The organism is Klebsiella sp. CN_Kp066, from assembly GCF_040065135.1.
Taxonomy (GTDB): domain Bacteria; phylum Pseudomonadota; class Gammaproteobacteria; order Enterobacterales; family Enterobacteriaceae; genus Klebsiella; species Klebsiella oxytoca.
On record NZ_JBEAIU010000026.1, the window covers coordinates 115,343 to 173,013 of the forward strand.

Annotated in this window: 51 protein-coding genes and 1 pseudogene (2 of these 52 running past the window's edge); 18 read left to right on the forward strand and 34 right to left on the reverse strand. The window is 56.5% G+C overall.

The annotated features are described in order from the left end of the window. Positions 1–110, reverse strand: the 5' portion of a protein-coding gene (gene btsR, locus ABLV75_RS07995) for a two-component system response regulator BtsR (RefSeq protein WP_004103829.1). The gene continues 610 nt to the left of window position 1, outside the view; 110 of the gene's 720 nt are visible here — the first part of the coding sequence; its start codon is at positions 108–110; the stop codon falls past the left edge of the window. Then, positions 104–1,792 (reverse strand): sensor histidine kinase, encoded by a 1,689-nt coding sequence (locus ABLV75_RS08000; RefSeq protein WP_004103831.1) that lies wholly within the window; start codon positions 1,790–1,792, stop codon positions 104–106. The genes btsR and ABLV75_RS08000 overlap by 7 nt, the downstream gene beginning before the upstream one ends. 210 nt (positions 1,793–2,002) lie before the next feature. Here ABLV75_RS08000 and ABLV75_RS08005 point away from each other — a divergent pair, with 210 nt between their 5' ends. Beyond that, positions 2,003–2,761, forward strand: coding sequence for a MerR family transcriptional regulator (locus ABLV75_RS08005; protein WP_004103833.1), 759 nt, complete (start codon positions 2,003–2,005; stop codon positions 2,759–2,761). A 282-nt stretch (positions 2,762–3,043) separates the two neighbouring features. Then, positions 3,044–3,157: a protein YohO gene (locus ABLV75_RS08010; protein WP_004103838.1), complete on the forward strand. Its 114-nt coding sequence runs from the start codon at positions 3,044–3,046 to the stop codon at positions 3,155–3,157. On the opposite strand, the gene ABLV75_RS08015 is transcribed toward ABLV75_RS08010, so the two are convergent. The 5 genes from ABLV75_RS08015 to bglX form a co-directional block, all read right to left on the reverse strand. Next, entirely contained in the window at positions 3,132–3,869 is a 738-nt protein-coding gene (locus ABLV75_RS08015) for an ABC transporter permease (protein WP_004103840.1), read from the reverse strand. The genes ABLV75_RS08010 and ABLV75_RS08015 overlap by 26 nt on opposite strands. Continuing rightward, on the reverse strand, positions 3,853–4,800 hold the full coding sequence (locus ABLV75_RS08020; RefSeq protein ID WP_004103841.1) for an ABC transporter ATP-binding protein: 948 nt from the start codon (positions 4,798–4,800) through the stop codon (positions 3,853–3,855). Before ABLV75_RS08020 ends, ABLV75_RS08015 begins: the two co-directional genes overlap by 17 nt. Continuing rightward, positions 4,793–5,950, reverse strand: coding sequence for an ABC transporter permease (locus ABLV75_RS08025; protein WP_004103843.1), 1,158 nt, complete (start codon positions 5,948–5,950; stop codon positions 4,793–4,795). Before ABLV75_RS08025 ends, ABLV75_RS08020 begins: the two co-directional genes overlap by 8 nt. 7 nt (positions 5,951–5,957) lie before the next feature. Further along, positions 5,958–6,875 carry an ABC transporter substrate-binding protein gene (locus tag ABLV75_RS08030; RefSeq protein ID WP_004103845.1) on the reverse strand — a complete coding sequence of 306 codons (918 nt, stop codon included), beginning with the start codon at positions 6,873–6,875 and terminating at the stop codon, positions 5,958–5,960. A 166-nt stretch (positions 6,876–7,041) separates the two neighbouring features. Then, on the reverse strand, positions 7,042–9,339 hold the full coding sequence (gene bglX, locus ABLV75_RS08035; protein WP_004103846.1) for a beta-glucosidase BglX: 2,298 nt from the start codon (positions 9,337–9,339) through the stop codon (positions 7,042–7,044). Between the two features lie 194 nt (positions 9,340–9,533). Between bglX and dld the strand changes: the two genes are divergently transcribed. Both dld and ABLV75_RS08045 read left to right on the forward strand, forming a co-directional pair. Further along, on the forward strand, positions 9,534–11,276 hold the full coding sequence (gene dld / locus ABLV75_RS08040) for a D-lactate dehydrogenase (RefSeq protein ID WP_004103847.1): 1,743 nt from the start codon (positions 9,534–9,536) through the stop codon (positions 11,274–11,276). A gap of 93 nt (positions 11,277–11,369) precedes the next feature. Continuing rightward, a complete protein-coding gene (locus ABLV75_RS08045) occupies positions 11,370–11,924 on the forward strand; it encodes a GNAT family N-acetyltransferase (protein WP_004103848.1) in 555 nt (184 codons plus the stop codon). Between the two features lie 156 nt (positions 11,925–12,080). On the opposite strand, the gene pbpG is transcribed toward ABLV75_RS08045, so the two are convergent. Together pbpG and ABLV75_RS08055 are read right to left on the reverse strand one after the other, a co-directional pair. Continuing rightward, the gene (pbpG, locus tag ABLV75_RS08050) at positions 12,081–13,028 is read right to left on the reverse strand and encodes a D-alanyl-D-alanine endopeptidase (RefSeq protein ID WP_004103849.1); all 948 of its coding nucleotides are present in this window, start codon (positions 13,026–13,028) and stop codon (positions 12,081–12,083) included. 173 nt (positions 13,029–13,201) lie between these two features. Beyond that, positions 13,202–13,789 carry a Yip1 family protein gene (locus ABLV75_RS08055; protein ID WP_004103850.1) on the reverse strand — a complete coding sequence of 196 codons (588 nt, stop codon included), beginning with the start codon at positions 13,787–13,789 and terminating at the stop codon, positions 13,202–13,204. Between the two features lie 155 nt (positions 13,790–13,944). Between ABLV75_RS08055 and ABLV75_RS08060 the strand changes: the two genes are divergently transcribed. Next, positions 13,945–14,514, forward strand: coding sequence for a DedA family protein (locus tag ABLV75_RS08060; RefSeq protein ID WP_004103851.1), 570 nt, complete (start codon positions 13,945–13,947; stop codon positions 14,512–14,514). A gap of 104 nt (positions 14,515–14,618) precedes the next feature. Here ABLV75_RS08060 and mdtQ read toward each other — a convergent pair whose 3' ends face one another. Then, positions 14,619–16,058: a multidrug resistance outer membrane protein MdtQ gene (mdtQ, locus tag ABLV75_RS08065; RefSeq protein ID WP_004103852.1), complete on the reverse strand. Its 1,440-nt coding sequence runs from the start codon at positions 16,056–16,058 to the stop codon at positions 14,619–14,621. Between the two features lie 119 nt (positions 16,059–16,177). Between mdtQ and ABLV75_RS08070 the strand changes: the two genes are divergently transcribed. Then, positions 16,178–16,912: a class I SAM-dependent methyltransferase gene (locus ABLV75_RS08070; RefSeq protein ID WP_004103854.1), complete on the forward strand. Its 735-nt coding sequence runs from the start codon at positions 16,178–16,180 to the stop codon at positions 16,910–16,912. A 63-nt stretch (positions 16,913–16,975) separates the two neighbouring features. Here ABLV75_RS08070 and ascB read toward each other — a convergent pair whose 3' ends face one another. The 9 genes and pseudogenes from ascB to ABLV75_RS08115 all read right to left on the reverse strand — a co-directional run bounded on the left by ascB (position 16,976) and on the right by ABLV75_RS08115 (position 27,492). Next, entirely contained in the window at positions 16,976–18,370 is a 1,395-nt protein-coding gene (ascB, locus tag ABLV75_RS08075; RefSeq protein ID WP_004103857.1) for a 6-phospho-beta-glucosidase, read from the reverse strand. Positions 18,371–18,387: 17 nt separating this feature from the next. Then, positions 18,388–20,359: pseudogene (gene bglF / locus ABLV75_RS08080) on the reverse strand (PTS beta-glucoside transporter subunit IIABC). A gap of 53 nt (positions 20,360–20,412) precedes the next feature. Further along, entirely contained in the window at positions 20,413–21,246 is an 834-nt protein-coding gene (bglG, locus tag ABLV75_RS08085) for a transcriptional antiterminator BglG (RefSeq protein WP_004103859.1), read from the reverse strand. Positions 21,247–21,398: 152 nt separating this feature from the next. Next, positions 21,399–22,337: a tRNA dihydrouridine(16) synthase DusC gene (gene dusC / locus ABLV75_RS08090; protein ID WP_004103861.1), complete on the reverse strand. Its 939-nt coding sequence runs from the start codon at positions 22,335–22,337 to the stop codon at positions 21,399–21,401. Between the two features lie 170 nt (positions 22,338–22,507). Next, positions 22,508–23,701 carry a 3-hydroxybenzoate 6-monooxygenase gene (locus tag ABLV75_RS08095; RefSeq protein ID WP_004103863.1) on the reverse strand — a complete coding sequence of 398 codons (1,194 nt, stop codon included), beginning with the start codon at positions 23,699–23,701 and terminating at the stop codon, positions 22,508–22,510. An 8-nt stretch (positions 23,702–23,709) separates the two neighbouring features. After that, positions 23,710–24,354, reverse strand: coding sequence for a maleylacetoacetate isomerase (gene maiA / locus ABLV75_RS08100; protein WP_004103865.1), 645 nt, complete (start codon positions 24,352–24,354; stop codon positions 23,710–23,712). A gap of 8 nt (positions 24,355–24,362) precedes the next feature. After that, on the reverse strand, positions 24,363–25,061 hold the full coding sequence (locus tag ABLV75_RS08105; RefSeq protein ID WP_004103867.1) for a fumarylacetoacetate hydrolase family protein: 699 nt from the start codon (positions 25,059–25,061) through the stop codon (positions 24,363–24,365). Between the two features lie 23 nt (positions 25,062–25,084). Then, entirely contained in the window at positions 25,085–26,122 is a 1,038-nt protein-coding gene (gene gtdA, locus ABLV75_RS08110; protein WP_004103869.1) for a gentisate 1,2-dioxygenase, read from the reverse strand. An 11-nt stretch (positions 26,123–26,133) separates the two neighbouring features. Continuing rightward, positions 26,134–27,492, reverse strand: coding sequence for an aromatic acid/H+ symport family MFS transporter (locus tag ABLV75_RS08115; protein ID WP_004103871.1), 1,359 nt, complete (start codon positions 27,490–27,492; stop codon positions 26,134–26,136). Positions 27,493–27,618: 126 nt separating this feature from the next. Here ABLV75_RS08115 and ABLV75_RS08120 point away from each other — a divergent pair, with 126 nt between their 5' ends. The 5 genes from ABLV75_RS08120 to sanA all read left to right on the forward strand — a co-directional run bounded on the left by ABLV75_RS08120 (position 27,619) and on the right by sanA (position 31,601). Then, positions 27,619–28,536, forward strand: coding sequence for a LysR substrate-binding domain-containing protein (locus ABLV75_RS08120; RefSeq protein ID WP_004103873.1), 918 nt, complete (start codon positions 27,619–27,621; stop codon positions 28,534–28,536). A gap of 121 nt (positions 28,537–28,657) precedes the next feature. Then, entirely contained in the window at positions 28,658–29,056 is a 399-nt protein-coding gene (locus ABLV75_RS08125) for a CidA/LrgA family protein (protein ID WP_004103875.1), read from the forward strand. Next, positions 29,053–29,748, forward strand: a complete 696-nt coding sequence (locus ABLV75_RS08130) for a CidB/LrgB family autolysis modulator (RefSeq protein WP_004103877.1) — start codon at positions 29,053–29,055, stop codon at positions 29,746–29,748. Before ABLV75_RS08125 ends, ABLV75_RS08130 begins: the two co-directional genes overlap by 4 nt. A 127-nt stretch (positions 29,749–29,875) precedes the next feature. Next, on the forward strand, positions 29,876–30,760 hold the full coding sequence (gene cdd, locus ABLV75_RS08135) for a cytidine deaminase (RefSeq protein ID WP_004103882.1): 885 nt from the start codon (positions 29,876–29,878) through the stop codon (positions 30,758–30,760). A 124-nt stretch (positions 30,761–30,884) separates the two neighbouring features. Next, positions 30,885–31,601: an outer membrane permeability protein SanA gene (gene sanA / locus ABLV75_RS08140; protein WP_004103884.1), complete on the forward strand. Its 717-nt coding sequence runs from the start codon at positions 30,885–30,887 to the stop codon at positions 31,599–31,601. Between the two features lie 189 nt (positions 31,602–31,790). Here sanA and mglC read toward each other — a convergent pair whose 3' ends face one another. The 6 genes from mglC to folE form a co-directional block, all read right to left on the reverse strand. Next, the gene (gene mglC / locus ABLV75_RS08145) at positions 31,791–32,801 is read right to left on the reverse strand and encodes a galactose/methyl galactoside ABC transporter permease MglC (RefSeq protein ID WP_004103885.1); all 1,011 of its coding nucleotides are present in this window, start codon (positions 32,799–32,801) and stop codon (positions 31,791–31,793) included. Positions 32,802–32,816: 15 nt separating this feature from the next. Beyond that, on the reverse strand, positions 32,817–34,337 hold the full coding sequence (gene mglA / locus ABLV75_RS08150; RefSeq protein ID WP_004103886.1) for a galactose/methyl galactoside ABC transporter ATP-binding protein MglA: 1,521 nt from the start codon (positions 34,335–34,337) through the stop codon (positions 32,817–32,819). 118 nt (positions 34,338–34,455) lie between these two features. After that, on the reverse strand, positions 34,456–35,454 hold the full coding sequence (mglB, locus tag ABLV75_RS08155) for a galactose/glucose ABC transporter substrate-binding protein MglB (RefSeq protein ID WP_004103888.1): 999 nt from the start codon (positions 35,452–35,454) through the stop codon (positions 34,456–34,458). Between the two features lie 289 nt (positions 35,455–35,743). Continuing rightward, the gene (gene galS, locus ABLV75_RS08160) at positions 35,744–36,766 is read right to left on the reverse strand and encodes an HTH-type transcriptional regulator GalS (protein WP_004103891.1); all 1,023 of its coding nucleotides are present in this window, start codon (positions 36,764–36,766) and stop codon (positions 35,744–35,746) included. Between the two features lie 155 nt (positions 36,767–36,921). After that, entirely contained in the window at positions 36,922–38,079 is a 1,158-nt protein-coding gene (yeiB, locus tag ABLV75_RS08165; RefSeq protein ID WP_004103893.1) for a DUF418 domain-containing protein YeiB, read from the reverse strand. Between the two features lie 15 nt (positions 38,080–38,094). Next, positions 38,095–38,763: a GTP cyclohydrolase I FolE gene (gene folE / locus ABLV75_RS08170; RefSeq protein ID WP_004103895.1), complete on the reverse strand. Its 669-nt coding sequence runs from the start codon at positions 38,761–38,763 to the stop codon at positions 38,095–38,097. Between the two features lie 366 nt (positions 38,764–39,129). Here folE and fghA point away from each other — a divergent pair, with 366 nt between their 5' ends. Next, positions 39,130–39,966 carry an S-formylglutathione hydrolase gene (fghA, locus tag ABLV75_RS08175; protein WP_004103897.1) on the forward strand — a complete coding sequence of 279 codons (837 nt, stop codon included), beginning with the start codon at positions 39,130–39,132 and terminating at the stop codon, positions 39,964–39,966. 578 nt (positions 39,967–40,544) lie between these two features. Here fghA and cirA read toward each other — a convergent pair. Together cirA and ABLV75_RS08185 are read right to left on the reverse strand one after the other, a co-directional pair. Next, complete coding sequence (gene cirA / locus ABLV75_RS08180) at positions 40,545–42,518, reverse strand: catecholate siderophore receptor CirA (RefSeq protein WP_004114107.1); 1,974 nt, start codon at positions 42,516–42,518, stop codon at positions 40,545–40,547. A 304-nt stretch (positions 42,519–42,822) separates the two neighbouring features. Then, entirely contained in the window at positions 42,823–44,292 is a 1,470-nt protein-coding gene (locus ABLV75_RS08185; protein WP_004103903.1) for an amino acid permease, read from the reverse strand. A gap of 205 nt (positions 44,293–44,497) precedes the next feature. Between ABLV75_RS08185 and ABLV75_RS08190 the strand changes: the two genes are divergently transcribed. Both ABLV75_RS08190 and ABLV75_RS08195 read left to right on the forward strand, forming a co-directional pair. Next, positions 44,498–44,980, forward strand: coding sequence for a hypothetical protein (locus tag ABLV75_RS08190; RefSeq protein ID WP_004103906.1), 483 nt, complete (start codon positions 44,498–44,500; stop codon positions 44,978–44,980). After that, positions 44,980–45,465 (forward strand): hypothetical protein, encoded by a 486-nt coding sequence (locus tag ABLV75_RS08195; protein ID WP_004103908.1) that lies wholly within the window; start codon positions 44,980–44,982, stop codon positions 45,463–45,465. Before ABLV75_RS08190 ends, ABLV75_RS08195 begins: the two co-directional genes overlap by 1 nt. Here the strand turns inward: ABLV75_RS08195 and yieE are convergent. Further along, on the reverse strand, positions 45,444–46,316 hold the full coding sequence (gene yieE, locus ABLV75_RS08200) for a DNA-binding transcriptional regulator YeiE (RefSeq protein ID WP_004103910.1): 873 nt from the start codon (positions 46,314–46,316) through the stop codon (positions 45,444–45,446). The two genes, ABLV75_RS08195 and yieE, sit on opposite strands and share 22 nt — an antisense overlap. A 172-nt stretch (positions 46,317–46,488) precedes the next feature. On the opposite strand from yieE, the gene ABLV75_RS08205 reads away from it, so the two are divergent. The 3 genes from ABLV75_RS08205 to ABLV75_RS08215 all read left to right on the forward strand — a co-directional run bounded on the left by ABLV75_RS08205 (position 46,489) and on the right by ABLV75_RS08215 (position 49,582). Then, entirely contained in the window at positions 46,489–47,538 is a 1,050-nt protein-coding gene (locus tag ABLV75_RS08205) for a YeiH family protein (protein ID WP_004103912.1), read from the forward strand. A gap of 96 nt (positions 47,539–47,634) precedes the next feature. Beyond that, positions 47,635–48,492 carry a deoxyribonuclease IV gene (nfo, locus tag ABLV75_RS08210; protein WP_004103914.1) on the forward strand — a complete coding sequence of 286 codons (858 nt, stop codon included), beginning with the start codon at positions 47,635–47,637 and terminating at the stop codon, positions 48,490–48,492. 1 nt (position 48,493) lies between these two features. Next, entirely contained in the window at positions 48,494–49,582 is a 1,089-nt protein-coding gene (locus ABLV75_RS08215; RefSeq protein ID WP_004103916.1) for a sugar kinase, read from the forward strand. 34 nt (positions 49,583–49,616) lie between these two features. On the opposite strand, the gene ABLV75_RS08220 is transcribed toward ABLV75_RS08215, so the two are convergent. From ABLV75_RS08220 to fruB, 6 genes are all read right to left on the reverse strand, one after another. Next, positions 49,617–50,867: a NupC/NupG family nucleoside CNT transporter gene (locus ABLV75_RS08220; protein ID WP_004103919.1), complete on the reverse strand. Its 1,251-nt coding sequence runs from the start codon at positions 50,865–50,867 to the stop codon at positions 49,617–49,619. A gap of 96 nt (positions 50,868–50,963) precedes the next feature. After that, the gene (locus ABLV75_RS08225; protein ID WP_004103922.1) at positions 50,964–51,899 is read right to left on the reverse strand and encodes a pseudouridine-5'-phosphate glycosidase; all 936 of its coding nucleotides are present in this window, start codon (positions 51,897–51,899) and stop codon (positions 50,964–50,966) included. Continuing rightward, a complete protein-coding gene (locus ABLV75_RS08230) occupies positions 51,892–52,827 on the reverse strand; it encodes a pseudouridine kinase (protein WP_004103923.1) in 936 nt (311 codons plus the stop codon). Before ABLV75_RS08230 ends, ABLV75_RS08225 begins: the two co-directional genes overlap by 8 nt. Before the next feature lie 325 nt (positions 52,828–53,152). Further along, positions 53,153–54,841: a PTS fructose transporter subunit IIBC gene (gene fruA / locus ABLV75_RS08235; protein ID WP_004103925.1), complete on the reverse strand. Its 1,689-nt coding sequence runs from the start codon at positions 54,839–54,841 to the stop codon at positions 53,153–53,155. A gap of 16 nt (positions 54,842–54,857) precedes the next feature. Next, complete coding sequence (gene fruK / locus ABLV75_RS08240) at positions 54,858–55,796, reverse strand: 1-phosphofructokinase (RefSeq protein ID WP_004103928.1); 939 nt, start codon at positions 55,794–55,796, stop codon at positions 54,858–54,860. Further along, positions 55,797–56,927: a fused PTS fructose transporter subunit IIA/HPr protein gene (fruB, locus tag ABLV75_RS08245; RefSeq protein ID WP_004103929.1), complete on the reverse strand. Its 1,131-nt coding sequence runs from the start codon at positions 56,925–56,927 to the stop codon at positions 55,797–55,799. It abuts the gene before it with no gap. A gap of 330 nt (positions 56,928–57,257) precedes the next feature. Here fruB and setB point away from each other — a divergent pair, with 330 nt between their 5' ends. After that, positions 57,258–57,671: the start of a sugar efflux transporter SetB gene (setB, locus tag ABLV75_RS08250; RefSeq protein WP_032704880.1), read on the forward strand. Its footprint extends 768 nt past the window's final position; only the first 414 of its 1,182 coding nucleotides appear in the window; the start codon lies at positions 57,258–57,260; its stop codon lies off the right edge, out of view.

Sequence of the window (57,671 nt, forward strand, 5' to 3'; positions counted from 1 at the left end):
ACGGCATTTCCGCATTCGCCCACAATCTCGATATCCGGCTGGGTCTCCAGCAAAATACGCAGGTTTTCACGCGCCAGCGGCTCGTCGTCGACAATTAATACTTTTAACATGCGTTTTCCTCCAGAGGCAGTCTCAGCGTGACGCGGGTAAAACATTCCGGCTCGCAGGTGACGGTGATCCCGCAATCGGCGCCGAAGCGCGCCCGCAGACGGCGATCAACCAGATTCATGCCCAGTCCGCTGGCGCTGGGTTTGTCCTGATATAACCCGGCGTTATCTTCAATATCCAGCTGCAGCCAGCGCTGGTACTGGCTGGCGCGAATGGTGATTTCCCCCACCCCAAGGTGCTGCGAAGTCCCGTGCTTAATGGCGTTTTCGACTATCGGCTGTAGGGTAAAAGCCGGCAGTTGATGCTGGGCCAGCGCTTCCGGCACCAGCATGTGGATCTGTAGGTTGGCCTGAAAGCGCGCTTTCTCAATCTGCAAATAGGCGTTTACATGTTCGATCTCATCCGCCAGGGTCACGATCTCCGCTGGCCGTTTCAGGTTTTTGCGGAAAAAGGTCGACAGATACTGCACCAGTTGCCCCGCCTGGTCGCTATCGCGGCGAATCACCGCTTTCAGGGTATTCAGCGCGTTGAACAGGAAGTGCGGATTCACCTGGGCGTGCAGCAGCTTGATTTCCGACTGCGTTAGCAACGCCTTTTGCCGCTCATACTGTCCGGCCAGGATCTGCGCGGATAACAGCTGGGCAATCCCCTCCCCCAGCGTGCGGTTGATGGAGCTGAACAGGCGGTTTTTCGCTTCATAAAGTTTTATCGTGCCAATCACCCGCTGATTCTCGCCGCGCAGCGGAATAACCAGCGTGGAGCCCAGCTTACAGTTAGGATGAATCGAGCAGCGGTAGGGCACCTCGTTACCGTCGGCATAGACCACCTCGCCGGTATCGATCGCCTTTTGGGTATAGAGCGAAGAAATAGGCTTACCGGGCAGATGGTGATCGTCGCCGATCCCGGTAAACGCCAGCAGCTTGTCGCGATCGGTGATCGCGACCGCGCCGATATCCAGCTCCTGGATCAGTACCTGCGCGACCTTCATGCTGTTCTCTTCGTTAAACCCCTGGCGCAGGATCCCCTCCGTCGACGCCGCCACCTTCAGCGCGGTGGCCGAGAAAGCCGAGGTATATTTTTCAAACATCGCCCGCTTATCCAGCAGGATACGCATAAACAGCGCCGCCCCGACGGTATTAGTCACCATCATGGGGGCAGCGATGCTTTGTACCAGATGCAGGGCATCTTCGAACGGGCGAGCGATCAGCAAAATGATCAACATCTGCACCATTTCAGCAAAAAAGGTAATCGCACCGGCCGTGAGCGGGCTGAAGACTTTATCCGGTCGCCCGCGTTTAACCAGAATGCTGTGCACCAGCCCGCCGAGCAGTCCTTCAACGATGGTGGAAACCATACAGCTCAGCGCGGTCATGCCGCCCAGCGAGTAGCGATGAAGGCCGCCGGTCAGTCCCACCAGGCCGCCGACCACCGGTCCGCCCAGCAGGCCGCCCATCACCGCGCCGATGGCTCGCGTATTGGCGATCGAATCTTCGATATGCAGGCCAAAGTAGGTGCCGAGGATGCAGAAAATAGAGAAGGTCACGTAGCACAAGAGCTTATGCGGCAAACGGACGGTGACCTGCATTAACGGGATGAACAGACGCGTTTTGCTCATCAGCCACGCAATGACCAAAAACACGCACATCTGCTGAAGCAGCAGCAACACCAGATCAAACTCGTACATACCCGCAGACCACACTTCATTTGAAAGCGCGTAACATACACTGCTTGCTTATAACTTTCTTTGAAGCAATACATGAAAATGATAATTCATGTTCAGGATCACACTTCTTAGCGCCTCGACGATCCGTTTTTGTACAAAAAACAGACAAAGCTCCCCGCTTCGGCAAACAGCTTCTACAGTTAATAGAGGAGAACACAGCGGGAGGAGAAAATGGCGCTTTATACAATTGGCGAAGTTGCCCAGCTTTGCGATATCAATCCCGTGACGTTACGCGCCTGGCAGCGGCGCTACGGATTACTGAAACCTCAGCGTACCGACGGCGGCCACCGCCTGTTTAATGAATATGAGATAGACCGTATTCGCGAAATCAAACGCTGGATTGACTCCGGCGTGCAGGTCGGGAAAGTGAAAACGCTGCTGATGGATAATGAGCAGGAGAGGGTCGACGGCTGGTGCGATCGGCAGGAGATGCTGCTCGGCTATCTGCAAAACGGAAGTTATCATCGCCTGCGGATGTGGCTGAAGGAGCGCAACCACACCGACTCTGCGCAAACCCTGGTGAAGCACCTGATCAACCCCTTACGCCAGCGCCTACTCAGCCCGCAGCCAACGTTGCTGGCAATGCGGGGCATCCTGGACGGCATTCTGATTAATCATATCGCCCGATGCCTGTCCTCGACGGCAAAATATCCCGGCGACCATGCGCTGATTATGGGCTGGAATGTGAACGATATCACCCGGCTATGGCTGGAGGGCTGGATAGCCAGCGAACAGGGCTGGCGGGTGGATATTCTCGCCCATTCGCTGAACCAGATCCGACCGGAGCTTTTCCCCGACAGTACGCTAATGGTCTGGTGCGGAGAGGCGCCCTGTAGCGCCCAGGTGAATCAAATGCGTCAATGGGAGCAGCAGGGCCAGATTATCTGGCTGAATCACACCACCGCAACGTCTCCCGGAGGCGGCGCCTGAGGCGCCTGTCCGGGCTACAGGTTACCGGCAATCTGTGGCCCGGTAGCCCGGCTAAGCGCAGCGCAAGCCGGGAAGAAGCCGCAGCAATACTACATCACGGCACATTCCCCGGGTTGCGGCGTAAACGCCTTACCCGGGCTACGGGTTATCGGCAATCTGTGGCCCGGTAGCCCGGCTAAGCGCAGCGCAAGCCGGGGGGCTGTCGTAGCTAAACCACAATTAATGTTTCATTAACACCCGCGCTTCACCGTATAATCCTTGCGTTAACATCAGGAGCCTATTATGAAGCCAGCGAAAATTGCGGTTATTACTCTGTTCTTATTTATGGCCATCAGCGGCATCGGCGGCGTGATGCTGGCCGGCTATTCATTTATTGTTCGCGGCGGTGTCGGCTGATTAGCCGGGTCAGCCGTTCAAAGCCGCGATCGACGATAATTGCTGCCAGCGCCACCAGCAGCGCCCCCTGAATGACATAAGCGGTATTAAATCCGCTCAGGCCGATAACAATCGGCGTGCCGAGCGTATTCGCGCCGACGGTTGACGCAATGGTCGCCGTCCCCATATTCACGATGGTCGAGGTACGAATGCCAGCGAGCATCACCGGCGCCGCCAGCGGCAGCTCCACCTTTATCAATCTCTGCCAGCCGGTCATTCCCATCCCCTGAGCGATAGATAATACGCCGGACGGTACCGCCCCCAATCCCGCCAGCGTACCCTGTAAAACCGGCAATATGCCGTACAGCGCCAGCGCGATCAGCGCGGGCTGCCAGCCGAATCCCATCACCGGAACCGCAATCGCCAGCACCGCAACCGGTGGAAACGTCTGTCCCATCGCGGCGATCGTCTCTACCAGGGGGCGAAACTCATGGCCGGAAGGCCGGGTGACCGCAATCCCTGCCCCGACGCCCACCACCGTAGCCGCGAGGCTGGAGAGTGCCACCAGCCAACAGTGCGCCAGGGTCAGCGAAATAAAACTCTCCTGCTGATAAACCGGGCGCGGCAGCTCGGGAAACAGCGCGCTGAATAGCGGCGCGCTGTAGGGCAACGCCAGCAGCAGCGCGACAAACATTGCGCTCAGCCACAGCAGCGGATCACGCAGCACCTTCACGCCGGGCCTCCTCGCGCAGCAGGTCGGCAAAATGCAACGTCCCGCAGGACTCTCCCCGCTCATCCACCACCGGCAGTACCTCGCAGCGATGAGCAATAAATTGCGATAGCGCCTCGCGCAGGGTCATCGCCACGTTTAACGCATCTCCCGCCAGGCGCTCATCGCGGCGCAGATAATCACTCACGCCGCGCAGCGACAGCAGGCGCACGCCCAGTTCGCTGCGGCCAAAGAAGGTCTGCACAAAGGCATTTTTTGGCTCCAGCAGCATCTGCAGCGGCTCGCCCTGCTGCACTACTTCGCCGCCGTCCATCAACACCAGATGATCCGCCAGCCGCAGCGCCTCATCGATATCGTGGGTCACCAGCACAATCGTGCGTCCCAGCAGGCGATGAATGCGGATCATCTCCTGTTGCAGAGCTTCCCGCGTCACCGGATCGAGTGCGCCAAAGGGTTCGTCCATGAGCAACACCTGCGGATTCGCCGCCAGCGCGCGCGCCACGCCGACGCGCTGCTGCTGGCCGCCGGAAAGCTGATGGGGATAACGTTCGCGCAGCACCGGCTCGAGCCCCAGCAAGGCCATCAATTCATCAACCCGCGCCTGCGTTTTTTGCCGCGACCACTTTTGCAGCTGCGGAACGGTGGCAATGTTTTGCGCCACCGTCCAGTGGGGAAACAGGCCGATGGACTGGATGGCGTAGCCCATTCTGCGGCGCAGTTCGAGCACCGGCTGCTGGCGGATATCCTGCCCGGCGAAACGGATCGTCCCGCTATCATGCTCCACCAGGCGATTGATCATCTTCAGCGTGGTCGATTTCCCCGAACCTGAGGTGCCAATCAGCACCGAAAATGCCCCCTCGCGCAGATGCAGATTGAGGTTTTTCACCGCAGGCTGTCCGGCAAAGGCTTTATTGACGCCGTCGAACTCAATCACGGACCTCTCCTTTGAGTAATGCGCCCCACAGCGCGAATAGCGCATCCACCACCACCGCCAGCGCGATGGTCGGGATCACCCCAAGCAGCACCAGATCCAGCGCGCTGCTGAGTAGGCCCTGGAAAACCAGCGCGCCAAAGCCGCCTGCGCCAATCAGCGCTGCGACGACCGCCATACCGACGGTTTGTACGCTAACCACCCGCAGGCTGCGCAACAATACGGGCAATGCCAGCGGCAGCTGTACCTGACGAAACCGCTGTCCGCCGCTCATCCCCATCGCCACCGCGCTCTCCAGCGCTTCACGCGGAACCTGCTGCAGGCCGACCGTCACCCCGCGTACCAGCGGCAACAGCGCATACAGCACCAGCGCAATCAGCGCAGGCGTAATGCCGGTTCCGGAAACGCCGAGCTGGGCAAGCGAAGGAAACTGGCGCGCCAGCCCCGCCAGCGGCGCAATAAGCAGGCCGAACAGCGCCACGGAGGGAACGGTCTGAATCACATTGAGAACCGCAAAAACCGGCGATTGCCAGCGTGGGAAGCGCCAGAGCCAAACGCCAATGGGCAGCCCAATCAGCAGCCCCGGCAGCAGGGTACCGAGCAGCAGAGTCACATGCTGCGACAGCGCATCGTCAAACACTTCCCGGCGATTGAAATACTCTTTCAGCAGAGAGAGTTCATCGAGGCTCCCCAGTCCCAGCAGCAGCGCGGGCAGCAGCCAGATTTGCGCATTGAGCAACCAGCGCCACAGGGCACGGGAAGTCAGACGGCGAACGGCATCGCTGGCGATAAGCAGACAGAGCGCCAGCGCCAGCCACAGGCCGCTGCCCGGCGAGGTACGGGCCAGCGACGAACCGTTCTGCGCCAGCTGCACCGCCGCCCCGCCGGCCCCCCAAAGCAGCGCAGGCAGCAGCAGATCCGCCAGCAGGAAGATGACCAGCAGCGGGAAGCGCCCCGGCCGCCAGCACAGCAGCGCGATGAACAGCGCCGCCCCCGCCTGCACGCCCGCCAGCCATGGCCAGACCTGCCATAGCCAACGACCCTCGCCGGATAACAGCCGGTTAGGCGCATAATTGATAAACGGCAGCGCCATCGCCAGCAGCAGTAATAATGCCAGCAGCAGCGCAACGCGGTTACAGCAACGAATCGTCACGCGAACTCTACTTCAGCAGCCCTTTTTGTTGCAGATAGTCGGCGGCGACTTTCTTCGCATCCAGGCCCTCTACCGCAATACTGGCGTTCAGCTTTTGCAGGGTCTTTTCATCCAGGCTGGCAAAGACCGGCTGTAGCCAGTCGGCTATCTGCGGGTATTCTTTCAGCACCGCTTCACGCACGACCGGGGCCGGGGCGTAAATTGGCTGCACGCCCTTCGGGTCGCTCAGGGTTTGCAGGCCCAGCGCGGCGACCGGGCCATCGGTGCCGTAGGCCATCGCCGCATTTACGCCGGAGGTCTGCTGCGCCGCCGCTTTAATGGTGACCGCCGTATCGCCGCCCGCCAGCGACAACAGCTGGTTCTGTTTGAGCGTAAAGTCGTAGGCTTTTTCAAATGCCGGCAGCGCGTCTGGCCGTTCAATAAATTCCGCCGAAGCGGCCAGCTTAAAGTCACCGCCCTTTTGCAGATAGCCGGCAAGGTCGCTTAACGAGGCGAGGTTATTTTTTTCCGCCAGATCCTGACGAACGGCGATGGTCCAGGTATTGTTGGCCGGAGCCGGGGTAAGCCACACGAGCTTATTCTTTTCCGCGTCCAGCTTTTTGACTCTCTCGTAGCCCTGCTGCGCGTTTTTCCACGCCGGGTCGTTCTCCGCTTTAAAGAAGAAGGCGCCGTTACCGGTATATTCCGGATAGATATCCAGTTCACCGGCGGTTATCGCTCCGCGCACCACCGGCGTGGTGCCGAGCTGGATTTTATTGACGGTTTTCACTCCGTGGCTTTCCAGCACCTGCAAAATAATATTGCCGAGCAGCGCCCCTTCGGTATCGATTTTTGAGCCGACTTTAACCGGCTCCGCCGCCTGCAGCGGCAGACTTATCAGGGCCGCCAGCGCCAGCGTGCCGGACCACATACTTGCCTTTATCATTCTCGCGTCCCTCTTTAATTTGCGCTCCATTAACAGGAGCTTAAGCCAAAAGCGTAGTTCATTTGGGGCGGAGCGGAAAAAGAAAAGGCCGATAAATCGGCCTTTGGGATAAGGAATGCGTGTTCCCGTGCGGCGGCCACAGCCTTACCCGGGCGACAAAGCGCAATTACAGCAGTTCGAACTCGCCCTGCTTCACGCGGGCGGAATCGACGCCGATAAAGACGTTGAATTTGCCCGGCTCGGCGTCGTACTTCATCTGCTGGTTCCAGAACTTCAGCGCCTCAATGTCAATCGGGAAGCTGACGGTTTGCGTCTCACCCGGCTTGAGGGTCACCTTCTTAAAGCCGCGCAGCATTTTCACCGGCCGGCTCAGGGAAGCGGTGACGTCCTGCAGATAAAGCTGAATCACCGTCGCCCCTTCACGCTTGCCGGTATTGGTCACCTGCACGCTGGCGGTTACGCTACCGTCACGCTGCAGGGTCGGCGCCGACATTTTCACATCGGAAACGCTAAAGGTGGTATAGCTCAGGCCGTAGCCAAAGGGATAGAGCGGGCCGTTGGCCTCGTCAAAGTAGCGCGAGGTGTACTTGTTCGGCTTATCTGCATTGTACGGGCGACCGGTATTGAGATGGCTGTAGTAGGTTGGGATCTGCCCGACCGAACGCGGGAAGGACATCGGCAGTTTGCCCGACGGGTTGTAGTCGCCGAACAGCACGTCGGCAATGGCGTTGCCGCCTTCGGTACCGGCGAACCAGGTTTCGAGTATCGCATCGGCCTGCTGATCCTCTTTCACCAGCGCCAGCGGACGGCCGTTCATCAGCACCAGCACCAGCGGTTTACCAGTCGCTTTCAGCGCGCTAATGAGGGCGCGCTGGCTCTGCGGCAGGGTGATGTCGGTGCGGCTGGAGGCTTCATGCGCCATACCCTGCGCTTCACCCACCACGGCAACCACCACGTCGGACTGCTTCGCCGCCGCCACCGCTTCATCAATCATCTCCTGCGGCGAGCGTGGATCAACCTGCACCGCTTTCTCGTACAGATTAAGGAAGTCGACGATACCTTTATCATCAGTGACGTTGGCGCCTTTGGCATAGATGATTTTGCCCTGATCGCCCAGCGCCTTTTGCATTCCGGCCAGCACGGTGACCGACTGATCGGCCACGCCCGCCGCTGACCAGCTGCCCATCATGTCGCGCTTGCTGTCGGCCAGCGCGCCGATTACCGCGATAGTGCCCGATTTTTTCAGCGGCAGCGTGTCGAGACGGTTTTTCAGCAACACCAGGCTTTCGCGCGCCACTTCACGCGCTTCTTTACGATGCAGACGGCTTTCGGCGTTGGTATCCTGCGGATCGGAATCTTTCGGCCCCAGGTGGCTATAGGGATCGTTAAACAGCCCCATATCGTATTTGACGTTCAGCACGTGGCGGGTTGCGTCATCGAGCTCCGCCATCGTCACCTTGCCGGACTTCACCAGCCCGGGCAGATACTTACTGTAGTATTCATCGCTCATGCTCATGTTGATGCCGGACTTCAGCGCCACGCGCACCGCGTCTTCCGGGTCCGCGGCCACGCCGTGTTTGATCAACTCCTTTATGGCCCCATGGTCGGACACGGTGATGCCTTTGAAGCCCCACTGGTCGCGCAGCACGTCCTTCAGCAGCCAGGAATCCGAGGTTGCCGGAGTACCGTTAAGCGAGTTGAGCGCGACCATTACCGCGCCGCTGCCTGCGTCCAGCCCCGCTTTATACGGCGGCATATAGTCGTTAAACAGGCGCTGCGGGCTCATATCGACGGTGTTGTACTCTTTGCCGCCTTCGACCGCGCCGTAGGCGGCAAAGTGCTTAACGCTGGTCATCACCGAGTAGCGGTCCGCCGGGCTTTTGCCCTGCATGGATTTCACCATCTCTTCCCCCATGATGGTGGTGAGATAAGTGTCTTCGCCAAAGCCTTCCGAGGCGCGGCCCCAGCGCGGGTCGCGGGAGACGTCGACCATCGGCGCCCAGGTCATGTTCAGGCCATCGTCGGCCGCTTCATAAGCTGAAATCCGCCCGACGGTATTCACCGCATCGAGGTTGAAAGAGGAAGCCAGGCCAAGAGATATCGGAAATACCGTGCGCTGGCCGTGCAGCACGTCAAAAGCGAAAAACAGCGGAATTTTCAGGCGGCTGAGCGCCATCACCTGATCCTGCATAGCGCGGATATCATTGCGGGTCACGGTGTTAAAAATCGCCCCTACCTGCCCCTCTTTTATCATTTCGCGGATGGCTTCTTTCGGGTTATCCGGACCGACGCTAATCAAGCGCAGCTGACCGATTTTTTCGTCCACCGTCATTTTCGTCAGCAGTTCGGCCACAAACGCATCCCGCGCCTGCGGCGTTAAGGGATGATTGCCGAACAATTCATCCGCCAGCGCGGGTTGCAGCGCCAGGCTCACAGCGACGCCTACAGTACAAAGCCATTTCATTTTTATCCCTCATTGTTCCAGTCGGCCAGATCGGCGAAAAGATAGCAAAAATCGAAGTCTGCCATAAACATAAACGAGACGCCTGAAGAAAGCGCGCATTGTTCTCTGATTTTTCGAAACATTGATGCATCAAATTGTCATACAAAGGGCTATTCTTATTTTTGATAATTTTGTACCGCCACAAGGAGTGGAACATGTCATCTGCAACAACTCATAACAACGCTTTTCTGGCTGAACTCGCTCGCCTGGTTGGCACCTCCCATCTGTTGACCGACCCGGCCAAAACCCAGCGCTATCGCAAAGGCTTCCGCTCCGGCCAGGGGGAAGCGCTGGCGGTGGTCTTTCCCGGCACGCTGCTGGAGCTGTGGCGCGTGCTGAACGCCTGCGTCAACGCCGATAAAATCATTCTGATGCAGGCGGCAAATACCGGCCTGACCGAAGGCTCAACGCCGAACGGCAATGATTACGATCGCGACATCGTCATTATCAGCACCCTGCGCCTGGATAAACTGCACCTGCTGGATAAAGGCGAACAGGTACTGGCTTATCCCGGCACAACGCTCTATTCGCTGGAAAAAGCGCTGAAGCCGCTGGGTCGCGAACCGCACTCCGTCATTGGCTCATCCTGCATCGGGGCATCGGTGGTCGGCGGGATCTGCAACAACTCCGGCGGCTCGCTGGTACAGCGTGGCCCGGCGTATACCGAAATGTCGCTGTACGCGCAAATTGATGAAAACGGCAAGCTGACGCTGGTGAACCACCTCGGCATCGACCTCGGCACCACGCCGGAGCAGATCCTCAGCCGCCTCGACGACGAGCGGGTTAAAGATGAAGATGTCCGCCACGATGGCCGCCACGCTCACGATCATGATTACGTCACCCGCGTGCGCGACGTGAATGCCGATACCCCGGCGCGCTACAACGCCGACCCGGACCGCCTGTTTGAATCCTCGGGTTGCGCCGGCAAGCTGGCGGTGTTCGCCGTGCGCCTCGATACTTTCCCGGCGGAAAAACGCCAGCAGGTGTTCTACATCGGCACCAACCGGCCGGAAGTGCTGACCGAAATTCGCCGCCATATTCTCGCCGAATTCAGCCATCTGCCGGTTGCGGGCGAGTACATGCACCGCGATATTTACGACATCGCCGAGCAGTACGGGAAAGATACCTTCCTGATGATCGACAAGCTCGGCACCGATAAAATGCCGTTCTTCTTTACCATGAAGGGCCGCACCGACGCGATGCTGGAGAAAGTCTCTCTGTTTAAGCCGCACTTCACCGACCGCTTTATGCAGAAGCTGGGTCACGTCTTCCCGGCGCACCTGCCGGAGCGAATGAAAACCTGGCGCGATAAATATGAACACCATCTGCTGCTGAAAATGGCGGGCGATGGCATCGAAGAAGCCCAGGCATGGCTTGGAGAGTATTTCCAGAATGCCGAAGGGGATTTCTTCGTCTGCACCGCGGAAGAAGGCAGCAAAGCCTTCCTGCACCGCTTTGCCGCTGCGGGTGCGGCGATCCGCTATCAGGCGGTTCACGCCGATGAGGTGGAAGATATTCTGGCGCTGGATATCGCCCTGCGCCGTAACGATACCGAATGGTTTGAGCATCTTCCCGCTGATATTGACAGCCAACTGGTGCATAAGCTCTATTACGGTCACTTTATGTGTCACGTTTTCCATCAGGATTACATCGTGAAAAAAGGCGTCGATGCCCACGAACTGAAGGAGAAAATGCTGGTGCTGCTGAAGGAGCGCGGCGCTCAGTATCCCGCCGAGCATAACGTCGGCCATCTCTATGAGGCGCCGGAAAGCTTAAAACGTTTCTATCGTGAGAACGATCCAACCAACAGTATGAACCCGGGGATCGGCAAAACCAGCAAGCAAAAATACTGGGGAGAAACGCCGGATAACGCGGCAAGCACTACCGACCCGCAATAATCCCCACGAGGGGCTGTTCAGCCGCGGGGCTTCTGTATTACGCTGCACGCCGGAGAAATCTCCTCTCCGGCAAACCCGCTTAAGGAACCCAACATGTCCGCAGTGGATAAATTACACGACGCTGACTTAGAGATCCGCGAGGCGCTGCCCGATGACGCCCACGCCATCGCCGCGCTGTACGTCTGGCACGTGCTCAATGGACGCGCCTCTTTTGAAGAGATCCCGCCGACCGTCGACGAGATGCGCAAGCGTATTAAAACCGTGCGCGATAGCGGGCTGCCGTGGCTGGTTGCCCTGTGGCGCGGAACCATCGTCGGCTACTGCTACGCCACGTTTTATCGCCCTCGCCCGGCCTACCGCTACACTCTCGAAGAGTCCATTTACGTGGAGGCGGGAATGGGCGGACGCGGCATCGGCAGCGCGCTGCTCTCCCGGTTAATAGAGAAATGCGAACAGGGACCGTGGCGACAGATGTTGGCCATTATCGGCGACGGCCACAGTAACGCCGCGTCGATTGCAATTCATAAAAAGTTCGGTTTTAGCGTGGCGGGCCAGCTGCGCAGCGTTGGTTATAAGATGGGCGACTGGCGCGACACCTTGATTATGCAGCGCCCGCTCGGCGATGGCGACTGGACGCTGCCGGAGTAACCCCTCGGGGTCGCGGGTAAGCGGTAGCACGGACAGGCGCGCCAGCGCCGCCTCCGGGAAAATCCCCCGGCTCGCACTGCGCTTAGCCAGGCTACGGTTCAGCGCGGTTCTGTAGCCCGGATAAGGCGTTTACGCCGTAATCCGGGGAAATGGGGGTTAATCGTTCTGCGCGGTCTGCGCGCCGCCTTTCAGCATCGCATCGGCCATCTGCGCTTCGCGCTGTTTTTTATAGCTGAGCGCGGAAGCCGGAACCGGCATCACTTTCCCGGTTTCAATCCACGTTCTCAGACGGCTGGCATCGGCAAAGTGGGTATATTTGCCAAAAGCATCCATCACCACCAGCGCTACCGGGCGCTGATTAATCACCGTACGCATAATCAGGCAGTGGCCCGCAGCATTAGTAAAACCGGTTTTGGTCAGCTGAATATTCCAGTTATCACGATAGACCAGATGATTGGTGTTACGGAACGGCAGCGTGTAGGCGGGATGGGCGAAAGTCGCCATATCTTCCTTCGTGGTGCTCAGCTGGCCAATCAGCGGATACTGCTCGCTGGCGATCAGCAGCTTAGTCAGATCGCGCGCGGTGGAAACGTTATGAATCGACAGGCCAGTGGGCTCAACGTAACGGGTGCGGGTCATTCCCAGCGCCTGCGCTTTGGCGTTCATCGCGCGAATAAAGGCGTTATAGCCGCCGGGATAATGGTGCGCCAGGCTGGCGGCGGCGCGGTTTTCCGACGACATGAGCGCCAGCAGCAGCATATTGCGGCGGCTGATTTGGCTGTTCAGGCGAACGCGTGAATAGATCCCTTTCATTTCAGGCGTCTGGCTGATATCAACGGTCAGCATCTCATCAAGCGGCAGATGGGCATCCAGCACCACCATCGCGGTCATCACCTTGGTGATCGACGCCATCGGACGAACCAGATCCGGCTGGCTGGCATAGATGATCTTTTTGCTGGCAAGGTCGACGATCATCGCGCTGCCGGACGCAATATCCGGCTGGGAAGCGGACACCGCCGCGGGGGATTTAGCCATCGCCTGGGGCGCAAAAGGCACAGCCAGCAGCAACGTCAGGCTGAGCAAAGAAACTCGAAATTTGGTCATCGTGAACATTCTGAAAAGTATTTTTGCACGTTATGAACGTACGCCGCGGCGCTGGGGATAACACCGCTGGCAAAAATCATCATACCCTGTCAGAACGCGCGCTGGCTAATAAGAATCGTGAACAAATGCTGCATTGCCGACATAAAAAACTATTTATGCCGGCAATGAGTTAATCAGAAGAGTCGATAGCCGTAGCCCCAGAGGATCACGGTGATGGCGAGCAGCACTTCCAGCACCAGCACGCCAATCGCCAGGGTCGAGCTGGCGAAACTTAGCCCCTCTTCTTTATTGATGCCAAGGAAAGTCGGGATCCCGAGATACAGCAGATAGCCGGTATAGAGCAGCGCGACGGTTCCCACCAGCGCGCACAGCCACACCAGCGGATAGAGCGCCACGATCCCGCTCAGGAATAGCGGCGTGGCGACATAGCCGGCGAAAACCATACAGCGTTTAAGGGAAGGCCGCTGCGGATAGCTTCGTGCCATCCACCAGATAACCCGCCCCATCACCGCGACCCCGGCGAGCATCACGGCATAAAACAGCACCGCCAGCGCCAGGCCGGTCATCAGCGACAGTTTTATCACCGTGCCGTCGCCGAAGTTCCAGCCCAGCTGCGTGGTGCCGATAAAGGCGCAGATAACCGGAACCGCTGCCATAACCAGCACATGATGCGTGTAGTGATGCGAAACGGTTTCGTTTTCGCTTTTAATAACGCTCATCTCTTGATTAGGATGCGAGAAGAGCCCCCAGACATGGTTCATAGCGTCCCCCTTGTCACGGCGTGGTACAGCACTAATCCAAGTATAATTCACCTTGTAGATTATTTTGTGTACAGCAAGAAAAATGCGCTTCCCCGGCATTTTTATCATCAGGGTGTATGATTAAGGGACTGACGTTTTATGGAGTTTATCTTTATATGGATATCAATAACCTGATTACCCAGTACGGCTACGCGGCGCTGGTCATTGGCAGCATGGCGGAAGGCGAAACCATCACGCTGCTCGGCGGCGTGGCGGCACATCAGGGATTATTGAAGTTCTGGCTGGTGGTTATCTCGGTCGCCCTCGGGGGAATGATTGGCGATCAATTGCTTTATTTGCTCGGCAGACGCTTTGGCGGACGCATCCTGCGCCGGTTTTCCCGGCAGAAGAAGCGGATCCAGAAAGCCCAGCGCATGATCCAGCGTCGCCCCTACCTGTTTGTCATCGGCACCCGCTTTATGTACGGCTTCCGGGTTATCGGCCCGCTGCTGATTGGCGCCAGTCGACTGCCACCGAAGGTGTTTCTGCCGCTGAATATTCTCGGCGCGATTATCTGGGCGTTAATTTTTACCACGCTCGGCTATCTCGGCGGCGAAGCGATAGGCCCGTGGCTGCACCATCTGGACGCGCATTTGAAACACTGGATCTGGCTGATTCTGGCGGTGGTGCTGGTGGTTGCGGCGCACTGGTGGCTAAAGCGCCGCGAGGCAAAGAAGAAAGAGTGATGAGAGTGCCCGGATGGCGGCATCAACACCTTATCCGGGCGACAGATCCACAGACCATGCGATCTGCAGCCCGGCTAAGCGCAGCGCAAGACGGGGAAACCGAACTACTTCGCCGCCTGATGATACCCGCCGCCCAGCGCGGAGGTTAGCTGGATGCTGGCATCAAGCCACTGGCCGCGCAGACGCAGAGCGGTAATGCGCTCCTGCAAAGCGGGCAGCTTCGCCAGGCTGACGCGCGAACCGGAAATAATCCCGGCATTCATCCGCGCCTGCGCCAGAGCGACCATCCGCTGAGCATCCTTTTCAACCTGCTGCTGCTGCTGATTTTTCGCCATCAGCGTCTCAACCTGGCTGGCGGTTTTCGCCACCTGATTAACCGCATCGACCACCGCTTTGTTGTACTTCGCTATCGACAGGCCATTTTGCGCGCTGGCGATATCCAGATTCGCGTTCAGCCGACCGCTATCAAAGATCGGCAGGGTCAGCCCGGCAGTGACGCCCATCTGCTGGGCAGAGTGGCGGAACAGATCGCTGAGATGCAGAGCATCCTGTTGCAGGAAGGCCATTAGGTTGATATCCGGATAAAACGCGGCTTTCGCGGCATCAATTTCGCTTAAGGAAGCTTCGATATACCAGTGGGCGACCTGCAGATCAGGACGTCGCGCCAGCAGCTCATAGCCCAGCTCATTGGGCATTTGCGCGCTGACGGCAGGCAAATCCGCCGGATGCAGATTCAGCGCCTGGCTCTGATTGTTGGTCAGCGCCATCAGCCGCGCTTCAATCTCTTTCATACTGCCGGCAACGTCGGCAAGCTGCTGATCGGTTTTACTGACGTTAATGTCGTTCTCCGCCCCTTCGGCCGAGTTGGTGATCCCACGTTGATACAGCGCAGTATCCACGGTAACGACGTTATTCTGTTCGCGCTTCATCTGCGTCAGCACGTTTTTAATGGCCGCCTCGGTCTGCCACTGCCAGTAAAGACGGGCGACGCTGCTGGCCAGCAGTTCACGGGTCTGGGCTTCTTCAGCGACCTGAGCTTTGACTTCACCGATTCGCGCTTGTAACAGCGCGCGGTTTTTACCCCACAGATCCAGGTCCCATCCGGCGGTCAGCCCGAAGGTACCGTTGGTGTACCACGGCCCGGTATTGCCGTCGGTATCGGTGGCAAACGGTCCCATCAGCCCCTCGGAAGACATTTTCTGCCGTTCAATATCGGCGGAAAAATCCAGATTCGGTCCCAGGGTGGATTGCGACATCCGCGCCTGCGCTTCCGCCAGTTTGATGCGCTGCCCGGCAATCTGCATGTCCGGCGCATTGGCTAAGGCACGCTGAATCAGGCTATTGAGCTGAGGGTCATGATAATCCTGCCACCAGTTGCTTTGCGGCCAGCCGTTTTTCACGGCGGCGGGCAGTTCCATTGCGATGTGGGATGCCGGGGTTTGCTGCTGGAGCGGATTGCCAATATCGTGCGATGGCGCGCAGCCCGCCAGCGCGATGGCCAGTGGCAGGCCAGCCAACGCGCGTTTGCTCAAAGTCAGGTTCATGAAATCGGTCAGATGATTAAATAAGGTCGGGTATATTAAGCTAATTGCATCATAGCCGTTTAGTAAAGCGTGTGCCGTAACTATTAGCAGGCTAAAAATAAACTTCTCATGGAGTGAAAATGAGTCAGAACATCTATGACGATCCCGCTTTTTTTGCCGGATACGCCACCCTCGACCGTTCAGTTAAGGGGCTGGAAGGCGCGCCTGAGTGGCCAACCATACAGCAAATGCTTCCGCCGTTATCCGGTTTACGCGTCGTCGATCTTGGCTGCGGCTACGGCTGGTTTTGCCGCTGGGCCCGCGATCGGGGCGCCGCGCAGGTCGAGGGACTGGATCTCTCCAGCCGGATGCTGGAGCGTGCCCGCGAAATGACCCGCGGCGAAGGTATCCGCTACCGCTGTGAAAACCTGGAGAACCTGACCCTGCCCGCAAATAGCTGCGAGCTGGTCTATAGCTCGCTGGCGCTACACTATCTGCCCGACGTGGCGCCGCTGTTCGCTACCGTTTACCAGGCGCTGACGCCCGGCGGTACGCTGCTGTTCTCCGCCGAGCATCCCATCTATACCGCCCCGCCGCAGCAGGGCTGGCTGGAAGATGAGAACGGACAGAAGCGCTGGCCGGTGAGCCACTACCAGCAGGAGGGCGAACGTATCAGCAACTGGTTTGCCGACGGGGTGAAGAAGCAGCACCGCAAGCTGTCCACCTGGATAAACCTGCTGGTGGCCGCCGGTTTTATCATCGAGCATCTGGATGAATGGGGGCCAACGGCGGAGCAGATTGCCGCCCAGCCAGCGCTGGATGAAGAAAAAGAGCGGCCGATGATTTTTCTGCTGCGCGCGCGCAAGCCGGCGTAATACGCAAAATGGCCCGGAGGTTATCCGGGCCATATGGATGATGTTACTTTCGTGCTCAGGGCATTACTCTTTTAAGCTGCCGCCGTTAGTGGCAATCACCTCTTTATACCACCAGAAGCTCTTCTTGCGGCTGCGCGCCAGGGTGCCGTTGCCTTCATCATCGCGATCGACGTAGATAAAGCCATAGCGTTTGGACATCTCCGCTTTCGAAGCACTCACCAGGTCGATAGGTCCCCAGCTGGTGTAGCCCATCACCTCAACGCCGTCCTCAATTGCCTCACGAACCTGCACCAGATGGTCGTTAAGGTAGCTGATCCGGTAATCGTCGTTGATGCTGCCGTCAGCTTCCACTTTATCTTTCGCGCCGAGACCGTTTTCCACGATAAACAGCGGCTTCTGATAGCGATCCCACAGCACGTTCAGCAGCGTGCGCAGACCGAGCGGGTCAATCTGCCAGCCCCACTCCGAACTTGCCAGATGCGGGTTTGGCACCATGCTGAGAATATTGCCGCGCGATTTTTTGTTCAGCTCTTCGTCGGCGGTCACGCAGCCGGTCATATAGTAGCTAAAAGAGATAAAATCGACGGTCTCTTTCAGGGCTTCGCGATCGGCATCGGTGATCTCAAGGCTAATGCCGTTGTCGCGGAAATAGCGCAGCATATAGCCCGGATAAGCGCCGCGGCACTGGACATCGCCAAAGAACTGCCAGCTGCGGTTCTGCTGCAGCGTTTCAAAAATATCGTCCGGTTTGCAGCTCAGCGGATACATCAGGCCGCCGAGCAGCATATTGCCGATTTTGCCCTCAGGCACGATGTCATGGCAGGCTTTAACCGCCAGCGCGCTCGCCACCAGCTGATGGTGAATGGCCTGGTAGACGTCCGCTTTGCTGCTGTCAGCCGGCAGACCAACGCCGGTCATCGGCGCGTGCAGGGACATATTGATTTCATTGAAGGTCAGCCACAGTTTAACCTTCGTCTTGTAGCGCTCAAACACCGTACGGGCATAGCGTTCGAAGAAGCCAATCACTTTGCGATTGCCCCAGCCGCCGTAGTTTTTCACCAGCGCCCACGGCATCTCATAGTGCGACAGCGTCACCAGCGGAGTGATATTATGCTTCGCCATTTCGTCAAACAACTTGTCGTAAAAGGCCAGTCCGGCTTCGTTGGGCTGCGTTTCGTCGCCCTCAGGGAAAATACGCGCCCAGGCAATCGATACGCGCAGGCAGTTAAAACCCATTTCGGCAAAGAGGCTGATATCTTCCGGGTAACGATGATAGAAATCGATGGCGACGTCTTTTATGCCGCTATCGCCAGGTACGCGTTCTACCACATCGCCAAATACGCCGCGCGGTTGGACGTCAGAAGTGGTTAATCCTTTCCCCTCTTCCAGATAAGCGCCTTCGACCTGGTTTGCCGCGGTCGCGCCGCCCCATAAAAACGCCTGTGGGAATGTCTTCATTCATCTCTCTCCTGTGATTAACGGCTTACGGACAACAGCGGCTGACCGGCATCCACCGCGCTGGCGGAAACAATGTCGAGAGCACGGTAATCGTCGCTGTTGCTGATAATAATGGGCGTCGCCAGATCGTAACCGGCGTTCAGAATCGCCTGACGGTCAAACTCCAGCAGCAGATCGCCCGCTTTAATTTTGTCGCCCTCTTTAACATGGGCGGTGAACGGCGCGCCATCGAGCTTGACGGTGTCGATACCCACATGGATAAGCAGTTCAATTCCGCTATCGCTCAGCAGGCCGATAGCATGTTTCGTCTGGAAAATCGAGGCGACTTCCCCCGAGAACGGCGCAATAACTTTGCCTACTGAAGGGATAATCGCCACACCCTGGCCAAGTAAACCGCTGGCGAAGGTGCTATCTGGAACCTGATCGAGCGCCAGCACGCTGCCGGTCATCGGCGCCAGAATATCGTTTTCCGAGGCCGGTGCCACGACAACGGCCGCCTGTTCGGCGGCGCTGCGCGGCAGCCCGGCGACTAGCGTGAGCACGCAGGCGATGATTAATGCGCTAATCGTTCCCAGCGCGCCGCCCCACACCGTGGCGTCAATGCCCTGCGGCGGGATCATCTGCGCCAGGGTGAAAATGTTACCGAAACCGAAAGAATAAACGTGGCTGTCGCTGAAGCCGACAATCGCGCCGCCGATAGCGCCAGCGACGCAGCCGAAGATAAAGGGACGGCGGAGCGGCAAATTCAGCCCATAAATCGCCGGCTCGGTCACGCCGAAGATCCCGGCGGATACCGCCGAGCCCGCCAGCACTTTTTGCCGGGCATCGCGAGTGCGCAGGAAAATCCCCAGCGCGGCGCCAACCTGCCCCATTACCGCCGGCAACAGCATCGGCATCATCGAATCATGGCCAAGCACGGTAAGGTTGTTAATCATCAACGGTATCAGGCCCCAGTGTAAACCGAAGATGACGCACACCTGCCACAGCGCGCCCATCGCCGCTCCGGCAAGCCAGGGCGCAACCTGATAGATAAGCAGATAGCCATTGGCCAGCTGCTGGCTCAGCCAGGTCGCAACCGGGCCGATAATCAGAAACGTGAGCGGGACAACCACGGCCAGGCAAATCGCCGGGGTAAAGAAGTTCTTCATCGACGAGGGCAGTATTGCGTTGCTCCGCCACTCAATCCAGCAGCTCACCCACGAAGCGAGGATAATCGGGATGACCGACGAGCTGTAATTGATAAAGGTCACCGGAATGCCAAGGAAATATTCCGCCGCGGCGTCAGGCGCCATACTGGCTTCGAAAGATTGAATCATCAGCGGATGAGTTAACGCGCCGCCGATCACCATCGTAATAAAGGCGTTACCGCCAAATTTCTTGCCGGCGGTGTAGCCGAGAAATAACGGGAAAAAGAAGAACAGCGCATCGCTGGCGGCAAACCAGATTTTATAGGTCGCCTGTTGCGTCGTTAACCAGCCGCAAACGACAGCCAGCGCCAGCAGTCCTTTGAGGATCCCCGAGGCCGCCAGGACGCCGATAAACGGGGTGAAAATACCGGAAACCACGTCGATAATCTGGCCGATAATCGACACTTTTTCGCCCTTCACCGCAACCGGCTCACTGTCGTCCGTCAGGCCGGCTTCGCTGCGCACCGCCAGCCAGACATCATGTACGTGGTTACCGATGACCACCTGAAACTGGCCGCCGCTTTCCACCACCATGATGACGCCAGGATTCGCCTTCAGTCCTTCGGCATCCGCCTTCTTGCTATCTTTAAGCTTAAAACGCAGCCGCGTTGCGCAGTGAACCAGACTCACAATATTCTCTTTGCCGCCTACCCGGCTAAGAATATCCTGCGCGAGTGCTTTATATTCCATGCTGTTTTTCCTTACTTCCGCTGCCCGCAGGCATCGTTAACTGAGTATTAAAAATAAAAAAACCCGAGAACAACGCCGTGTAAGCGTTGCGCTCAGGTTTTGCCTGCATAATGCAGTAACAATCCAGTTGTAGAGTGGGAGCCTGGCGCCAGGCCCGATCGGCGCTTAGCGTCCCTCTTTTCTCACCCGTTCAATATGAATGGCGAGAAACATAATTTCTTCCGTCGTCAGCGGCCGCTGGTAGCTCTTTTGCAGGTGCCGGGCGACGGTTTCCGCACACTTCCACGCTTTTGGGTAGTTATCCTTTACCGCGCTGTGCAGCGTCACATCATCATCTTCGACCACCGTTCGCGTCAGCATACGCTGGGCGAAAAACTTAAGATGCGTAACGAAACGCTGGTAGCTCAGCGACTCTTCGTCGTAGTTAAGGGTCAGCTGATATTTCACCAGCTGCAGAATCTCCTGCATGACCCGGGTAACGTGCATCACCTCCGGCATTTCGCTGTTGAGCTGCGCCGTCACCAGATGCAGGGCAATAAAACCCGCCTCATCTTCGGCCAGTTCAACGCCAAGCCGTTTGGCGATAATCGCCCGCGCTTCCTGCCCTAACTCAAACTCCTTAGGATACAGCCGTTTTATTTCCCACAGCAGCACATTACGAATGGCGAGGCCCTTCTTCTGCCGCTCGATCGCAAAGTGGCAGTGATCGGTCAGGGTAATGTACAAGCTGTCCTGTAACTTACCGAGACGACCGCGCGCCAGATCGATAATCCGATCGCAGGTGGTCATCACTTCTAACGGTATCTGACTGAGTAATTCGCCTAAACGACCAATCAGTTCATCGCTCTGCAGCGCGAAGACTTTTTCAATTTTACTTTCATCAAGAGAGTCACCAACGCGTTTTTGGAAGGCAAGTCCTCGGCCCATGACCACCTGTTCGCGCTGCTGCTCATCGACAACCACCACTACATTATTATTAAGTACTTTGGCGATTTGCATATGAACCCCAAAAACAAAAAAACCTGACCCCGACAGATGCCAGGAAATCAGGTTTTGCCTGCCGGAGCAGTAACAATCGGTAGTGAGTATTTCACTGTCCGCCGGGTAATCTCAATGGGACAAGCAAAAAAATGTGATGCAGGTCAGATAGTTTAGCTACGCCAGTCGTTAATCGTGCGCGCAATACTGGTTGAATCCTGTAGAGTGCGCACCGCGCTGAACAGATCAGAAGCTTCGATGTATTCTTTACGCAAATAGCTCAACCACTGTTTGATACGCGCGACGTGATAAAGGCCGGTATCGCCCTGCTTTTCCAGACGGGTATATTTTTGCAGCAGCCCGACGACCTGGGGCCAGGGCATACGCGGTTCGTTATATTTTATTACCCGGCTTAAGTTCGGCACGTTCAGCGCGCCGCGGCCAATCATTACCGAGTCGCAGCCGGTCGCGGCCAGGCAATCCTGAGCGCTTTGCCAGTCCCAGATTTCACCGTTGGCCACCACCGGGATAGTCAGGCGCTGACGGATTTCGCCAATAGCCTGCCAGTCAATGCGCTCCGCTTTATAGCCATCCTCTTTGGTGCGGCCGTGAACCACCAGCTCGCTGGCCCCCGCCTGCTGGACCGCATCGGCTATTTCAAATCGCCGTTCGCCGCTGTCCCAGCCAAGCCGAACTTTTACCGTGACCGGTAGTTCGTCGGGAACCGCCTCGCGCATCGCTTTCGCGCCGCGATAGATAAGCTCGGGATCTTTGAGCAGCGTTGCCCCGCCGCCGCTGCCGTTCACCAGCTTTGACGGGCAGCCGCAGTTCAGGTCAACCCCCCAGGAACCGAGTTCGACCGCGCGAGCGGCGTTTTCCGCCAGCCACTGCGGATACTGCCCGAGCAGCTGCACGCGCACGCGGGTGCCGGAGGGCGTCAGGCTGTTGTTATGCAGTTCCGGGCACAGTTTGTAGAACGATTTTACCGGCAGGAGCTGATCCACCACGCGCAAGAACTCGGTGATGCAGAGATCGTAATCATTGACTTCGGTCAGCAGCTCGCGCACCAGCGAATCGAGCACGCCTTCCATCGGCGCCAGTAGTACACGCATATTGTTTATCATTGCCCGAAAAAAAAGAGGCGCTATGGTAGCGCCTCTGGATGCGGGTTGAAAGGGGTGAATATCGGTTTTACCGGCGGCGCTGCTGCTTCCCGGCTTGCGCTGCGCTTAGCCGGGCGACAAGGTCGCCTCTGTCTGCGGGCCGGGAAATGCACGGCCGCTTAACGTGGTTGCAGGCAGTTATCCTCTTTCCAGCCGTACAGCCACTCAATGCCGCGATAAAACTCGCTCTGGGTTTTGCCTTTCCACAGCAGATTGCGCACCTGGCGCTCAACCCCGGCAGCGTGATAGACCCGCCCCATTTCACGCGTCGACCAGACGATTCGCGCGGTACGCGGAATACGCACCGATTCATACAGCGCGAAAGCGCGGGCGGCGTCGCCGTCGCACTGGGCCAGCGCTTTACCCAGGGTCACCGCATCTTCCAGCGCCATACAGGCCCCCTGCGCCATATACTGCGCCACCGGATGCGCGGCATCGCCGACCAGCGTAATACGATCGTTGCCCCATTTTTCTACCGGCTCGCGATCGGCGGTGGACCAGCGGCGCCAGGAGGTCGGTTTATCGAGCATCTGCCGGGGACGCGGGTGGATACCTTTAAAGTAGGAGAGCACCTCTTCTTTACTGCCGTCGCGCACGCCCCACTCTTCCTGCTGCCGACTATGGAAGGTCACCACCAGGTTGTACTGCTTACCGCCGCGCAGCGGATAATGCACCAGGTGGCAGTGCGGACCCGCCCACAGTACCGGCGCATTGATGCGTAAATCGTCCGGCATATCGGCGGCATCGACGACCGCGCGATAGACCACGTGGCCGGTTACCCGCGGCGAATCGCCCAGCAGGCTTTGGCGCACCACCGATTTACCGCCGTCGCAGCCGATCAGAATATCCGCCGTCCAGCTATTGCCTTTATCATCAAACACCGTCACGTCATCGGCGGTCTGGCGGATATCCACTACCTGCGTCGAAGTACGATACTCGACGGCCGGATGGGTCAGCGCCGCCTCCCAGACGGTGGCGTGGATATCCACCCGGTGGATCACCGCATACGGCCCGCCAAAATGGTCGCGGAACGCCTGTCCTGTCTCAATGTGCACGACCTCTTCGCCGTTTACCGCATCCATCATGGTGATATGGTCGGTAAAGACCGCCCGCTGGCGGGCGACTTCGCCGACGCCGAGGCTGTCCAGCGCCGAGAACGCGTTTGGGCCAAGCTGGATCCCGGCGCCAATTTCGCCGATTTCATGCGCCTTTTCCAGCAGCATCACCTTGATACCCTGGCGCGCCAGCGAAAGCGCCGTGGCTGCCCCGCCAATACCGCCGCCGACAATGATTGCTCGCATCACTTTTGCCATGTTGCCTCCTAAGCCGGGATCTTATCTTGTTGGTTTTCCGGCGCGGCGGCGATAAACGCCGGCAGCCGGGTACAGGCGTCATAAACCGCCTGGCAGCGCGGATAGTGGCTGAGATCGCAGCCCATCCTCAGCGCGTTGGCCCACTGCGGCACCAGACAGCAGTCCGCCAGGGTGGGGGCATCGCCCACGCAAAAATCGCCGGATTTCGCGTGGCGCAATAGCTGTTCAACAGCGCTGAACCCCTGCTGGATCCAGTGCGCATACCAGCGTTTTTTCTCCTCTTCACTCACCTTAAGCTCGTCGCCAAGGTAGCGTAAAACGCGCATGTTATTAATGGGATGAATATCGCAGGCGATGGCGTATACGATCTCCAGCACCCGCATGCGCGCGCTGTCTTCCTCAGGCAGCAGCAGCGGCTGCGGATAGTGCCGATCCAGCCAGTCCGCTATCGCCAGCGACTGGCCGAGAGATTCACCTTCGTCGGTAATGAACGTCGGCACCAGGCCGACCGGGTTCAGCCGCCGGTACTCCAGCGCATTCTGCTGGCCGATGCGGATATTGACGCCCACGCTCTGGTAGTCGATGCCTTTCAGCGCCAGCGCGATGCGCACGCGGTAAGAGGCAGAGCTATTAAAAAAACTGTACAGCTTCATCATTCACCTCACACCACGCGCACGGCGATTGGCGTCAGTCCATCTACGTTGCCGGTGATAACATCGCCTTTCACCACCGCGCCAACGCCTTCTGGAGTCCCGGTAAAAATCAGGTCACCGGGCTGCAGCTCAAAGAAGCCGGAAAGATAGCTGATAGTTTCATTAACCGACCAGATCAGGTGGCGAATATCGCTGCGCTGATGATCTTCCCCATTCACCTGCAGCCAAATTCCCGCCTCGTTGACGTCAACCGTATCCGCTTTGTGCAGCGGCGCTATCGGCGCGGAGAGATCGAAGGCTTTGCCGATTTCCCAGGGACGGCCCATCTGGCGCATCTCCATCTGGCGATCGCGGCGGGTCATATCCAGACCGGTGGCATAGCCCCAGATATACTCATGGGCCCGCTCCAGCGGGATATCGCTTCCCCGTTTGCCAATCGCCACCACCAGCTCAATTTCATAGTGATAGTTGTCGGTTTGCGCGGGATACGGCAGGCTCAGCGTCTCTCCCGCAGCGACGGGCACCACCGCATCGGCAGGCTTGCAGAAGAAAAACGGTGGTTCGCGATCCGGATCAAAGCCCATTTCACGCGCGTGAGCGGCGTAGTTGCGGCCCACGCAGTAAACGCGGCGTACCGGAAACTGCTCATCGCTGCCGACAACCGGAACGCTAATTGGGGCCTGGGGAGCAAAAACGTATTGAGTCATGATGGAGTCCTTATTCGTATTTTTTAATAACGCGCTTCGCGGAACAGGCCGAGCGCTTCCTGCACGGGACGGTCCGAAAAGCTGAATAACACGGTATCTTCGGCGGAGATAAAAGAGACGGCGTGCCAGGTGGGCACCACGAAGATATCCTTTGCCTGGAAAGAAAATGTCTGCTCGCCGATAGTCACCTGGCCGCTGCCCTCTACCACGTGATAGATGGTGCTATCGGTGGTTTTTGCCGCTCGCGAGGTAAACCCTTTCGGCAGCAGCTGGAGAAAGGCGCCCATCGATGGCATCGGGTAGCCACCGGTGACCGGGTTGACGTAACGCATCTTATAGCCGTCCCACTCGTCGGCATCCCCCATACGCGTCAGATCGTGCAGCGCTTCGCGGCTGCGGTCGTAGCGATAGTTAAAGATGGGTGAAGAGTTACCGACCTGATGGCGCAGCGGCAGCATATTGGCGGCGTAGCGCGGCAGATAATCCCCCTCTTTGCGGGTCACCGGCTGCTGATCCTCCGGATAGTCTTCCGCGAAACCGCAGCCCAGATAGTTCACCAGCGGCAGATCGAGGCCATCCACCCAGACAACCGGCTCATTGCCCTGGTTGCCGTGGTCGTGCCAGCGCCACTGCGGCGTCAGAATAAAGTCACCGGCCCGCATTTGCGTGCGTTCGCCATCGACGGCGGTAAATGCCCCTTCACCTTCAACCACAAAGCGCAGCGCCGACTGGTTATGACGGTGGCTCGGCGCCACTTCGCCGGGCATGATCAGCTGTAAACCGGCATACAGCGATGAAGTAATCGATGACTGTCCGCGCAGCGCCGGGTTCTCCAGCACCAGTACGCGGCGTATCGCCTCTTTCGCGCCAATCAGCTCGCCGCTTTTCAGCAGCAGCGGACGAATCTCCTGATAGTTCCAGTAAGCCGGCGCACAGGTAGGGTTCGGCGTTTTCGGGACCAGATGATGCAGCGATTCCCAAAGCGGCGTCAGGTTTTGCCCGGAAATATGCTGATAGTAGTTCTGACGATCGTTGTTGATTTCCATGGAAGATTGGGACATGAGCATTCTCCTTATTTATTCACGATGCCCGCAGAAGGCAGCGCGGCAGGTACAGATGTTGGGTTGCGAACGGCAAGCGTCAGCAGGACAAGCATCACGGCGCTAACCACAGCCGGTACTGCGATAACAAAAAACAGGGTGTCAAAAGAGAAATTCATCGCCATCATCACGCCGCCGGAGAGCGAACCAACAATGGCTCCGCAGCGGCCAATCGCGTTTGACCAGCTCACGCCGGTCGCGCGGCTTTGGGTGGGATACAGCGTCGCGGTCAGAGCATTTAGCCCTACCTGCGAGCCGCTGATGCCGATACCGGTGCCGAAAATCGCCAGCGCCATCAGCCACAGACCGTTCTCGCTCAGGCCAATCATGACGATACAGACCGACCCCAGGGCGTAACTCAGCGCCAGCACCCGGAAAGGGTTGAAACGGTCCATCAGCACACCGAGCAGCAGTGCGCCAAAGGTCCCGCCAATCTGGAAGGCCGCGGTCACCCAGGAAGCATGCTGTAAATCAATTCCACGATGGTTAAGCAGCGTCGGCATCCAGCTGGAGAGGAGATAGATAATCAGCAGGCTCATAAAGAACACGACCCACAACATCAAGGTGATGGGCAGCTGACGCCCGGCAAATAGCTGGCGGATGCTGCCTTTCGCGCCGGCGGCAGGCTCATCAAGCCAGAAATGGGTATCGGTATAGCGTTCGCCGGTTATCGCGCCAACGGTTTTGGCAATCATCGCTTGTGGCAGCTGACGACGGATCTGCCAGCGCGGAGATTCGGGAAGCAGCGGGATTAGCGCCGCTGCCAGCATCAGCGGTAGCACGCCCCCCAGCACCAGGATACCGGGCCAGCCAATCAGCGGCACCAGCTGCGCGCTGACCACGCCGCCGAACGCCGAGCCAAGGGTGAATCCACAGAACATCAGGGTCACCAGCGCCCCGCGCCGCCGGGCAGGCAGATATTCCGAAGTCATCGTAATGGTGTTAGGCATCGCGCCGCCCAATCCCAGCCCCGTCAGGAAGCGCAGGATCACCAGCGTCTCCAGGTCAGGGGAAAACGCGGAAAGCAGGCTAAACAGGCCGAATAGCGCGACGCAGAACTCGATGACCCGTTTACGGCCAAAGCGGTCGGAGAGCGGACCGCAGAGCAGCGCCCCGGCGGTTAAGCCCAGCAATCCTGCGCCAAATAACGGCGCGAGATCGCCTGCGGTTAATTGCCAGTGGTGACGAATATCCGGGGCGATAAAACCAATTGCCGCAGTATCGAAACCGTCGAGCATGACCACCAGGAAACAGCAGATAATCACGCGCCACTGCCGGGCGCCGACCGGCGCGGCATTAAGCAGTTTCTGTAGTTCGAGTCGTTGAGTCATCGTTATGCCTCAGTGCAGGTAGGGGAAGATGTTGTATTTATTTCTTTTATGTTGCGAGTTTGTAACCCAAGCAATGAAATGTACAATGGTATTTCGGGCATAGACATAACCTGGAGGTTATCGCTGATGGCAGGCTGGACGCAGAAACTGAAGCTGCACCATTTACAGATGCTGGTCGCGCTGGGGGAACAAGGCAACCTCACACAAGTGGCTAAAATGATGAATATTACTCAGCCGGCGCTCTCCAAATGGCTGAGCCAGTTTGAAGATGAAGTCGGCATGCCCCTGTTTGAACGTCACAGCAAAGGCCTGCGCCCGACAGAAGGCGGAAAGCTGCTGCTTCAACACGCCCAGCGGCTGATTAACGATATGTCGCGTTCGCAGTATGAAATCGAGCGTTTCAAACAGGGCGGACAGGTGGGGAGTCTGATGATCGGCTGTTCACCGGTGGCCACCGACTGCGTTTCGCAGGCGATCCTCGAACTGCTTAAAGAGATGCCGACCCTGCATCTTAATATCGAAGAGAAAGTCATGACGCCGCTGCTTAACGATCTGCTCGCCGGGGTGATTGATGTCGTGGTCGGGCGAGTCGGCGGGCGGGCGCTGGAGCTGCCGCTGAGCTACCGGGTGCTCTACACCGAGCCGGTCTGCTTTGTCGCCCGCCCCGATCATCCTCTGGCGCAAAAATCGCAGTTAAGCTGGGCTGACCTCTCTCCGTGGCGCTGGATTGTCTGGCCCACCGGCACACCGATTCGCCTGAGCATCGACAACGCGCTGGTGGATAACGGCGTCATGCTGCCGGAGAACACCATTGAGTCCGCCTCGATGAACGTCACCAGCAACCTGTTACAGAGTAGCGATATGGTGTCGATACTCTCACTGCGCCTGGCGCAGCGCTATGCGGCCCAGCACCAGCTGGCGATTCTTAATTTGCCGCGCATTGAACAAAAAGGTAGCGTTGGGGTTTTCTGGCGAAAAAGTGAAGCGCCGTCGCTGGCGTTGAGCCGATTTCTGCACTGTCTGTCGCTGCAATCGACACACTGATAGCCGTCCGTTTTGCTGTTCCCCGTCTCTATTGCAGGTATGCGTAGAATTCATGATGTGATCGGTAGCACATTTTTGGCTTTAATTGTATGATGAATGCGGTTCATCAAGGGTTATTACCATGAGTAAATCACTGATTATTGTCTGGCAGTATGTGCGCGCTTTCGTGCTGATCTACGCCTGCTTGTATGCGGGCATTTTTCTCTCTTCACTCCTGCCGATCGCCATTCCCGGCAGTATTATTGGCATGCTGATTTTGTTCTTTCTCCTGGCGCTGCAGATCCTGCCGCCGCAGTGGGTTAACCCCGGCTGCAATATCCTGATTCGCTATATGGCGCTGCTATTTGTGCCTATCGGCGTGGGCGTTATGCAGTATTGGGATTTACTCCGCGCGCAGTTTGGCCCGGTAGTGGTTTCCTGCGCGATAAGCACGCTGGTGGTTTTTTTAGTAGTCAGCTGGAGCTCACACCTGGTTCACGGCGAGCGCAAAGTGGTTGGTCAAAAAGGAAGTGAAAAATGATCCATGAAATCTGGTGGTCGCTGCCGCTAACCCTTATCGTCTTTTTCCTCGCCCGCATGCTGGCGGCGCGATTCAAGTTTCCGCTGCTTAATCCGTTACTGGTGGCCATGGTGGTGCTGATCCCCTTTTTGTTGATCACTGGCATCTCCTACGAGCGCTATTTTCAGGGCAGCAAAATTCTTAACGATCTGCTGCAGCCGGCGGTGGTTGCGCTGGCCTTTCCTTTATATGAGCAGCTACACCAAATCCGCGCTCGCTGGAAATCAATCATCACTATCTGCTTTATCGGCAGCGTGGTGGCGATGGTCACCGGTACCACCGTTGCCTTACTGATGGGCGCAACGCCGCAGATTGCCGCCTCTATTTTGCCGAAATCGGTCACGACCCCGATTGCGATGGCGGTGAGCAGCAGCATTGGCGGCATTCCGGCGATCAGCGCGGTATGCGTTATTTTTGTCGGCATTCTCGGCGCGGTCTTCGGCCATACGCTGTTGAATGTGATGCGCATTCGTACCAAAGCTTCGCGCGGCTTATCGATGGGTACCGCCTCACACGCACTGGGTACCGCCCGTTGCGCTGAACTCGACTATCAGGAGGGCGCGTTCAGTTCGCTGGCGCTGGTACTTTGCGGGATTATTACCTCGCTGGTTGCCCCGTTTTTGTTTCCGCTGATCCTGGCAATAGCCGGATAGTTGTGATTTGAATCACAATTTAAAATGCAACGAGATAGAATTACATTAACAATGAGATGTTAATCACATATGTCAGCTATAAGCACCCGTACACTAGATTCCCATTACATTGTTATGAGGCAACGCCATGCACCCACGTTTTCAAGCTGTTCTTCCCCAACTGGCGGCGGACCTGCAAGCGGCCATCGCCCCGATGCTGGCCGACCCGCATTTTCCGGCCCTGCTCAATGCAGATCAGGTCGCTGCGCTGCAAAGCGCGACGGGGCTGGACGAAGACGCGCTGGCCTTTGCTCTGCTGCCGCTGGCGGCGGCCTGTGCGCGTACCGACCTCTCCCACTTTAACGTCGGCGCCATTGCCCGCGGCATCAGCGGTACCTGGTACTTCGGCGGCAATATGGAATTCCTCGGCGCCACCATGCAGCAGACCGTGCACGCTGAGCAAAGCGCCATCAGCCATGCCTGGCTGCGCGGCGAAAAATCCCTGCTGGCGATTACCGTGAACTACACCCCCTGCGGCCACTGTCGTCAGTTTATGAACGAACTGAACAGCGGACTAGCGCTGCGCATCCATCTTCCGGGCCGCGAAGCCCATTCGCTGCAGCACTATTTACCGGACGCTTTCGGCCCGAAAGATCTGAATATCAAAACCCTGCTGATGGATGAACAGAACCACGGCTTCCCGCTCAGCGGCGATGCGCTGGCCCAGGCGGCGATTCAGGCAGCCAACCGCTGCCATATGCCGTACAGCCATTCGCCCTCCGGCGTCGCGCTGGAGCTGAAAGACGGGACTATTTTCACCGGTAGCTATGCAGAAAACGCCGCCTATAACCCGACGCTACCGCCGCTGCAGGGCGCGCTGAATCTGCTGAGCCTCAATGGTTACGATTACCCGGATATCCAGCGCGCTGTTCTTGCCGAGAAGGCCGACGCGGCGCTCATCCAGTGGGACGCAACCGCCGCGACGCTGAAGGCGCTGGGCTGTCATAACATCGATCGCGTCCTGTTAGGTTAGTCACATTCTGCGGGCCAAACGGCCCGCATTGTTGAAAATCCCCGCAATTAAACGACGGTTTCTTGCGCTTGCCCGGCGGGTAAAGTAGCCTGAAGCTTCCCTCGTCCACTATTGAGCCCGGTTCATGTTAAAGCGTGCGTTATACAGCCTGTTAGTCCTGTTCGGCTTGCTGCTGTTAACCGTGCTGGGGCTTGACCGCTGGATGAGCTGGAAGACCTCTCCTTATATCTACGATGAGCTACAGGACCTGCCCTATCGTCAGGTCGGCGTGGTACTCGGCACCGCTAAGTACTATCGTACCGGCGTCATCAACCAATATTATCGCTACCGAATTCAGGGCGCGCTGAACGCCTACAACAGCGGTAAGGTGAACTATCTGCTGCTCAGCGGCGATAACGCGCTGCAGAGCTATAACGAACCGATGACCATGCGCCGCGATTTAATTAAAGCTGGCGTCGATCCGGCGGATATCGTGCTGGACTATGCGGGTTTCCGTACCCTTGATTCGATTGTTCGCACCCGTAAAGTCTTCGACACGAATGATTTTATTATCATTACCCAACGCTTCCACTGCGAGCGGGCGCTGTTTATTGCCCTGCATATGGGTATTCAGGCGCAGTGCTACGCGGTGCCGTCGCCGAAGGATATGTGGAGCGTGCGCCTGCGCGAGTTTGGTGCTCGTTTCGGCGCGCTGGCCGATCTCTATATTTTTAAACGCGAACCGCGATTCCTGGGTCCGCTCATCCCGATCCCCGCGCTGCAGGAAGTCCCGGACGGCGCCCAGTCCTACCCGGCGGTCACGCCGCAGCAGCTGATGGATCTGCAGAAAAAAGAGAAGTGAAGCCGCCATAAGCGAACGTGAAAACTGGCGTCTTACCGAGCGGGAATACTTTTCTGATTACGCGAGTGAATATCGGGATACTGAGGATATATACCCTACCTGATTCAGGTTGCAGGAAGGCGGCAAATTATCATTCCGAAAAAGCAAAAGGCAGACGCCTGAACTGACGCCTGCCTTCATTCACTAATCTTATTTCTTACGCGCGTACTTCAGTGAATCCAGCGCCACGGCGAAAATAATAATGGCCCCTTTGATAATGTACTGCCAGTACGGGTTGACGCCGATATAGGTCAGACCGTAGTTAATGACGGTGAAGATAATCACCCCGGTCACCACGCCGAACACGGTGCCGACGCCGCCGCTGAACGAGACTCCGCCGACCACGCACGCGGCAATCGCATCCAGTTCATACATAAAGCCGAGGTTGTTGGTCGCCGACCCGATGCGCCCCGCCTCCAGCAGCCCGCCGAACGCGTAGAACACGCCGGAGAGCGCGTAAATCATCAGCAGGTTCAGCGCGACGTTCACCCCGGAGACCTTCGCTGCTTCCGGGTTGCCGCCGATAGCAAAGATGTTTTTACCAAAGCGGGTCTTGTTCCACAGGATCCACACGAAGAAAACGGCAATCAGCGCGTAGAAAGTGATATACGACAGACGGAACGAGCCCAGCGCTACGAACCCTTGGGCAAATTGCGAAAAGTGACTATCAAAGCCGGAAATCGGCGACGCGCCAACGAAGTCGTAATACAGCGAGTTAATACCGTAAACGATGATCATCGTACCGAGGGTGGTGATAAATGGCGTCACGTTCAGGTAGGCAATAATAATACCGTTGATAAGCCCAATCACCGCGCCGATCGCACAAACCAGCAGGATAACCAGCGGAATCGGCATCGTGGCCATTTCCGGGAACACTTTGTTGGCGTTGTCCACCGCCTGTAGCATCGTGGCGGCGATAACCGCCGCCAGGCCGACCTGACGCCCGGCCGAAAGGTCGGTCCCCTGAGTGACGATAAGCCCGGCAACCCCGAGCGCGATGATAATACGCACCGAGGACTGGGTCAGAATATTACTTAAATTCAGCAAACTTAAGAAAGTCGGGTCCTGGAAAATAATGATGGCCAGCAATACTAAAAGAACGACGTAAATCCCACCCTCTTTCAACCAGGTGAGAAAACTCTTTTTATTTAACGCACTCATGAGAAGCCCCTGATCTTAAAGGTGCAACGACGCAAGACGGAGAATTTCGTTTTGCGTGGTAGTTTTAGTCTCAACAATTCCGGCAACAAGACCATTGCTCATCACCAGAATACGGTCGGTAATACCCAGCAGCTCCGGCATCTCGGAGGAGATAATAATGATGCCTTTATCTTTTTTGGCCAGTTCGGCGATCAGCTGATAAATTTCGAACTTGGCGCCAACGTCAATGCCGCGCGTCGGTTCATCGAGCATCAGAATTTCCGGCTGAGTTAATAGCCAGCGACCAATAATCACTTTTTGCTGGTTACCACCGGATAACGAACCAATTTGCGTATGCTGCCCCGGTGTTTTCACGCGCATTGAATCGATGACCCATTGGGTATCGCTTTTCATGCGTGAATTATCCAGCAAGCCGACCTTATTTTTGTACTTCTTAATATTGGAGATCAGCGAGTTAAAACCGATATCCAGATACGCATAAATCCCCGTCGAGCGACGCTCTTCGGTCACCAGCGCAAAACCATGGTTGATGGCTTCATTGGCGTTATGGTTATTAATCTTCTTACCGTGCAGCTTGATTGTCCCGCCGGACTTCTCGCGAATACCAAATAACGTCTCGACGATATCGGTACGTTTCGCCCCTACCAGCCCGGCGATACCGAGGATTTCGCCTTTGTGCAGGTCGAACGAGACATCGCGGATTGACGGCTGACGCAGCGAGGTTAAATTACGCACCTCAAGAATTATCTCGCCCGGCTTATTTTCCCGGGTCGGGAAGCGCTGAGTGAGGGAACGGCCCACCATCATCGCGATAATCTTATCCATATCCAGCCCTTCCAGCGGCTGGGTGGCGATCCACTGGCCGTCGCGCAGAACGGTAATTTCATCGCATAGCTGGAAGATCTCTTCCATTTTGTGGGAAATGTAGACAATGCCGCAGCCGCGCTCTTTCAGCTTGCGGATAATGGTAAACAGATGATTGACCTCTTTTTCGGTTAACGAAGACGTCGGCTCATCCATAATCACAATTTTGGCGTTATAGGAAAATGCCTTCGCAATTTCAATCATCTGCATTTGCGATACCGATAGCGTCCCGACGCGAGCGCGTGGGTCGATATCAATATCCAGCTCGTCAAAAATCGCTTTGGTATCACCATACATTTTGTCCTGATCGACAAACATACCTTTGGTGGGATAACGCCCCAGCCACATGTTGTCCATCACCGAACGTTGCAATACCAGGTTTAATTCCTGATGAACCATTGAAATACCGTTTTCCAGGGCCTCTTTTGCCGAATGGAAATCGATCTCTTGTCCCTGAAAAAGAATACTGCCGGAATCTTTTTGATAGATCCCAAAAAGGCATTTTAATAATGTTGATTTGCCCGCACCGTTCTCCCCCATTAATGCATGAATAGAGTGGGGACGAACCTTGAGGTTCACATTATCGAGAGCCTTGACGCCAGGAAACGATTTGTTGATGTTGGTCATTTCCAACAAATATTCGCCTGACCGTTCGCTATTATTGCTGACCATAGTTATACCTGGCTGCGTGCATGCATACCCCAGCCGTCGAATTAACGACGGGCCGGGACGGATTCGGTATCAGGAATAATCGGGCGTACAGCGCGTACGCCCGCGGCTTATTAAGCTGTTACTTACCGATAAACTCGCTCAGATTATCTTTATCAACGCCCACGTACGGTACGCGGACAATCTTATTATCAATTTTCCAGTTAGTACCGGCAGCCGGTTCTTTACCATCGGCGAGATTTTTCGCCAGATCGAAGGTCGCTTTCGCCTGGTTGTTAGCATCGTTCAGTACGGTTCCCGCCATGGCGCCGGATTTCACCAGCGCTAAGGCTTCAGGCAGAGCATCGACGCCGAATACCGGGATGCTGCTCTTATTGTGCGCTTTCAGCGCTTCTACCGCGCCCATGGCCATCGCGTCGTTATTGGCGATAACGACTTCAATTTTGTTCGCGTTCGGGCCGGAGAGCCAGGCATCCATCTTATCCTTCGCCTGCGCGGTATCCCACATGGCGGTATCTAACGCCAGCTGCTGGGTTTTCAGCCCTTTATCATTCAGCTCTTTAATCACGTAGGTGGTGCGCGCCTCGGCATCCGGATGGCCCGGCTCGCCTTTCAGCAGGACAAACTGAATCTGGCCATCTTTATTCAGGTCCCAGTTCGGGTTCGCTTTCCAGTGCTTGGCAATCAGATCGCCCTGAATTACGCCGGACTCTTTAGAATCAGTCCCGACGTAGTATGCTTTATCGTAGCTATCCAGCGCCTTGCGGGAAGGTTCTTTGTTAAAGAATACCACCGGCACATTCTGGCCACGGGCTTTATCGATTACCGTACCCGCCGCTGCGGGGTCAACCAGGTTAATCGCCAGCGCCTTCACCCCTTTTGCCAGCAGGACGTCAATCTGATCGTTCTGTTTGGACTGGTCGTTCTGCGAGTCATTCATCAGCAGCTGAACATCCGGCGCTGATTTACCGTCTTTTTCGATTGCCTTACGCACTACCGACATAAAGTTGTCGTCGTATTTATAAATCGTCACGCCGATACGCGTATCTGCGGCGTGAGCGGCGGCGCCGAATAACATGCTAGCCATTACAGCAGACAGGGTTAACACCTTCTTATTCATGGAATCTCCGGTTTTATTATGCAGGGTCTTTGGAGTGAAAACGGCTGGCGAGTGTTACATTGATGTTACCGCACAGCGACATTCACGACTGTAATTCTGTCTTCCGTGTAGGGTAACGCTCCTGAAAAACGGCTTAATTAATCGTTTAACCGCCGATTACTGTTGTAAAAGTGATTAATCACCGTGACATAGTATGTTCAGACTTGTAAACGCAGCAATCATAGTCAGCTTAATGTTAACAAACTGTGAAATCACTCACATATTGAAAGCGGTTACATCAGCCAGATAATTAGTTAGTGATCGGCCCCACAATTTGCCTCTGCGCTACCGAATGTCGACGCACCAGCGTCGGCATAAAGCAGTGGCTGGCTTCGCGATCCAGCTTCCCAGCAGCCCCCTGCAGCGCCAGCTCTGTCGCCAGTTTTGCCATCGACATGATCGGGTAGCGCACCGTGGTCAACTGCGGGTCGGTGTAGCGCGAAATGGGAATATCATCAAAACCAATCAGTGAAAGGTGCTGCGGCACGGCAATACCGTTATCTTTAAGCGTCGTTAGCGCCCCGGCCGCCATGCTGTCGTTATAGGCAAAGATCGCGGTCAGGCCGAGGTTACGCCCCAGCAGCTCTACCATCGCCGCCTCCCCGCCCTGCATATCCGGCGAACCTGAGCCTATCCAGCCGTCGGGAGCGATAATGCCCTGCTCATGTAACGCCCTGCTCCACCCTTCCCGACGTAAATCATCATCTTCAATACCGTGATTAGAAGAGAGGTAGCCGATGCGCTGGTGGCCATGATTGAGCAGCATGCGGGTCGCCATCAGCGCGCCGCTGACGTTATCCAGCCCGACGCAGCGGTGGGCGTATCCCGGCACGATGCGGTTAATCAGCACCATTCCCGGCATGTGCTCCATAAAATCCCCCAGCTCCGCATCGCTCAACGCTTTGGAGTGAACGATCAGCGCCGAACAGCGCTGGCGAATCAGTACTTCAATGGCGTTACGCTCTTTTTCCGCTTCATGATAGCTATTGCCGATAAGCACATATTTTTGATGCTGCTGGGCGACGGTATCTACCGCTTTGACCAGCGCGCCAAAAAAGGCGTCCGACACGTCCATCACGACCACGCCGATGGTATCGCTGACCTGGGTCGCCAGCGCCTGCGCGTTGGCGTTGGGCCGATAGCCCAGCAGCGTTACCGCCTTCATTACCGCTTCTCGCGTATCCGGGCTCACCAGCGCGCTGTTATTCAGCACGCGCGAAACCGTAGCCACGGAAACCCCCGCCTGACGGGCGACATCACGAATGGTGATCATGCTCACCGACCTTTAGGGAATTGCAGTACGTCACACTCACCTCCTGTGTTCAGCAAGGTGGCTATTCTGGCAGCGACGCGCCGCACGCTACGTGAGTGAAGTCACAGGGATGGAAACGGTTACATCCATTTTGTTAATGATTGTGATCCAGATCGTTATCTGGATGTATCTTTTAATGATGTCCCTGACGCACGCAGGGTTAATTGACGCCATAGCCACTCAACGGGACCCTGACGAAAATGACGTAGCCAAAGCCACGAAAAGAGAAGATTAATCGCCCACACGGCCGGTACGAAGGACAGCAGCTGTAGGCGGTCGTACTTCATAAACAGGCCGAAGCGGTAAAACAGAGTGGTGCAAATCAGGGTTTGCAGCAGATAGTTGCTCAACGCCGTGCGCCCGACGCAGGCAATGGCCCCCACCAGACGAAATTTCGCCAGCTGCGGCCAGAAGCCCCAGGCCAGCGCCGCGTAGCCGATAGTCTGCAGCGGCGCGCCCAGCTCGCGCGGCGCCTGTAGCAGAAATGCGCACCAGCGAGGATCCCAACCGAGATGCCACTGGGCGAAAATAGAGGGTAAATTAACCGCCATGCCGCCAGCGATGAGCAGCGCGCCGGTGCGCCGGTAGTGGCGAAGACTGAACTGCCCTTTCAGCCAGCCGCTGCGCATCAGCGCGGCCCCCATCAGCATCATCCCGGCCAGCTGCCAGCCGTATTGCGCGCCCAGCGCCAGCAGGTTATCCGACAGCATATCCGCACGATTACTCACCGCTTCAAAGCCGCCTTTCAGCTTCCAGTACTGTTCGTACTGTAAATTCGCCGCGTCCGGCACCCACGAACGATTAGGCGAATTGCCGGAGATTAATCCCAGCAATAGCAGTACCGCCACGCCGATGACATACAGCACCACGCCGGTATTAAATAGCGATTTAACATCGTGAGCGTCGCGTATCATCCGCCAGCCCACCAGACCTACCAGCGCATAGGCCAGCAAAATATCGCCGTCCCAGAAAAAGAGACCGTGGATAAAGCCCAGCAGCGCCAGTAGCGTCAGGCGCGACTGGATCCAGCGCTTGCCGCGCGGCAGCAAAAGCTGAAGCCCGGCGCCAAACAACAGGGCGAACAGAGTCAGGAATTTGACCTGCGCCAGCAGATCGAGAATCGCCCAGGTCCAGGCGTCGCTATCGGAGATGCTCCCGGACCACGCCGGGTTAAGGTAGGCGGCCTTCGGTAAACCGAAGGCGCTGATATTCAGTAGCAGGATACCGAGGATGGCGACGCCACGGACGAAGTCCAGCGTGACATTTCTCTCCATGTACCCTGCTCCGTTTTAGTTGTGGTGACGTACGGCGCGCAGGAACTCCTGGCGAGTATTCTGGCTGGATTTAAACAGGCCGCCCAGCGATGTGGTGGTGGTGGCGCTGGTTGCATCGCGAATACCGCGCGCTTTTACGCAGTAGTGAACCGCATCGATGGAAACCGCGACGTTGCTGGTTCCCAGCAGGGTCTGCAGCGCGGTAAGGATCTGCTGCGTCAGTCGCTCCTGCACCTGCGGGCGCTGGGAGAAGAACTGCACGATACGGTTGATTTTAGACAGACCAATCACCGAATCTTTCGGGATATAGGCCACCGTCGCTTTACCATCAATCGTAACAAAGTGGTGTTCGCAGGTGCTGGTCAGGGTGATATCACGCACGGTGACCATTTCATCAACCTGCATCTTGTTTTCGATGACGGTGATTTTAGGGAACCGGGCGTAGTCCAGGCCGGAGAAAATCTCATCGACGTACATTTTGGCGATGCGATGCGGAGTCTCCATCAGGCTGTCATCACTTAGATCAAGGTTTAACAGCTGCATAATCTCGGTCATGTGTCCGGCGATCAGACGCTTGCGAGTTTCATTATCAATTTCTTGCACTGGCGGACGCAGCGGCGTCTCCAGCCCACGAGCGACCAGCGCTTCATGAACGAGTATGGCTTCTTTACTCAGTGATGACATTTTTATTCTCCTGCAGGTGTGGCGCTCTTTGCTCTTCTGAGGGCAAAGTTTGTATTCATTGTGCGTGAGGTGACGCACAGAATCCAGTAGCCGCATCGATAATTGTTGAAATTGGCGTCACCTTTCGTTCCACGCTGCCAGACCAGCGCACTACGATGCGTCACGCAACGCCCTGCTCACCTTGCCGCAACCAACTCAATCGCCGCCGATAGCGCGATTCCGGCGCTACGACAACGTCAGCATGTTGGTTAAAAGTTGCATTAATGATGCAATACGTTCCGAAAAGGAGGAAGTGAAAGTTACTCACCAGCGCATGAAATATCTGTATTATGGAAAATTACGCCTGAGACACTTAAGGAGCCCTGCATGGAACTGCTCGAAGAGCACCGCTGTTTTGAAGGTCGGCAGCAACGCTGGCGGCACGACTCCGCCACGCTGAACTGCGCAATGACCTTCAGCATCTTTCTCCCCCCCGAGACCGCAGACGCGCCGCCGCCGGTTGTCTACTGGCTCTCCGGCCTGACCTGCAACGATGAAAACTTCACCACCAAAGCGGGCGCTCAGCGCATCGCCGCCGAGCTCGGCATTGCGCTGGTGATGCCGGACACCAGTCCGCGCGGTGATAACGTTGCCGACGATAGCGCTTACGATCTGGGCAAAGGCGCGGGCTTTTATCTCAATGCCACCCAGGCGCCGTGGTCAGCACATTTCCGCATGTACGATTACCTTCGCGACGAGCTGCCGCAGCTGATTGCCCGCGAGTTTACGCTCAGCGATCGCTGCGCCATCAGCGGGCATTCCATGGGCGGCCACGGTGCGCTGGTGATGGCGCTGAAAAATCCGGGCCGCTTCGTCAGCGTATCCGCCTTTGCGCCTATCGTTAACCCGACCCAGGTTCCCTGGGGCAAAAAAGCCTTTACCGCCTATCTGGGAGCGAATGAAGCAGACTGGCAGGCCTGGGACAGCTGCGCGTTAATGCAGGCCAGCAGCGAGTCAGATGCGATCCCAACCCTGATTGACCAGGGCGATAACGATGCATTCCTCGCCGAACAGCTGCAGCCGGCGGTGCTGGCGGAAACCGCGCGTCAGAAAAGCTGGCCGTTAACGCTACGTATTCAGCCCGGGTACGATCACAGCTACTACTTTATCGCCTCATTTATTGAGGACCACCTGCGTTTCCATGCCCGGCACCTCTTCTCCTGATCCTTCAATGCGTCGTGAAGCCCCTTCCCGGCGCATTGACACGCAAAATGCCTCAGCATCCAATAGTCATAAAAACTAATAAATACAGAGAGATAGTGTATTTTCCGTCGTCGGGGGTATGATTTTTGGCGGCGCTTGAGGCTTTCGCCTCAGGGCAGGATTGAGTTTTACCGTTGTGCTGAGGCAGAAAGAAGAAAGCCCCGAAGGTAATGTAATCACCCACGAGGCTATCTGCATGCTTAGACAACATCAGGTTAGTCTCTTACCCGCCGAAAGGCAAGGAGAACAAACCATGAAGGTAACGCCCAACGTCCCGATCTGGTGTCTGCTCATCGTGTGTATACCCGTCATACTTCAAGTTGCATGTGCGTTGGCTTTCCTCGCTCACCCCAGTCACTTACTTAAGTAAGCTCCTGGGGACTCCCTGCGTCGCCGCCTTCCTGCAACTCGAATTATTTAGGGTATATTAGAAATAATTGCGGCAGTATTCGTGCCATTATTCGCCCCGGTAAGTAGCCACCTGAGCGCCTTTAACGAGGGCTGGCAGGGAAATCTGCCAGCCCTCTTTTATCGCCCGGTTAGAAGCGGTAATCGACGGCCATAAAGTAGCGGCGACCTTCTTCTGTATAGCTGTAGTCGTCGCGGCTCAGATCCTTATCGCCGACGTTAAGCACCCCGGAGCGCAGCTTGACGTTTTTGGTGACGTTCCAGGCCGCGCCGATATCAAACATGGTGTAGCCGCCGGGCGTTTTGCCCGTCGTGCTGACCGAACGCTGTTCGCCGGTATAGTTGGCGGTGACGTAGAAGGACCAGTCGTCCAGCGGTTTCCAGTCGAGTGTGCCGTTAGCCGTATGGAACGGCAGCGTCTGCAGCGGTTTATCGCCGCCGTTACTCAGGTCGCGACCATCGTTATAGGTGTAGTTCACCGTCAGCTTCCATTCATCGCCAAACGGTACTTTCAATTCCGTTTCTACCCCTTTGATTCGCGCCTTATTGACGTTGAAGTAGCGGAAGACCGGCACGCGTTTCCCGTTCACCGTTTTCCAGCCGACAAAGTTCGGATAGCCCGGCGCTTCGCTGGCGCTGGAGGTACGCAGAATATCGATCATATCGTCAACGTTGTTCTGGAAGGTGGTGACGCTTCCTTCCACGCCTTCAAGCCAGCCCTCTTCGCCGCGATAGTACAAACCCAGCTCGAAGCTTTCGCTGGTTTCCGGCTTCAGATCCGGGTTACCGATAATGCTGCACGAACCGCGGCAGGAGTTGGTGGTCCAGTCCGGGTTCAGCTGCAGCAGCGATGGCGCTTTAAATGCCGTCGCCCAGCCGCCCTTCACGGTCACGGTATCGGTAGCGTTATAGACCAGATAAGCACGCGGGCTCCAGTGATCGCCATAGGTCTGGTGATCGTCCATACGGATGCCGGTGGTTAAGGCCAGAGGTTCGATTATCCGCCATTCATCTTCCAGGAACAGCGCATACTGGCTGGCGGAAGTGGATTTACCGCCGCTGCTCAGGTTGACCGGATCCTTCAACTTATCGTGGCGCCATTCGCCGCCGAAGGTTAGCAGCTGGTTAATCATTCCCAGCGGCAGAACGTATTTGCCATCCACCGCGTTACTCTCAGAAGTGATGGTGCCGGCCTGTCCGGGATTTTTATTATCCACTTTCTCGCCGTAGAATTTCAGCTCGCTATTGCCGACATCCCAGCGACCGTTGTGGCTCAGGGAGTAGTTCTGCCGTTCAAGGCGGTTGCGGTCGAGAGAGTCGGAATCACGATCCTGGCGATCAAAACCGTAGCCTGCGGTAATGTCCTGATTGTCATTGGGCGTCCAGGCGAATTCGACATTGCCGTCGCGGCTGGTGAAGCCTTCAATACGCGGCGTTTCGCCAGCTGCGTTGCTGGAAGCCTGCTGATCGTCCTTGGCGCGCTTTGCCAGGCTGCCGTAGGCCTTCATTCCGAGCACACCGTCAATCAGCGGGCCGCTGGTAAAGAACTGACCATTGTACGTATCGCCGCGATCGCGGTGTTCCTGAATGGTGGTGTCCGCGCTGAGGGTGCCGGTCCACTGCTGGCCGACTTTTTTAGTGATGATATTCACTACGCCGCCGAGGGCGTCGGAACCATAGAGGGAAGACATCGGCCCGCGCACGACTTCGATACGCTCAATGGCATCAACCGGGATCCAGTTAAGGTCAAAATCATTGTGGCGGAAAACGGCGTTGCGCGAGTTAACGCGTTTGCCATCAACGAGGATCAGCGTATAGCCGCTGCTGAGGCCGCGAATACTCACCCCCTTGCGGTTATCCCCTTCGTTGGTGAGCTGCACGCCCGGCACTTCCCGCAGTACATCCTTCAGGTTTTGTACCGGTCTACGCTGCAGATCCTGTTGGGTGATAACGCTAATACTGGCGGGCGCATCTTTGACGCTCTGTTCAGTTGCCGCAGCGGTGACGACCAGCGTCTCTTCATTAACGTCGGCCAGCGCCGGAAACGCTAAGGATACGACGGACGCACATAATCCGGCCCGGACAAAAGGGTTTAGCCTGAACATTCCATATCTCCATGAGGTGTACAACAAAACAAACAAAAAAGGTGCTGCTCACAGGTACTGTCGGCATACCGCTCTAACGGCGGCGTGCGCGCAATTTTTTACAGTAGATGTGGCTGGTCGCCCCTTGTCAGTTTGAGTGTCTGCAAGATACGGGGATTGGCTTCATCCTGAATTTGGCGAAAATGATAAAGATAATGATTACAATTATCAATACAATTATGGAGATCTGTATCAATTTGTAAGAACTGGAGACATAAAAAAACCCTCTGGTTGAGAGGGTTTTATCTGACCGAGCAAGCTAACCTTAGCCTTTGAAGCGATCCGGGAACTTCATTTCACTGTAGCGCACAAAGCGCGTTCCTTTTGCCAGCTTGTAGCCAAACCAGATCACCAGGAACAGCGGAATGCCGATATAGGTTGCCGCAACGCCGCCCCAGTCGATGGTGTCTTTGAGGAACGCTTCGTAGTTCTGCCCCAGGGTAATGATCAGACACAGGACGAACGCGAAGATCGGCCCCAGCGGGAAGAAGCCTGAACGGTACGGCAGGTTATTCAGATCGTTCCCCTGCATAACGTAGCCGCGACGGAAGCGATAGTGGCTGATGGCAATCCCCAGCCAGGCAATAAAGCCAGTCATCCCCGAGGTGTTCAGCAGCCACAGGTAAACGGTCTGGTTACCGAACATTGAGCTCAGGAAGCACAGCGCAGCAATCACCGTGGTGGCATACAGCGCATTACGCGGCACGCCGCCTTTTGACAGCTTAGAGAAAATACGCGGCGCTTTGCCATCGCAGGCCAGGGTATAGAGCATGCGGGTGGACGCGTACATCCCGGAGTTACCCGCCGACAATACCGCAGTCAGAATAACCGCGTTCATAATCGCCGCCGCCGACAACAGCCCTGCGTGCTGGAATACCAGCGTAAACGGACTGACGGAAATATCTTTCACGTCGTTACGCAGCAGGCTCGGGTCGGTATAAGGAATAATCAGACTGATGATCAGGATGGCGAACACATAGAACAGCAGGATACGCCAGAACACCTGACGCACCGCGCGCGGGATGTTCTTCTCCGGGTTTTCCGATTCGCCGGCCGCGATGCCGATAAGCTCGGTTCCCTGAAATGAGAAGCCGACAATCATCGCCACGCCAATCATCGCCGCAAAGCCGCCCGCGAACGGCGCATCGTCGACAACCCAGTTGCTCCAGCCCGCAGGCTGTGCGCCTTTGAAGATGCCGAAGATCATCATCACGCCGACAATAATGAAGATAATGACGGTGGCGACTTTGATCAGCGAAAACCAGTATTCCGCCTCGCCAAAGCCTTTTACCGAAATCCAGTTCAGCAGGAACATGATCCCGAGGAACAGCGCGCTCCAGATCCAGCCGGGCGCGTCCGGGAACCAGTAGGTCATCACCAGCTGAGCGGCAACGAGGTCAACGGCGATGGTCACCGCCCAGTTGTACCAGTAGTTCCAGCCCAGCGCGAAGCCAAAACCTTCCTCGACGTAATTTTGCCCATAGGTAGCAAAAGAGCCGGAGACCGGCATAAACGCCGCCAGCTCGCCGAGGCTGGTCATCAGGAAATAAACCATCAGGCCGATGAGAATATAGGAGAGCAGCGCCCCGCCTGGGCCTGCCTGAGAAATCGTTGCGCCAGAGGCAACAAAAAGACCTGTACCTATGGAACCGCCAATAGCGATCATGGTCAAGTGGCGCGCCTTCAGTTCACGACGTAAACCGGGCGCTTCTGTGGTTTTAGTATCCGAAACCATGTGAAAATGCTATCCATCCAAAAAACGAGGCGAGATTGTAGCAGAGAGTCTGTGATCCATCCGATACAAATGCAAAGTTATAAGAGAGCTTCATGATCGACTGCCGATTATTAGTAAAGAACAAATCCGCCATTAGCACAAATAAATGCACAAACCAGAGGGATATCGGGCAAACTTCCGCGAAATTCCACGGAAGGAACCGACGATGAAACGCAAGAACAAGCGCAAACGCCGCACCATGTCGCTCGCTGAGGGAGTCTACGCAGCTTGCTTTTGCTTCATTCTTTTTATCATTGGCTTCTATCAAAGCATCAAGATTATTGAAGAGTGGTACTTCCGTCCGGATTATATTGTCGACAGCGCCGACTCGCTCTTCTCCGGCATCCTCTTTCTCGGTCTGGCACTGCTGATGGCGCTGATTGCCGCCTGCACCGCCAACGGTACGCCTGGCGAGCGCTACGCCACGCTCCTGTTTTTGTTCTTTATTGCGATGGGGCCGGTGTGGTCTGTCAGCCTTTATGTCCTGCAATACGTCACTATTGAGCACTATAAAAGCCCACAATTTGGCGTGTGTATCAGCAAAGGCGGCCATGGGACAACGTATATGTACGTCAGGAATAGCCGCTGGTGCCAGCATTTTGGCTACACCATTATCAGGCCATCGCCGGATGAGCGAGGGAGCAATTGATGCGCAAAGTGCAACCGCCGCCGCATGACTGGCCGGTCTGGGTCGGCGTTTCGCTGATTTGCCCTCTGCTTGCTTTGTGCTCTCTTTACCTGGCAGGCGACTATTTCACGCTACTCAGGCTGCCACGGGCGCCGGATTTCTGTTCGCAGAATATTTTAAAAGCAAACTTTGTCTGCCTGGGGCCTGCGCTGCTGATATTGAGCATAGAGGGAAATAAAAAACTCTTTTTCCCCCAGGCTGCGCCGCTACCTTTTGCAACCCCCATCGTCAGGTCTTGCCTTTACCTGACGCCGCTATTGCTGCTCACCGCAAATACGCTGATTCTGGTTTTACATTTCACCCTTTTTAGCCCTGACCGCTATATTCGCTGCTGGGAACCTTATCCATGGGGAACATGGTATTACGCGAAAACAGCGGATATTTGCGTTCAACACGGGCTGGCGCCGGTGCAAAACCTCGCGTATCAGGTTGCGATCTCGCAATAGCTCAGGAAACGCTGTAATGCCTTGGAAATATGCTTCTGGCGGTGATGAATACGCCACAGGGTGCGGGTTAAGCGCGGCAGTGGAATCTTCAGCGCCACCAGCGATCCCACTTCAAGCTGCTCCGCAACCACGCGTCGCGACAGGCAGCTAATGCCCAGACCATGGCGCACCGCGTGCTTGATGGCTTCCGAATTACCCAGTTCCATTCCAAGATGAAATGCCGGTAGATGCGATAATAATAAATAGTCGACAATTTCCCGGGTCCCGGAGCCGTGCTCGCGTAGAATCCACGGCGCCTCCGCCAGCCGTTGCAGCGTCACCTCCCCTTCCAGCAGCGGTGAATCCGGCGCGGCAAAGACCACCAGTTCATCTTCCAGCCAGGGTTCGGCGATAATATCCGCCGCGTGGCAGGGACCTTCAATCAACCCGATATCCACCCGCAGATCGGCCACCGCGTTGATCACGTCCTGGCTATTGCCCACGCTCAGCTCCAGCGGTAAATCCGGCAGGTCGCGTCGATAGCGCGCAATGATCTCCGGCAAGATATAGTTGCCGATGGTGCTGCTGGCGTAGACGCGAATCGCGCCGTTGTCGCCGCGAAACAGCTGCTCTATCTCCAGCGCCCGCTCCAGCAGCGCCAGCGCCCGCGGATAGAGCAGCCTGCCGTGTTCGTTGACCACCAGCCTTTTCCCGACGCGGTCAAACAGCTGCACTCCCAACTGCCCTTCAAGATCTGTCAGCGCGGCGCTGACCGCCGACTGCGACAGCGCCAGCATTTGCGAGGCCTGGGTCGTCGACCCGCTTTTCAGAACTTCAGCAAAAACTTCCAGCTGCCGTAGCGTGATATGCATGATTTTTCCTGCCTTTATAGACGACCCGGCATCCGCGGCTAAGGCTTATACACATCGTGCTCACACCGCGAAACCGCTCGTTTACCACTTATTACGATTAATTATAAATATATAATCAATTTTATATTTAAACCAGCGCGTCGTATGCTTTTCCCAGACAAAGGAGAAGGTTATGACAGCACTCACTTTACCGACTAAACATCGCCCATTGCGGCACTTTGCACCTGGACTGGCGCTGACCGCCCTGCTCACCGGCGCAGCGCTGTGGGCCGGTAGTTTTCCGGCAATCGCTGGCGCGGGCTTCAGCGCCCTTACGTTGGCCATTTTGTTCGGCATGGTCATCGGTAACACGGTTTACCCGAAAATCTGGCAGCCCTGCGACGGCGGCGTACTCTTTGCCAAACAGCACCTACTGCGCCTCGGCATCATTCTATACGGCTTTCGCCTGACGTTCGCTCAGATTGCCGACGTTGGCGTCAGCGGTATCGTGATTGATGTGCTGACGCTTTCCAGCACCTTTTTTATCGCCTGTTTTCTTGGGCAAAAGGTTTTCGGCCTCGATAAACATACCAGTTGGCTGATTGGCGCCGGTAGCAGCATTTGCGGCGCGGCAGCGGTCCTGGCGACGGAACCGGTCGTCAAAGCGGAAGCCAGCAAAGTGACGGTCGCCGTGGCCACGGTGGTGATTTTCGGTACCATTGCTATCTTCCTGTACCCGGCAGTTTATCCTTTCCTGGCGCACTGGTTTACGCCGGAGGCCTACGGCATCTATATGGGTTCGACGATGCATGAGGTTGCCCAGGTTGTCGCCGCCGGCCACGCCGTAAGTCCGGATGCGGAAAACGCGGCGGTGATTGCAAAAATGCTGCGCGTGATGATGCTGGCTCCGTTCCTGCTGTTCCTTGCCGCTCGCGTGAAGCAATTAGCCCCGGCAAACGGCGGCGAGAAAAGCAAAATCACCATTCCGTGGTTTGCGATCCTGTTTATTCTGGTGGCGGTATTTAACTCCTTCCACCTGCTGCCGAAAGCGGTAGTTGATATGCTGGTGACCCTGGATACCGTGCTGCTGGCGATGGCGATGGCTGCCCTCGGCCTGACCACCCACGTCAGCGCGCTGAAAAAAGCCGGCGCTAAACCGCTGCTGATGGCGCTGATGCTCTTTGTCTGGCTGATTGTCGGCGGCGGCGCGATTAACCTTGCTATCCACAGTCTGATGGCCTGAGCCTCCTCAATACTCAGGTTGTATTAAGGATGATGTAACTCTCCGGCTAAGCCGCTATCATTACCCTCCCCCCAGCGGCTTAACTGGAGTTTTTTTATGAAATACATTGGAGCGCACGTCAGCGCCTCCGGCGGCGTAGCCAATGCCGCCATTCGCGCAGCCGAAATCGGCGCGACCGCATTTGCCCTCTTCACCAAAAACCAGCGCCAGTGGCGCGCCGCGCCTTTGAGCGACGACACCATTGCTGAATTTAAAGCCGCCTGCGAGAAGCATCATTTCGGCCCGGGACAAATTCTGCCGCACGACAGCTATCTGATTAACCTCGGCCATCCGGTTGCGGACGCGCTGGAAAAATCCCGCGATGCCTTTATTGATGAACTCTCCCGCTGCCAGCAGCTCGGCCTGACGCTGCTCAATTTTCATCCGGGTAGTCATCTGCAGCAAATTCCAGAAGACGAATGCCTGGCGCGCATTGCCGAGTCCATTAACATCGCGCTGGCCAAAACCGAAGGCGTGACGGCGGTCATTGAAAACACCGCCGGCCAGGGCAGTAACCTGGGGTTTAAGTTTGAACATCTGGCAGCCATCATCGATGGCGTGGAAGATAAATCGCGCGTCGGCGTGTGCATTGATACCTGCCACGCCTTCGCCGCCGGCTACGACCTGCGTAGCGCCGAAGAGTGTGAAAAAACCTTCGCTGATTTTGAACGGATTGTCGGTTTTCAGTATCTGCGCGGTATGCATCTGAACGATGCGAAAAGCACGTTCGGCAGCCGCGTTGACCGCCACCACAGCCTGGGTGAAGGCAATATCGGCCACGATGCCTTCCGCTGGATAATGCAGGATAGCCGCTTTGACGGTATCCCGCTGATCCTGGAAACGATCAATCCTGATATCTGGGCGGAAGAGATCGCCTGGCTGCGGGCGCAGCAGACGGAAGAGGCCGTGGTCTGATATGAACGACAGGGAAAAGCAGATCCTCAAAATTTTGCGGCGCAATCCGCTGATTCAGCAGCATGAGATTGCCGATATTCTGCAGATTAGCCGCTCCCGCGTAGCCGCGCATATTATGGACCTCACGCGTAAGGGGGCCATCAAGGGCAAAGGCTACATCCTTACCGAGCAGGAGTATTGCGTCTCGCTGGGCGCGGTGAATATGGATATCCGCGGCATTGCCGATATTCATTATCCCCAACCGGTCTCCAACCCGGGCAATATCCAGTGCTCCGCCGGCGGAGTGGCGCGGAACATCGCGCATAATCTGGCGCTGCTGGGCCGCGATGTGCATCTGATTTCCGCCGTCGGCAGCGACTTTTACGGCGAAACGTTGCTTGAGCAGACCCGACAAGCCGGGGTTAACGTGCAAAGCTGTATCCGCCTGCACGGTCACAATACCGCCACCTATCTCTCCATCGCCAATCCGCAGGAAGAGACGGTGCTGGCGATTAACGATACGCATATCTTACAGTCGCTCACCCCGCAGCTGCTGAATCAATATCGGGATCTGCTGACCCATGCCGGCGTCATCCTGGTCGATTGTAATTTAACGGAGCCGTTGCTGGAGTGGGTATTTACGCTGGCCAACGCTATTCCGGTATTTGTTGATACCGTGTCGGAGTTTAAAGCGCACCGCATTCGCCCGTGGCTGGGAAAGATCCATACCCTCAAGCCGACGCTGCGCGAACTGCAGATCCTCTGGGGAGAACCCATTGAAAACGAGGCCGATCGCGATCGCGCGTTAGCCTGGCTGCATGAAAGGGGAACGCGGCGCGTGGTAATTTGCTCGGAAGACGATTCCGTTTTCTGTAGCGAAGCCGGCGGTGAACGTTTTCAGATGAAGCTACCGGGCCATACCACGATAGACAGCTTTGGCGCCGACGATGCGCTGATGGCCGGGCTGCTTTATAGCTATCTTGACGGCAGCGATTTCAAAGAGAGCGTCGCTTTCGCCATGGCCTGCACCGCCATTACCCGCGCCAGCGACAGCATCAACAACCCTTCTTTATCCGTTGATAACGCGCTCAATTTACTTCCCAGCCTATAGCATCGCGCACCGCAGGCGCGGTGCGCGCGCTGTTTTATGCCAGACCGATAAAGAACCCGGCAATGGTGGCGCTCATCAGGTTAGAGAGCGTGGCCGCCGCCAGAGCGCGCAGCCCAAGCTGAGCAATTTCCGGCGCGCGCTGCGGTGAAATAGCCGAAAATGCCCCGACAACCACACCTATTGAGCCAAAGTTGGCGAAACCGCACAGCGCAAACGAGATAATCGCAACGGTTTTCACGTCCAGGGTACCGCCGGTTTGCAGATAAGGCGAAAAGTTGAGGTAGGCGACGAATTCGTTTATCGCCAGCTTTTGGCCAATCAGGCTTCCCGCCAGCGTCGCATCGCTCCAGTCAACGCCCATAATCCACGCCAGAGGCGCGAGCAGGAAACCGAAAATACCCTCCAGCGTGGCGTGACCGTAGCCAAACCAGCCGCCAATGCCGCCGATAATACCGTTCAGCAACGCGATGATCGCCACAAACGCCATCACCACCGTTGCCACCCCGGCGGCAATTTTCAGCCCTGTCATCGCCCCGGATGCTGCCGCCTCGATAATGCTTTTCGGCGGCGTCTCGGTGAAGGAGAGATTATCGAAAGTGACCCGGGAGGCTTCGGTTGCCGGGCTCAGCATACGAGCAAATAGAATCCCGCCGGGAATAGCCATCAGTGAAGCAGCCAGCAGATAATCGATCGGTACGCCCATGCCGGCATAGCCGATCATCATCGACCCGGCGATCGACGCCATCCCGCTACAAATGGCGGTAAACAGCTCATTGCGGTTGAGACGGTCGATAAAGGGTTTGACGATCGCCGGGATCTCATTTTGGCCAAGAAAGATGGTGGTCACGGCGACAAAGGACTCAATCTTGCTGATATTCAGCGCTTTCTGGAAGATACCGCCGAGAATCCGGATCAGCAGCCCCATCACGCCGAGGTAGTAAAGCAGGCTTATCAGCGCGGTGACAAAAATGATGGCGGGCAGCACGCGGAAGGCGAAGATAAAACCCGCGCCGTCAAACAGCACATCCATTTTCGGACCGACAAGCGATCCAAAAATAAACGCGCTTCCGGCGTCGCTGTAGGACATGACTTTATGTACCCCGAGCGCCGCCTGTTCCACCAGCCACTTGCCCGGCGGGAAATAGAGCATCACTCCGCCAATCACGATCTGCAGCAGCAGCGCGGCCCCTACGGTTCTGATACTGATGCGTTTTTTATTTACTGACAGCGCAAAGGCGATGGCCAGCAATACCACCATCCCCAAAAGACTTCTCATGATGTCCATAATGATATCCTTACCTGGAGGAAAACCCGGCGTCAGGCCAGGCTTTCGGTATATTTGATATCGGGGCGGGCAACCGCAAACAGCCCGCTACTGTCGTCAGGCGATCTGCTGATACTCTTTGGCAATCTCGCAGGCCAGCACGGCATTATTGAAGACCAGCTGAATATTGGATTTCAGGCTATCTCCGCCGGTTAGCTCCGCTACGCGGGCCAGCAGGAACGGCGTACTCTCCTTACCCACCACACCCTGCTCTTCCGCTTCCTTCACCGCCTGATCGATGGCGGCGTTGATTTTCGCTTCCGGCATCGCAAACTGTTCCGGTATCGGGTTCGCCACCACCATCCCCCCGTTCAGGCCCGACTGCCATTTCACCGCCATCGCTTTAGCGATTTCTTTAGCGCTATTCAGGCGAATACTGACGTCAAACGGACTGGTTCGACAGAAAAATGCCGGGAGCGCCGAAGTTTGATAGCCAATAAGCGGAACGCCAAACGTTTCTAAATATTCGGTGGTTAATCCAAGGTCGAGAATAGATTTTGCGCCGGCACAAACTACGGTAACATTGGTATTGGCCAGCTCCTGTAAATCGGCGGAAATATCAAAAGTATGCTCTGCTCCGCGGTGCACACCGCCAATACCGCCGGTCGCGAAGACTTTTATCCCGGCCATGGCGGCAATAATCATGGTAGAAGCCACGGTGGTCGCGCCATTTAATCCTGCGGCGACAACAAAAGGTAAATCACGGCGACTGACTTTGGTAACGTTATGTCCTTCACGACCGAGCAATTCAATTTCTTCGCGGCTCAGGCCAACTTTCATAACGCCATGAATAATCGCAATTGTTGCCGGCACCGCTCCCTGACGGCGAATCGTTTCTTCGACTTCCAGCGCGGTCTGCGCATTTTCTGGAAACGGCATTCCGTGAGAAATAATAGTCGACTCCAGCGCGACTATGGGTTGGTTATTCTTTAATGCCTGCTGAACTTCCGCAGAAACCTGTAATAATTCAGAGGAAATATTTAATTCAGACATGTTCGTTCTCCACTACCTTTTTTACGTTGGCGTAAGATAATTCAGGGTTATTGGTGAATTCCGATGAGAGCGCCAGAGAAGAGCATCCCTGAGCAAACTTCACCGCTTGCGAAAATGAACAGCCGTCGAGCCAGCAGCAGGCCAAACCGGCCATCATGGCGTCACCGGCGCCGGTGACGTTGACTACCTGGGTTTTTAACGGCGCTGACCAGCCGCGCTCGCCGTCTTTCTCGCTGAAGTAAACCCCGTCCCCCCCCATGCTCAGCACCAGGCGCCGCAGGCCACGCTGGTGAAACCAGTCGGCAACGCGCGCGACGTCATCAGTGCCGGAAAGCGCAATTCCGCTCAGCGTTTCAGCTTCAATTCGGTTCGGTTTCAGAGTGTGGATACGCCCCAGATGCTGGCTGATTTTCACGCACTTCCAGGCAGAGACCGGGTCAACAAAAATGGGTGTCGGGCCGCTATTTTCCATCAACCAGGCCAGCGCCGATTCGCTGATATTACAGTCAACGACGATGACCGCAGCGCTGCGAATAAAATCCCGGTGCTGGCTTAAAAAGGCTGGCGTAATATGCTCGGTGATACTCATATCATTAATCGCCACCAGCATTTCACCGGTATTATCGAGCAGCGATAAATAGCTCGATGTCCCCTCGCCGTGGACGATCTGACATTTATCGACATGAACGCCGGACTGAGCCGTTTGTTTTAATAGGGAGTGGCCATAGAAATCATCTCCGACAACCGACAGTAGCCAGGATGGTTTATTCAATAAAGCAATATTCTGCGCAATATTCCGCCCCACTCCACCGGGAGTGTATTTTATTTTTCCGGGGTTAGAATCAGCATAGTTCAGCGATACATGGGAATAACCAGCAACATCCATATTTGCCGATCCAATAATTACAACGTAATCATTTTCAGGCATAAAAATACCCTCCAGCATACAAAAACGCTTTGGCAGTGGAATGTTTGAATATCAGTAAATAATCATACGCCCATTCTGAACCCCCTCATTAAACACATGTTTTAATTTGAACATATGTTTATGTTAAGCAGATTGGTTTTAAAGTAAAGGGGTCCGCCAGAGGGATTTCATATGAACATGAAGAGAATCACAAAATTTGGCTAGTATGGTTTTTAAACAGCTTAAAAATGCGAAGGAGAGCACATATGGCGGGTTAAGCAGAGGGCGGATACGGCATAAAAAAAGGGCAGAGAAGACTCTGCCCTTTTGCGTGTAACACCGTCGATCAGGCGACTTTTTCTTCCACCTGAACTTCAGGACGTTTCAGCACCGCGTAGGAAAGGCCTGCGACCAGCGTACCGACCACAATCGCCATCAGATATCCGAGCACCGGGGTAATCGCGCCAGGGATCAGCAGGACGAACAGACCGCCGTGCGGCGCCATCAGTTTCGCGCCAACCCACATGGACATCGCACCGGTCACCGCGCCGCCAACGATACAGCAAGGCAGGACGCGCATCGGATCGCGAGCGGCAAAAGGAATTGCTCCTTCGGTGATAAAGCACAGGCCGAGAACCAGTGCGGCTTTACCGCCTTCCTGCTGCGCTTTGTCAAACTTTTTACGCGCAATCAGCGTCGCCAGGCCCAGCGCCAGCGGTGGAACCATACCTGCCGCCATAATGGCCGCCATCGGGGCATAGGTTTGGGTACTCAGAAGACCAACACCAAAGGCGTAAGCTGCTTTATTCACCGGGCCGCCCATGTCGGTACACATCATACCGCCGAGAATTGCACCGAGCAGAACCGCGTTCGCCGTCCCCATAGTTTGTAGCCAGTGGGTCAGGCCTTCGAGAATTCCGGCAACGGGTTTACCAATCAGGTAAATCATTGCCAGACCCACGATCAGGCTGGAAACCAGCGGAATGATGAGGATCGGTTTCAGCGCTTCCATACTTTGCGGCAGTTTCAGCCTGGTACTGATCGCTTTCGCCACGTAACCGGCAAGGAAGCCGGCGATAATACCGCCGATAAAGCCAGATCCGGTGCTAACCGCCAGCATACCGCCGATAAGACCTGGCGTCAGGCCAGGGCGGTCAGCGATGGAGAAGGCAATAAAGCCCGCCAGTACCGGTACCATCAGCGCGAAGGCTGATCCCCCGCCAATTTGCATCAGCGCGGCGGCCAGAGTGTCTTTTACTTCAAAGGCTTTGATACCAAAAGCGAAGGAGAGCGCGATACACAGGCCGCCCGCTACCACCATCGGCAGCATATACGATACGCCAGTCAGCAGATGACGATAGGCGCCCGCGGACTCTTTTTTGCCTTCTGCCGCGGCCTGGGATTTACCCGCAGGCTGATATGGTTTCGCTTCAACAACGGCTTTATCCAGCTCCTGAGCGGTTTTCTTCAGCGCCAGACCGGTAGTGGTGCGATACATCGGCTTGCCGGCAAATTTCGCCAGATCCACTTCGATATCAGCCGCGACAACCACCAGATCCGCCTGCTCAACCTCTTCAGGAGTGATGGCATTACCCGCACCCACGGAGCCGCGAGTTTCAACTTTCACCCACCAGCCGCGTTTTTTGGCTTCGGTTTCAATCGCTTCCGCCGCCATAAAGGTGTGCGCGACGCCGGTCGGGCAGGCAGTGACCGCCACAATGCGTTTCGGACCATGAGTTGCCGCCGGTAAAGCTGTAGCAGCCGGAGCGGCATATGGCGTGGCATGGTTCCTGGCTTCCCCGAGGAATAGTTCCGGGTGAGCAACGGCGCGATTAATATCGCCGAGATAAACCTTTTTGCCGTTCAGCGCGCTGTCAGCTGGCAGCGTCGCGCCCAGCACAATCGCCAGCTCAGCGTCGTTTGGGTTATCAATCAGTTCAAGTTGCGCTTTTTGCGCCGCGGTGCTTAACAGGGTCTTCGCCATATAGGCACGGGCCTGTCCGAGCCCGGCATCAATAATCAGCAGCGTTTTCATTATGCCTCTCCTGCTGTTAATTAAAGGGTTGTAAGTCGACGCGCGCCATCATTGCGGCCAACTGGGTACGATCGGTAATACCGACATTGCTCTGACTCACCGCCAGCGCGGCGACGGCCGTTGCCAGGCGCAGCGTATGCTCGCTGGACTCACGCATCAGCAGTCCGTAAATCAGGCCGCCAACCATTGAATCGCCCGCGCCAACGGTGCTAACCACTTCCACTGAAGGCGGCTTGGCAATCCACTCGCCGGAGGCGTTAACCCACAGGGCGCCTTCTTCGCCAAGGGAGATCACCACGTGGGCAATCCCCTGCTCGCGCAGCGCATGAGCGGCCTCAATCACATCCTTCATTTCAGGTAACTTGCGACCCGCCCAGATTTCCAGCTCACGACGGTTAGGTTTAACCAGCCACGGCGCCGCTTTAAGACCGGCAACCAGCGCTTCGCGGCTGCTGTCAAAAATGATGCACGGGCACTGGCTGCGCAAGCGGGTCATCCAGTCGGTGAACGCTTCCGGACTTACGCCGGAAGGTAAGCTGCCGCTCACGCAGACCATATCGAACTGGCCCAGCCAGCTCAGGGAGTCGTTAACAAAACGCTCCCAGTCACCCGGCGTGACTTCAAAGCCGGAGAAGTTGAAGTCGGTCACTTCGCCATCTTTTTCAGTCAGCTTGACGTTAATACGGGTACGGCCCTGAACGACCTGAAAACGGTTAGCGATGCCCAGCTCACTGAACAGTTGCTGAAAGCCATCCTGATTATCTTTACCGAGAAAACCGCCCACGGTGACGTCGATACCGAGATCTTTCAGCACTTTTGCAACGTTGATCCCCTTCCCTGCGGCGTGCAAGCCGGTCGTGCGAACAAGGTTAACCTCACCGCGTTCAATTTCCGGGGTAAAACCCACCAGGTCATAGGCCGGGTTTAAAGTAATCGTTGCGACACGTCTGCTCATTTATGCGCCCTCCCCAAGGCCTGCGGCGATCGCTTCGCCAATCGCATCCAGCGCCTGCTGCGCATCTTCACCCTGCGCGGTGAAGCGCAAGCGGTGACCTTTTTTCACGCCCAGGGCCACGACTTTCATCAGGCTGCGGCCGTTTGCCGGCTTGCCCGAACCATCGAGGTTAGTGACCGTAATGTCGCTGGAAAATTGTTTAATGGTATTCACCAGCATCGTGCCGGGACGCGCGTGCAGCCCGTGCTCGTTGCGGATAACGTATTCAGCGCTGAGAACATCTTCAGCAATCGCATCGTCGCTGGTCAGCAGCGCCAGCAGCGTTGCGCCATCGGACTTCAGCAAACGGTCAGCTTTTTTGTCCAGCAGCAAATTGCTCAGGCGATTAAGGACCGCCGTCGGCTGGTCATCGGCCATCGCCACGGTGATCAGCAGGGAAACCGGCTGCTCATCGCGAATAAAGGCGTTGGCCGCGCGGCTCACCGCAATGGCGCTACGCAGGTTGCCTTCCGGACTGTCGTTCAGCCAGATGCCCTGGCCGAGGTTCAGCGGGTTGTCATTAATCGCATGGCTAACAAAGGAAGCATCGACGGCGCCCGCTTCTTTCAGCCGCGCGGCGTTGAGCGCCTGCAGGGTCAGCAGATCGCTGGCGGCCACGTCCAGGGTCAGCGTTTCGTTATCCAGCTTCAGCGCTTCGCTCTGCTTTTCACCCATCAGCAGGGCGCGCAGCTCTTCAGCGGTGGTGGCGGACTTTAGCTGTTCAGCAACCGAGTCGTCACTCAGCACATGGGTCAGCTGACGCAGCAGCCCAAGGTGTTCATCCGAACTGGCGGCGATACCGATAGCGACGTAGGCGGTCTGCCCTTCGCCCCAGGTCACGCCCTGCGGGAACTGATAAACCTGAACGCCGGTTTTCAGCACCTGATCGCGCGTGTCGGTGGTGCCGTGCGGAATCGCAATACCGTTGCCAAGGAAAGTGGAGGTTTGCTGCTCGCGAGCCAGCATCCCGTTGATGTACCCTTCAGCCACATTGCCCGCGCTAACCAGCGCGGAGGCAACCTGACGAATAGCCTCTTCTTTATTACCGGCCTGCTGACCGGGATGAATATCCTGCACAGATAACTGGAACATGGTTCTCCTCTCCTGCTGAATTGAATCGTTTCAGCTACTTTGAGAAAAAATGCGTCACCTGACTGCCGGAGAATCTCCCGATGACGCTGAAACGTTTCAAGAAGTCTGTACCTTTATTAGTCAGCGCGCAAGAAAAGTTACTCTCCCGATAACAGAAGTTAGAGATACAGCACACTTTTGCTGACGAGGTGATGACAAACCCGCCAGAACTTCAGCATTTTGCTGAAGCAAAATTTTGAAACGTCTTTTTGATTTATTCGTGCCCTGGTACTGTTCATTATCTGACTGACGGCGTAAACTCCGCGACTCCTGAAACCGATGAAAGCCGACATGCAAAACAGTAGCGCCGCCCTGCCACGACGCGGGTTCGATTTAACCTCTTCCGCCTTCCTGATCGTCGCCTTCCTGACGGGCATTGCCGGGGCGCTACAAACGCCTACCCTGAGCCTGTTCCTGACTGACGAAGTTCACGTACGACCGGCGATGGTCGGCTTCTTTTTTACCGGCAGCGCGGTGATCGGCATTCTGGTGAGCCAGTTTCTCGCCGGGCGCTCAGATCGCAAAGGCGACCGCAAGCAGCTGATCGTCTTCTGCTGCCTGATGGGCGTGCTGGCCTGCGTGCTCTTCGCGTGGAATCGTAACTACTTTATTTTGCTCTTCGTCGGCGTTTTCCTCAGCAGCTTTGGTTCCACCGCGAACCCGCAGATGTTTGCCCTCGCCCGCGAACATGCGGACAAAACGGGC

What these genes read in the sequence shown, in the direction of transcription:
- ABLV75_RS08000 (WP_004103831.1), bottom strand. Translation starts at nt 1,792, where the DNA reads ATGTACGAGTTTGATCTGGTGTTGCTGCTGCTTCAGCAGATGTGCGTG.
- ABLV75_RS08005 (WP_004103833.1), top strand. Translation starts at nt 2,003, where the DNA reads ATGGCGCTTTATACAATTGGCGAAGTTGCCCAGCTTTGCGATATCAAT.
- ABLV75_RS08010 (WP_004103838.1), top strand. Translation starts at nt 3,044, where the DNA reads ATGAAGCCAGCGAAAATTGCGGTTATTACTCTGTTCTTATTTATGGCC.
- ABLV75_RS08030 (WP_004103845.1), bottom strand. Translation starts at nt 6,875, where the DNA reads ATGATAAAGGCAAGTATGTGGTCCGGCACGCTGGCGCTGGCGGCCCTG.
- bglX (WP_004103846.1), bottom strand. Translation starts at nt 9,339, where the DNA reads ATGAAATGGCTTTGTACTGTAGGCGTCGCTGTGAGCCTGGCGCTGCAA.
- dld (WP_004103847.1), top strand. Translation starts at nt 9,534, where the DNA reads ATGTCATCTGCAACAACTCATAACAACGCTTTTCTGGCTGAACTCGCT.
- ABLV75_RS08045 (WP_004103848.1), top strand. Translation starts at nt 11,370, where the DNA reads ATGTCCGCAGTGGATAAATTACACGACGCTGACTTAGAGATCCGCGAG.
- pbpG (WP_004103849.1), bottom strand. Translation starts at nt 13,028, where the DNA reads ATGACCAAATTTCGAGTTTCTTTGCTCAGCCTGACGTTGCTGCTGGCT.
- ABLV75_RS08055 (WP_004103850.1), bottom strand. Translation starts at nt 13,789, where the DNA reads ATGAACCATGTCTGGGGGCTCTTCTCGCATCCTAATCAAGAGATGAGC.
- ABLV75_RS08060 (WP_004103851.1), top strand. Translation starts at nt 13,945, where the DNA reads ATGGATATCAATAACCTGATTACCCAGTACGGCTACGCGGCGCTGGTC.
- mdtQ (WP_004103852.1), bottom strand. Translation starts at nt 16,058, where the DNA reads ATGAACCTGACTTTGAGCAAACGCGCGTTGGCTGGCCTGCCACTGGCC.
- ABLV75_RS08070 (WP_004103854.1), top strand. Translation starts at nt 16,178, where the DNA reads ATGAGTCAGAACATCTATGACGATCCCGCTTTTTTTGCCGGATACGCC.
- ascB (WP_004103857.1), bottom strand. Translation starts at nt 18,370, where the DNA reads ATGAAGACATTCCCACAGGCGTTTTTATGGGGCGGCGCGACCGCGGCA.
- bglG (WP_004103859.1), bottom strand. Translation starts at nt 21,246, where the DNA reads ATGCAAATCGCCAAAGTACTTAATAATAATGTAGTGGTGGTTGTCGAT.
- dusC (WP_004103861.1), bottom strand. Translation starts at nt 22,337, where the DNA reads ATGCGTGTACTACTGGCGCCGATGGAAGGCGTGCTCGATTCGCTGGTG.
- ABLV75_RS08095 (WP_004103863.1), bottom strand. Translation starts at nt 23,701, where the DNA reads ATGGCAAAAGTGATGCGAGCAATCATTGTCGGCGGCGGTATTGGCGGG.
- maiA (WP_004103865.1), bottom strand. Translation starts at nt 24,354, where the DNA reads ATGAAGCTGTACAGTTTTTTTAATAGCTCTGCCTCTTACCGCGTGCGC.
- ABLV75_RS08105 (WP_004103867.1), bottom strand. Translation starts at nt 25,061, where the DNA reads ATGACTCAATACGTTTTTGCTCCCCAGGCCCCAATTAGCGTTCCGGTT.
- gtdA (WP_004103869.1), bottom strand. Translation starts at nt 26,122, where the DNA reads ATGTCCCAATCTTCCATGGAAATCAACAACGATCGTCAGAACTACTAT.
- ABLV75_RS08115 (WP_004103871.1), bottom strand. Translation starts at nt 27,492, where the DNA reads ATGACTCAACGACTCGAACTACAGAAACTGCTTAATGCCGCGCCGGTC.
- ABLV75_RS08120 (WP_004103873.1), top strand. Translation starts at nt 27,619, where the DNA reads ATGGCAGGCTGGACGCAGAAACTGAAGCTGCACCATTTACAGATGCTG.
- ABLV75_RS08125 (WP_004103875.1), top strand. Translation starts at nt 28,658, where the DNA reads ATGAGTAAATCACTGATTATTGTCTGGCAGTATGTGCGCGCTTTCGTG.
- ABLV75_RS08130 (WP_004103877.1), top strand. Translation starts at nt 29,053, where the DNA reads ATGATCCATGAAATCTGGTGGTCGCTGCCGCTAACCCTTATCGTCTTT.
- cdd (WP_004103882.1), top strand. Translation starts at nt 29,876, where the DNA reads ATGCACCCACGTTTTCAAGCTGTTCTTCCCCAACTGGCGGCGGACCTG.
- sanA (WP_004103884.1), top strand. Translation starts at nt 30,885, where the DNA reads ATGTTAAAGCGTGCGTTATACAGCCTGTTAGTCCTGTTCGGCTTGCTG.
- mglC (WP_004103885.1), bottom strand. Translation starts at nt 32,801, where the DNA reads ATGAGTGCGTTAAATAAAAAGAGTTTTCTCACCTGGTTGAAAGAGGGT.
- mglA (WP_004103886.1), bottom strand. Translation starts at nt 34,337, where the DNA reads ATGGTCAGCAATAATAGCGAACGGTCAGGCGAATATTTGTTGGAAATG.
- mglB (WP_004103888.1), bottom strand. Translation starts at nt 35,454, where the DNA reads ATGAATAAGAAGGTGTTAACCCTGTCTGCTGTAATGGCTAGCATGTTA.
- galS (WP_004103891.1), bottom strand. Translation starts at nt 36,766, where the DNA reads ATGATCACCATTCGTGATGTCGCCCGTCAGGCGGGGGTTTCCGTGGCT.
- yeiB (WP_004103893.1), bottom strand. Translation starts at nt 38,079, where the DNA reads ATGGAGAGAAATGTCACGCTGGACTTCGTCCGTGGCGTCGCCATCCTC.
- folE (WP_004103895.1), bottom strand. Translation starts at nt 38,763, where the DNA reads ATGTCATCACTGAGTAAAGAAGCCATACTCGTTCATGAAGCGCTGGTC.
- fghA (WP_004103897.1), top strand. Translation starts at nt 39,130, where the DNA reads ATGGAACTGCTCGAAGAGCACCGCTGTTTTGAAGGTCGGCAGCAACGC.
- cirA (WP_004114107.1), bottom strand. Translation starts at nt 42,518, where the DNA reads ATGTTCAGGCTAAACCCTTTTGTCCGGGCCGGATTATGTGCGTCCGTC.
- ABLV75_RS08185 (WP_004103903.1), bottom strand. Translation starts at nt 44,292, where the DNA reads ATGGTTTCGGATACTAAAACCACAGAAGCGCCCGGTTTACGTCGTGAA.
- ABLV75_RS08190 (WP_004103906.1), top strand. Translation starts at nt 44,498, where the DNA reads ATGAAACGCAAGAACAAGCGCAAACGCCGCACCATGTCGCTCGCTGAG.
- ABLV75_RS08195 (WP_004103908.1), top strand. Translation starts at nt 44,980, where the DNA reads ATGCGCAAAGTGCAACCGCCGCCGCATGACTGGCCGGTCTGGGTCGGC.
- yieE (WP_004103910.1), bottom strand. Translation starts at nt 46,316, where the DNA reads ATGCATATCACGCTACGGCAGCTGGAAGTTTTTGCTGAAGTTCTGAAA.
- ABLV75_RS08205 (WP_004103912.1), top strand. Translation starts at nt 46,489, where the DNA reads ATGACAGCACTCACTTTACCGACTAAACATCGCCCATTGCGGCACTTT.
- nfo (WP_004103914.1), top strand. Translation starts at nt 47,635, where the DNA reads ATGAAATACATTGGAGCGCACGTCAGCGCCTCCGGCGGCGTAGCCAAT.
- ABLV75_RS08215 (WP_004103916.1), top strand. Translation starts at nt 48,494, where the DNA reads ATGAACGACAGGGAAAAGCAGATCCTCAAAATTTTGCGGCGCAATCCG.
- ABLV75_RS08220 (WP_004103919.1), bottom strand. Translation starts at nt 50,867, where the DNA reads ATGGACATCATGAGAAGTCTTTTGGGGATGGTGGTATTGCTGGCCATC.
- ABLV75_RS08225 (WP_004103922.1), bottom strand. Translation starts at nt 51,899, where the DNA reads ATGTCTGAATTAAATATTTCCTCTGAATTATTACAGGTTTCTGCGGAA.
- ABLV75_RS08230 (WP_004103923.1), bottom strand. Translation starts at nt 52,827, where the DNA reads ATGCCTGAAAATGATTACGTTGTAATTATTGGATCGGCAAATATGGAT.
- fruA (WP_004103925.1), bottom strand. Translation starts at nt 54,841, where the DNA reads ATGAAAACGCTGCTGATTATTGATGCCGGGCTCGGACAGGCCCGTGCC.
- fruK (WP_004103928.1), bottom strand. Translation starts at nt 55,796, where the DNA reads ATGAGCAGACGTGTCGCAACGATTACTTTAAACCCGGCCTATGACCTG.
- fruB (WP_004103929.1), bottom strand. Translation starts at nt 56,927, where the DNA reads ATGTTCCAGTTATCTGTGCAGGATATTCATCCCGGTCAGCAGGCCGGT.